Here is a 57671-nt window from a genome sequence, read left to right as displayed (position 1 = left end):
CCTGCATGTGGTCGCCGAGCCCGCCTATACCCGCGAGGAGACCTCCAAATACACGGACCTCATGCCGGACGGCAAGGCGCGCAAGTTCAGCTTCTATATGGAGGCCAAGTCCATCATCACCGCACCGTCGGGCATGCAGCGCTTGCCGGGGCCCGGGTTCTGCGAAATCCGCGGCATCGCCTGGAGTGGGCACGGCAAGATAACCCGTGTGGACGTGTCGGTGGATAACGGCCAGACCTGGCAGGAGGCCCGGCTGCAGGATCCGGTATTGACGCGCGCGATCACGCGTTTCCGGTTGCCATGGCGTTGGGACGGCAGTCCGGCGGTCATCATGAGCAGGGCAACCGACGAGACCGGCTATGTGCAGCCGGCACTGGAGGACTTGCTGGCGGTACGCGGTCCCAATTACTTCTATCACAACAACGCCATGACGCCGTGGCGCATCGCCGAATCCGGGGAAGTGACCAATGCACGCCTCTAGAGACACTTCCATGCGCCTGGCCTGCCTCTCCGCTACCGCGGCCCTGCTTGCCTGCATCGCGCCATCGCAGGCCGCGGACCGCTACGGCCTGGGCACGCCCGCCACGCCTGAACAGATCGCGGGTTGGAACATCGACGTTTTTCCCGACGGGACGAATCTGCCGCCAGGGCAGGGCACGGTGCAGCAAGGCAAGCAGATTTATGCGGCGCAGTGCGCGGCGTGCCACGGCGCCAAAGGGGAAGGCGGCATGGGCGACCGCCTGGAGGGCGGCATGGGTACCCTTGCAAGCGGCAAACCGGTACGCACCGTCGGGAGCTTTTGGCCGTATGCGACCACGCTGTTCGACTACATCCGTCGCGCGATGCCCCTGACGGCGCCGCAGTCGCTGAGCAGCGACGAAGTCTATGCCGTGACGGCATACCTGCTCGCGATGAACGGCATCGTGAAGGACGACGCGACGCTGGATGCGGCGGCTCTCGCGAAGGTGCGCATGCCCAATCGTGACGGGTTCTTCCTGCAGCAAGGCGCAGATCCGAAGGGGGATGCCCGGGCCGCCCGCGCTAGCGAAGGGAAGTCCGGCGCGCAGTGAGGCAGCCCGGGAATTCGCGCCGGCAACGCGGGCGCCACGGCTAGTGATCCCCGGGGCGGTGCCCACCGCGCGGTATGCTTATCCTTCCGACCTCGGGCGTGCGGACGGCCGCTGATCCCCGCAGTCCTGCCAATCCTGGCCGCCGCGCGCGTACCGGCGCAGCGCCGCGTCGTCCAGCGTCACGCCCAGCCCGGGCTCGTTCGACACGGCGATGAGGCCGTCGCGCTGGGCGGGCAGGGGCCGCGCCAGCATGTCGTGGAGCGGATTGCGGATGTACATGTCCTCGAAATAGCGGAACTGCGGGATGGCCGCCGACAGATGCATGGACGCCGCGATGCAGATGGGGCCTGACGCGCCCGTATGCGGGCACACCGCGATGTTGTATGCATCGGCATAGGCGGCGATGCGGCGGCAACCGGTGAAGCCGCCAGCCCGTGCGATATCGGGCTGGGCCACGTCCAGCAGCCCCTGCTCGAAGAAGGGCCGGAATCCCGCGCTGGTGAATTCGCCTTCGCCGGCCGCCAGGCGTATGTCCTTGACGGCCTCGCGGACGCGGGCATAGCCGGGCAGGTCGTCGGCCAGCACGGGCTCTTCCAGCCAGTACACGCCCAGCCGCTCGGACGCCCGGCCCACCACGATGGCCGACACGGGGTCATAGCCGGCGTTGGCATCCAGCATGATTTCGATGCCGCTGCCCACGGCCGCGCGCACCGCCTCGATGCGCGGGATATCGGCATGGATACCCTCGCCGACCTTCAGCTTGATGGCGCGGTAGCCTTGGCGTACCAGCGCGCGCGCTTCTTCCGCCATGACCTCTGGCGTGTCCAGCAGGACGGAAGAAGCGTATACCTGGATCTGCTGGCGGCCATGGCCCGCGAGCAATTGCCATGTCGGCTTGCCGGCGGATTTGCCCAGCAAGTCCCACAGCGCGATATCGACACCCGAGATCGCTTCCAACAGGAAGCCGCGCGAGTGGCCGCGTGCGCGCATCGTGCGATACATGTCTTCCCACAGGCCCTCCACATTGCAGGGATCGCGGCCCAGCAGAACAGGCGCCAGGATCTCGCGCACCACCGCGGCGGTCACGCCGGGGCCCAGCCGGGCGATGCACTCGCCCGTGCCATGGATGCCTTCGTCGGTGACTATCCTGACCGCCGTGGCGGTCAGGGAGCTCAGGGTGAAAGTGGAAATACGCCAGGGCTTGTCCAGCGGCGCCTCCAGCGCCAGCGTTTGTACAGCGGTGATCTTCATGGGGCTTCCTTGCCTATTGGCGTTGCAGCGTGACCCAGGGGCCGGCGTTTCCCGGATAGGTCACGCCATAGCGGGCGACCGCCGCGTCGTCGAAGCGGAACGCCAGTCCGGGCTCCGTGGGAAGCAGCAGATTGCCGTCGCGCGCTTCCAGCTGGCGGTCCAGCAGGCGGCGCAGGTTCACGATGTGGTCGTCCGGCATGAACTCCATCCAGTTCGCGTTGGGGCAGGACGCGACCAGGTGCACGTGGATGTCGTGCCATGCGTGGGGCGCCACCGGCACGCCGAAGCTGGCCGCCGTGGCGGCGATCCGGCGCCACTCCGTGATACCGCCGCACACGGTGGCGTCGGTCTGCAGGATGGAGGCGGCGCCGCGTTCCAGCACCTCCTTGAAACGCCAGCGGCCGGCCTCGATCTCGCCGGTGGCCACGGGCACCCGGCTGGCGCGGGCCAGGCGCACATGGTTATCGATGTCGTCCGGCGAGAACGGTTCCTCGATCCAATAGGGCCGGTGCGGCTCGATGCGCTCCATGTACTGCAACGCCGTCGCCAGGTCGGGCCAGGCGTTGTTGGCATCCAGCATCAGGTGGGCGTCGGGGCCGATGGCTGCCCGTACCTTGCCGACACGCTCGGCTTCCTGGCCGGGCGTGAGCTTGCCGACCTTGATCTTGACGGCCTTGTAGCCCTGGTCGACGAACGCGCGCATCTCCGCCGCCAGGTCGTCGTCCGTCTTGCCGGGCCAGTAATAACCGCCGCTGGCATAAGCGGGCACCTTGTCCAACACGGTCGCGCCCAGCAGCTTGTATAGGGGCTGGCCGACGCTGCGCGCGTTCAGGTCCCAGAGCGCGATGTCCAGCGCCGACAGCGCGCGCAGCACCGCGCCGGCGCGGCCTTGCAGCAGCGCTTCCTGGTACATGTCGCGCCATAGTCCTTCGATGCGCCAACTGTCCTGCCCGAGCAGCAGCGGCGCCAGCAGGTCGGTTACGGCGACCTGCAACAACCGGCCCGACGTGTTCACCGCATAGCAATAGCCCACCCCTTCCACGCCATCTCGGTCGCGCACGCGCACCAGGCAATATTCGCGCGCGTTGACCGTGCGCGTGGAGAACTGCACCGGGTTGTCCAGGGGGACCCTGGCAATGCAGGCCGATACGGATTCGATAACTGCCATATTTGTTTACTCCGCCTTGATTCCGGTTTTCTTGAAGACATCTGTCCATTTGGCATATTCGCCTTGCATCAGGGCGGCGAATTCGGCGGGCGTGTCGCCCACCGGCACCGCGCCTTGCTGGGCCAGCCACTTCTGCGTTTCCGGCGTGCGCACGATGGCAACGATGTCCTTGTTGAGCTTGTCGACGATGGCCTGCGGCGTGCCGGCGGGCGCGATGACGCCGAACCATACGTCCGACTCGTAGCCCGGCACGGTTTCCGCGACGGTGGGCACGTCGGGCAGGACGCTGGCGCGCTGCGCCGAACTGACCGCCAGGGCCTTCAGGCGCTTCTCCTTCAGGAAGGGCAGGGACTGCACCGTGGTCAGGAACATCAGCGAAACCTGGCCCGCCAGCAGATCGTTCATGGCCGGCGCGCCACCGCGATAGGCCACGTGGGTCATCTTTACGCCGGCCATCTGGTTCATCAGTTCGTGGGAAAGGTGCTGGGTCGAGCCATTGCCCGGCGAGCCGAAGTTGATGCTGCCCGGCTTCGCCTTGGCCAGGGCGATCAGCTCGGCCAGGTTGTTCGCGGGCAGGGCAGGATTGGCCAGTAGTACGAAGGGCGAGGTGGCGACGACCGATATCGGCGTGAACCCTTTCAGCACGTCATAGGGCAGGTCCTTGTAGAGCAGGCCATTCGTGATGTGCGAGGAAATCGTCAGCATCAGCGTATAGCCATCCGGCGCCGCCCGCGCCAGTTCGGTGGTGCCGATCACGCCGTTGGCTCCGCCGCGGTTTTCCACCACGACGGACTGGCCCAGGGACTTGCCCAGGTGCTGGGCGAGGTAGCGGGCCAGCATGTCGGTACCCCCGCCGGGAGGGAAGCCGACGATCAGGCGCAAGGGCTTGTCCGGATAGGCGGCCTGGGCGGGGCCCGATGCCGCGCCGAAGGCAAGCGCCGAGGCGATGCCCAGCGCGGCCAACCAGTTTCTTGGTTTCATGTGTCTCCTCCTGTGGGATGCCCCTTCCGTGTCTCCGGAGGTGGGCGGGATCGGCCCTGGGGCCCGTACGGGCCCTAATGGGCGTGGAACTTGCGCAATCGGACCATGCCGTTGCGCAGATGCGCGCGCGCGGCAAGGCCCGCGGCTTCGCTGTCGCGCACCGCGATCGCGTCGTAGATGGCCTGGTGTTCCTGCTGTACGGCCTGCAGCCATCCCGCCACGCTGCTGTTGCCGCGGCTGATGGTCAATTGCTGGCGGACGTGGCGTTCCAGGAAACGCGTGAAATCGTCGTACACGCGGTTGTTCGTCGCGCGCGCGATGGCGCGATGAAACCGCATATCTTCTTCCACGCCGTCTCCGCCATGTTTCTGGATTTTCTCCAGTTCCCTGAGTGCGGCGCGGATCTCGCGCACTTGCGTTGCGCTGGCGCGTTCCGCCGCCAGGGCGGCGGCCTGCGTTTCGACCCCAATGCGCAGTTCGAAGACCTGTTGCACCGTCTGTTGCGGCGTGAGGGCATCGGGCGTAATGCGGAAGGGGACCGTTATCAGCGATTCCGCCACGAAGGCGCCCAGGCCTTGCCGTGTCGTCACGAGGCCGTCGGATTTCAGGCGGGCGATGCCCTCGCGAACCACCGTGCGGCTGACACCATATTCGAGCGCCAGTTGTTCTTCAGTGGGCAGGCGGCTGCCCGGTGGGCGCTCGCCGGACTCGATCTGCCGGCCGAGGATCTCGCTGAGCTTCTCGGTAAGGTTGGCGTTGCGCAGGTATGTGGACATAGAAGGGCGTTCCAGTGCGATGGGAAGGGCATGCCGGCATCGGGCGGGGCGCCGGGTCGGCGCCCGGCATATCAGCATGTCACGTGGTTATCATACATATATATGACTGGCGTGCAAATGCGTATTGTCATGTGTCGGGCAGGTCCAGGCTTTACCGGAGCTGAACGCCCATTGTCCGTGCCTACGGTTGCGGCCGCCCTGCGGGACGGCGGGCTGTGCCGCGCGTCGGCCCTTGCGCCAGATGTCGCACGAGGTGCGCGCGCAGGGCTGCCGCCGCGGGTCCCCGGGCGGCGTCCTGCCGGTGCGCCAGATAAGCCTGGACCACGTTGCCGCCCTGTGGTCCCAAGGCCTGGACCGGCAGACGAAGGAGGCGTCCCTCCGCCAGGTCCGTCTCGACGGCCCACAGCGGCATACGGCCCCATCCCAATCCCGCGCGGATGAGCGCGAGCTTGGTGTCCTGCTCGCCGACACGCCAGGTCTGCGGCGAGATCACACCGAAGTCCCGGTCGGCGGAAAGAGGCGATGGGTCGGTCTGGACGATCTGCAGGTAGTCCGCCAGATCCGCGGCACGGGGCTTCAACCCGTGCCCCACGGCCTGGGCCAAGGGGTGCGACGGCGCAATCACCGCCACGAAGTCGATCGTGGTCAGCGCTTCTCGCTCCACGCGGCTGTCCGGAAAATCCTCGCCCACCATGATGGCCATGGCGCAGCGTCCCGCCAGCAGGGCGTCCAGCGGCGTGCCGAGCGCGCCTACCGAGAGCCGCAGTTGCACCGAGGGCATGGCCGCGTGCCAGTCCTTCAGTGCGGCGCACAGAGTAGGCATGGGGAACAGGGTGTCCACCACGATCGAGATCTCCAACTCCACGTCTTGCCCCAGTCCATGCGCCCGTGCGCGCAGGAAGTCCACCCGCATCAGCAGGGAGCGCGCGTCCTCGAGCAAAGTACGCCCCGCCTGCGTCAACACCGGTGTACGCGCGGAGCGGTCGAACAGCGTGACGCCCAGCTCGGACTCAAGCGCGGCGATGGCATGGCTGACGGCCGACTGCGCGCGCCGCAGCCGGGTGCCCGCCGCGCGGAAGCTGCCGCTGTCCGCGACGGCGACGAAGATGCGGATCTGGTTGAGCGAGAGCGAATCGAGCATGATCGATTTAATAGATCGGAGAGAGCGAAATATTGTGCCTTGTATCTATCGGAACAATCGAACATAGTCAAGACGCAGTGGGATCCGATCGATCGTGCTGGCTAAGCATGGAAAGGCGTGACGGCAGGGCCGCACCGAGGGCCAGGGGCGCCGTACCGCCGGCGGCGGCGGGGCACACGCAGGGAATGGATATGTCGAACACGCTTATGAATCGCATGTATGGCCCTTGGCCATCGATCCTGCTCATCGTGGGGGCGGGTATCGTTTCGGCCTTCCAGGTCGGCAAGGCCCCCATGGCGATGTCCGCGGTACAGGGAGACCTGGACCTCAGCCTGGCTGCCGCTTCCTGGCTGCTCTCTTCCTTTGCGATCGTCGGCGCCATCGCCGGCGTACCGATCGGCCTGGCCGTCGACCATGTGGGCGCCAGGCGGATGGCAGTGGTCGGCTTGCTCCTCCAGGGCGTGGGTTCGCTGCTGGGCGGCCTGGCTCCCGATGCCTTCGCGCTGCTGGCCACGCGCGTGCTGGAAGGCATGGGCTTCCTGTGCCTTATCGTGGCGGCTCCCACCCTGGTCGCGGCCGTGGCGCCCGTGGCCGTGCGCGGACGGGCGATGGCGCTCTGGGCCACGTTCATGCCGATGGGCATGACGCTGATCTTCCTGGCGGCCCCGTCGCTGGACATGTTGGGCTGGCGAGGCTTCTGGCACATGAACGCAGCCATTCCCCTGGCCTACGCAGCTTTGCTTCTGTGGGGCCTGCGATTGCCGCCTCAGGCGGACATTCCGGCGCGCCGCTCCATCGGTCGCGACGTGCGCGACGCGTTTGTCGCGCGCGACCCGTGGATCCTGGGCGGCCTGTTCATGTTTTTTTCGGCTGCTTACTTTGCGTTGTTCGGATTCCTGCCTACGCTGGTTTCCGGATGGTTCTCGGTGGGCAACCAAGCGGCCAGCATGTTGAGCGCAATTGCGGTCGCGGCCAGCGCCGGTGGCAACATCCTGGGCGGCCAACTCCTGGTGCGGGGCGTATCCGGGCACCGGTTATTGCGTGGCGCGTTTGGCGGTATGGCGCTGTGTAGCCTGAGCATCTTCGGCATCCTGGGCGGCGCCACGCCGCCGCTCATCGCCTATGTGCTCTGCATCGTCTATTCCTTGCTGGGAGGCTTGATCCCTACGGTGATTTTCGACTACGCGCCCAGGTATGCGCCTCGTCCGCAACTTGTCGGGGCGACGGTGGGCTTTGCCATGCAAGGCAACAACGTAGGCCTGATCGTCGGCCCGGCTTGCGCAGGCGCGATCGCCGCGACCTTCGGGTGGCCGGCGGTTTCGCTGCTTGTGCTGGCGATGGCCGCGGGCGCACTGGTCCTGGTCTTCGCCCTGGAGTCGCCTCGCATTCCGGCCCGCGGCTGAGGCGGCACAGGCCCGTCTCGCCGGCAGGAGATCACCGGTCGTCGGCTTCCGATCGGCCGGTTTGGCCTCCTGTATTTCGGGGGCCTGCGCGCGAAGCGCGCCCTGGCGCCCTGGCGCCGGTCGCCGCGGCGCCCTGGAGAAACAGCGATGTGATCCCGCGGAATTCGCGTCGCAGCGACAGGCCGGGCACATTCAGCCATCGCAGCAAGGCTCCCAGGTACAGATGATGGAAGCTGGTCGCGAGCTGGTCGGCGGAAAGTTGCTTGCGCAGTTCGCCAGCCTGCTGCCCTTGCACGATCAACTGGCGCCACACCTCGGCGATATCGCGACGCTCGGTGGCGTCGTGGGGTCGGGGCGCGTCGATAGTGAGGAAGCGATGCTTCAGGTATGCCATCAGATAGGTGGGGTGTTCCTCGCACCATTGGGCCGATGCGTCGAGCATGCACGCGATACGAGACAGGAAAGTCCTGCGCTTGGCGACGTCTTTACGCAAGCGCGCCAGGTCCCGTTCCAGCTGCGCATCGATCCAATAGGCGAGTAGCGCTTCTTTCGTGGGGAAGTGGTTGTATAGCGTGCGTTTTGCCACATCGGCCTCGGCCGCGATCTGCTCCATGGTCACCGGGTCGTAGCCCAGGGTTTCGAACAGACGCGCCGCCGTGCCCGACAGGTGCTCGAGCATCTGCCGGCGCTTGCGTGCCCTGCGTCCTTCGCCGTCGGGAATGACGTCCATGCTAGGCCCCTGTCATCTATGCACAATATGCAGAAGTATACGTCGTATACTTTCGGCTCCGCCGCCTCGCGCGGCCGGCCTGGGGTCGGGCAATGAAAATCCTGGTGGTTACGTATGGAACGGAAGGGGATACCCGTCCCTTCGCGGCGCTGTGCCGCGCCCTGATGGACGCCGGTCACGATGCGAGCCTCCTGGCGGATCGTTCGACCCTGGGTTCGGCCGCCGCGCTGGGGGTGCCTGCCCAACCGCTCTCGGGCGATATACGGGATGCCATGAAGCCGGGCTCCGTGCTCTCCTCGGCGGTGCGGCGCAAGGCCAGCTTCAATAGCGCCTCGAAGGCGCTGGCCTGGATCGCCAATTCCCACACCGCGGCCTGGATGCGGGAAGTGATGGACGCCGCGGCTGGATGCGATGTCCTGATCACGTCCGGGCTGGCCGCCTTCGTCGGCCTGTCGGTTGCCGAATGCCGCGGCATCCAGGTCATCGGCGCGGGCTTTATCCCGATCACCCCGACCGCCGATTTTCCCTCGCCTTTCCTTCCGCCTGGCAAGGTGCCGCGCTGGCTGAACCGGACCAACCATCGTTTCGTGAACGGCATGCTTTGGCGGGCCTTTCGCAATGTCACCAATGCCGCACGCGCCGATGTGTGCGGATTGCCGGCCCGGCAGCGGGTCTGGACCGATCACCCCATGCTCTATGGGGTTTCGCCCAGCCTTATTCCCGAGCCCACGGATTGGCCTGCGAATGCGCATGTCTGCGGTCAATGGACGACAGCCGACTCCGGGTGGGCGCCCGAACCGGCGTTGGAGGCGTTCCTGACCGCGGGGCCGCCGCCCGTTTACATCGGCTTCGGCAGCATGGCGGGCTTCGACCCGCCGCGTATGGCAGCGGCCCTGGCCGCGGCGACGCAAGGCCGCCGCGTGCTGTTTTATCCCGGTTGGAGCGGTATCGATGCGTCCTTGCTGCCAGGCAACTTTTTCGTCGTCGGCAACACCCCGCACAGCCGGCTTTTCCCGCGCACATCCCTGGTCGTCCATCACGGCGGCGCCGGGACGACGCATTCCGCTGCCCGCGCCGGCGTGCCTTCGGTGGTCGTCCCTTTTGCCGCGGACCAGTTCTTCTGGGCCGACCGGCTCCGGCGGCAGGGCGTGGCGGCGCCCGCGGTGTTGGGCGCGCGGCTGCGAAGCCAGGATCTCGCCAAGGCGATCGCCTTCGCTGAGCGAGACGACGTCAAGGCCCGCGCTGTCGAGTTGGGCCAGAGGATGGTGGGCGAGGACGGTCTGGGACAGGCCGTCGCAACGGTTGAGCGACTGGCCGGAAAGCGCGCATAGGAAGGAGCGCCCAGGTATTCTGCGCCACAAACGAAAAACCGGCCGCGGTGGCCGGTCTTTTTCTGGGGTGCTGGAGTGGTGGAGCGGAGGAGGATCGAACTCCCGACCTTCGCATTGCGAACGCGACGCTCTCCCAGCTGAGCTACCGCCCCACATGAAGCAAGTCCGAAACTATACCAGAATTGGTTTGGGGCCAGTTGGAGTTTGCATCCGGTCTCCGCTCGGGGGCGCAAAAAATGTATGCATGAAGATGTATCACGTTACCTACTCATCTGTGGCCTCGTACCAACGCCAAACATACGAACGTTTCGTACTGTTAGCTATCGTTAGTCGGGTAAGGTTTCGGATTTGACGTCTTTTTGTCTGACGTTGCCAGTAGATAGGATATTTAAGGGCGTTGAGTCGAAGTTTCAACACCTACCCTGGCGCGAGAATTACAACTCCGAGGCCTGTTCCCGCGCGTTCTGAATCATAATATTTGCACACCACCGACAAGTTATGAAATAAATCGCGTTTTTGTGCAGTTGATCCAGATGACCAGCGACTCGACAATGCCGCCCGCGGTTCCTCTTCATAGCTGTCCCATAGACCGTTCCCCTTCGAACAACCACCTGTATGCGGAGCGGCACGAGCTGTGCTCGAAGTTTACAGCCGGGAAATCAGCTGTTACTCCAACACGATCACGCATTACGGGAAGGTCATGCACTCGTTTCGTCTGAAGCATCTAGTTGCGGCTGTTGCAGCCTCTATCACCACCGTTGCGCTGGCTCAGCCCGCTACGCCGCGCGCCACGCCGCCCGCCATGCCGCCGGCATCGGTACCCCAGGCGACCAGCACCACGGGCGGCGCCACCCTCCATCAGGTGGTCGAGCAGACGCTGCTGACAAACCCGGAGATCCAGGCGCGCTACAACGATTTCCGTTCCTCGCTGGAAGGGCAGAACGTGGCGCGCGGCGGATTCCTGCCGCAGGTCAATGCGCAGGGCTATCTGGGCCGTGAATGGCAGAGCAACCTGCCGGGCGAGGGTTCCGCCAGCTGGAACCGGCCGGGCTACAACCTGGAACTGCGCCAGCTGCTGTTCGATGGCTTCCGCACGAACAACGATGTGAAACAGGCAGGCTTCGAGAAGCTGGCGCGCTTCTACGATTTGCTGGCCACCAGCGATGAGATGGCCTTCAATGCCACCCAGGCTTTCCTGGACGTGGAGCGCTACCGCGACCTGGAAATGCTGGCGCGGCAGAATTACACCCTGCACGAGGAAACGCTCAAGCAGATCCGCGAGCGCGCGGACTCGGGCGTCGGCCGCCGCGTGGACATGGAACAGGCGGGTGGCCGCCTGGCGCTGGCCCAGACCAACCTGATGACGGAAAGCGCCAATCTGAACGACGTGACGCAGCGCTTCCGCCGCGTGACCAACCTGGACGTGCCGGCGACGCTGGCGCCGCCTCCCCGCGTCGAGGAAAAGCTGCCGAAGGAACCGAAGAACTTCAACGATTCGCTGCGCAGCAATCCTTCTTTCCTGTCCAAGCAGGCGCTGCTGCAAGCCGCGGATGCCGGTACGCAGTCGGCCAAGGGCGCGTTCTCGCCCAAGTTCGAGTTTGTCGCCTCGACCGGTACCGATACCTCGCAGCCTGGCCCGGACTACAAGAACACCCGCAGCACCAACGTACAGGTCGTCATGTCGTACAACCTGTACCGCGGGGGCTCGGATTCCGCACGCCTGCGGCAAACCGCCGCGCAGGGCTACGCTGCGCGCGACGTTCGCGACTACACCTGCCGCAACATCCAGCAGGACCTGGCGATCGCCTGGAACAACATCGTCCACCTGCGCCAGTCGCTGCCCTTCCTGCGTGATCACGAAGTGGCCACGACCAAGGTGCGCGATGCCTATCGCCAGCAGTTCCAGATCGGCCAACGCACGCTGCTCGATTTGCTGGACACCGAAAACGAACTCTTCGAATCGCGCCGTGCGCTGACCAACGCCCTGTATGACCTGCAGGTCGCGCAATATCGCTGGCTGACGCTGTCGCACAAGTTGCTGCCCACGCTGGGCCTGCGCCCGGCCAATGACGAGACGCCGGAAGAAAACGGCAAGCTCGAGGTCAGCGACGAAGTGATCAAGCTCTGCAATTCGACCGTGCCGGACGCCACGCGCCTGCAGCCGGTGAAGGTGCTTTACAACGACGGCACGGCGCCTCCGGACCTGGTTCCGGCGAACAAGCCTTCGAAAAACACCCCGGCGACCCCGGGAACGGCCCCCAAGTGGTAATCGACCATGGCGACTGACGGCAAAAAAGATCGGGATAGCGATTTCTCCCGCCTGGACGCGGACTTCGTGCGCGTCCTGGAGGACCTGATCGATGCCCTCATCGCCAATGGCACGCTGCGCCTGACGGATCTTCCGCCACAGGCGCAGCGCAAGCTCACCGAGCGTAAACAGCAGCGGGCGCGGTTATCCGAACATCTGGATTTGCTGGACGATGAAGACGGACAAGTTATTTGACCGCTCGGTGGACTCGTGGCGCGTGGACCCTCGTACCACGCACGACGATCCCTTGCTGGATTGCCTGGTCGAACTGACGCGGGTGCATGGCGTGCCCGCCACGGCGCAAGCGTTGTCGGCAGGCCTGCCGCTGGTCGACCAGCGCATGACGCCGGCTTTGCTGCCCCGCGCCGCGGCGCGCGCGCGCCTGTCGGCCCGGCTGGTGAAGCGCCCCATCGACCAGATCCCCACCGACATCCTGCCGGCCATCCTGCTGCTGCATGGGGAGCGCGCCTGCCTGCTGCTCGAGACGCGCGATGGCAAGTACCTGATCAGCCATCCCGAACTTGGCGCGGGCGCCGTCGAGATCGATCCGGAAGAGCTGGCGCGCGACTACACCGGCATGGCGTGCTATGTGCGCCCGCAGTTCCGGTACGACGCGCGGTCGCCCGAAGTCGGCAAGGTGCGTGGGCGTCACTGGTTCTGGTCCGCGATCTTCGAGAACCGCCGGCTGTACCGCGACGCCATCGTGGCGGCGGTGCTGATCAATATCTTCGCGATGGCGATGCCGCTGTTCACGATGAACGTGTACGACCGCGTCGTGCCCAACAACGCCCTCGAAACCCTGTGGGTGCTGGTGGTCGGCATCGCCGTGGTGGTCATCTTCAATATGATCCTGAGCACGGCGCGCGCGCATGTCATCGATAGCGCGAGCAAACGGGTCGACGTGCGGCTGTCGGCGCTCATCATGGAGCGGGTGCTGGATCTGCGCATGGAAGGCCGGCCGGTGTCGGTCGGGTCCTTCGCCGCGAACCTGCGCTCCTTCGAGGCGATCCGGGATTTCATCGCGTCGGCGAGTATCACCACACTGGTGGATCTGCCGTTCGTCATCCTGTTCCTGCTGGTGCTGGCCTGGATTTCCCCGTGGATGCTGATCCCGCCCGTGGTGGCGATCTTGCTGATCGTCCTGGTCTCGCTGGCGGCGCAATTCCGCATGGAAACGCTGACCATGGCGTCGTATCAGGCGGCGTCGCAGCGTAACGCGACCCTGGTCGAAGCGCTGACGGGCTTCGAAACGGTCAAGACGCTCAACGCCCAGGGGGCGATGCAGCGCAATTGGGAGCGCTCCACCGAATTCATCGCGAATATCGGCAGCAAGCTCAAGCTGATGTCCAGCACGACGGTGGGCTTCGTGTCGGCCATGCAGCAACTGGTGTCGGTGGCCGTGGTCACCATCGGCGTCTACCTGGCCCAGGAATCCTTTATCTCCATGGGCGGCATCATCGCCGCGTCCATGATCGCCGGCCGTTGCCTGGTGCCGCTGGGACAGATCGCCGGGCTGATGCTGCAATACCAGAACGCCCGCACCTCGCTCGGTTCCATCGACGGTTATATGCAACTGCCCGTGGAGCGTCCTGAGACGGCCGAGTTCCTGCACCGGCCGGTCTTCCATGGCGCGATCGAGTTCCGCGACGTGACGTTCTCCTATCCCGGCGCGGCCCAACCCGTGCTGAAGAACGTTTCCTTCAAGCTGGCGCCGGGCGAGAAGCTGGGCATCATCGGGCGCATCGGTTCAGGCAAGACCACGCTGGAAAAGCTGATGCTGGGCCTGTACCAGCCGAGCGAAGGCACCGTGCTGCTGGACGGCGTGGATGTACGACAGGTCGACCCTGCGGATCTGCGGCGCGCAATCGGCTACGTGCCTCAGGACCCGGTGCTGTTCTACGGCAGCCTGAAGCACAACATCGCCATGGGCGCGCCGTACGCGGATGACGCCAGCATCCTGGCGGCAGCCGAGGTCGCCGGGGTGAGCGAGTTCGCCAATGTCCACCCCGACGGCTTCGATATGCTGATCGGCGAGCGCGGCGAGTCGCTGTCGGGCGGCCAGCGCCAGTCGGTGGCGGTTGCGCGGGCCCTGATCAACGATCCTCCGGTATTGCTGCTCGACGAGCCCAGCAGCAATATGGACCACCAGAGCGAGGCGCGGCTGCGCAAACAACTGACCGGCGCGGCAGCGAACAAGACGCTGCTGCTGATTACGCATCGCACGGCGCTGCTGGAGCTGGTGAGCCGCCTCATCGTCATAGACGCCGGCCGCATCGTGGCTGACGGTCCGAAGGACCAGGTCGTGGAAGCGCTGCGTACCGGACGCGTGGGGCGGGGGGCCTGAGCATGAATACCCACGTTGCGAATGAAGGCGGATCCTTCCTGGGCGCCCTGGTGCGCCTGCCGCGGACGCTGCTCGTCAAGTTGTTCGACGTGCTGCTGGATGGCGAGGACCGAGGCAAGCCCAAGGTGACGACCGGGTATACCGGTAATGCGGAGTGGGCCATACACGAATCCGACGCCCGCGGCGCCCGGGTGCTGTTGTGGACCTCGCTGGTCGCGGTGGCGATCCTGCTGGCCTGGGCCGCGCTGAGTCCCATCGACGAAGTCGTGCGCGGCGAAGGCAAGGTCGTGCCGTCGCGCCAGGTGCAGATCGTGCAGAGCCTGGACGGAGGCGTGGTCAAGGAAATCCTGGTGCAGCCGGGCCAGGCGGTGGAGCCGGGCCAGATCCTGCTGAAGATCGACCCGACCCGGTTCAATTCTTCCCTGGGCGAGAACAACGCCGAATACCTGTCGCTGCTGGCCAAGGCCGCGCGGCTGCGTGCCCTGGCCACGGGCCAGCCTTTCCAGGCCCCGGAGGAGGTGATCGCGCAATTGCCCGTCGCCGTCGAGGCCGAGCGCAATGCCTGGATCCAGCGCACCAATGAATTGAACGCCACGGTCAGCGTGGCCAGGGAGCAGGTCAAGCAGCGCCAGGAAGAACTGCGCGAGACGCAGGCCAGGCGCGACCAGGCCGCCACCACCTGCAGCCTGACCTCGCGCGAGCTGACCGTGACGCGGCCCTTGCTCAAGAGCGGCGCGGTGTCCGAGGTCGACCTGCTGCGCCTGCAGCGCGACGTGGCCAAGAGCTGCGGCGAGCAGAAGGCGGCCGAGGCGCAGATCGACCGCATCGAGGCCTCGATCAAGGAAGCGATGAGCAAGACCGAGGAAGCGGAACTCAATATCCGCAACCAGGCGCGCAGCGAGCTCTCGGACACGACCACCAAGCTGCGCACGCTGAGCGAAGGCAAACTGGCGCTGGCCGACAAGGTCAAGCTGGCGGAGATCCGCTCGCCGGTGCGCGGCACGGTCAAGACCCTGCTGGCCAACACGGTGGGCGGGGTGGTGCAGCCGGGCAAGGACATCGTGGAGATCGTGCCCACGGACGACTCGCTGTTGCTGGAAGTGCGCGTGCTGCCGCGCGACATCGGTTTCCTGCACGCGCAGCAGAAGGCGGAGGTCAAGTTCACCGCCTACGACTACGCGATCTACGGCGGGCTGGAAGGCGTCGTGGAGCAGATCGGCGCCGATACCATCACGGACGAACGCGGCAACTCCTTCTACATCGTGCGGGTGCGCACGGCGCGCTCTTCGGTCGGCGAAAAGCACTTGCCCATCATCCCCGGCATGGTGGCCGAGGTGCATATCCTTACCGGCAAGCGGACGGTCATGCAGTACCTGCTCAAGCCCATCCTGCGCGCCAAGGAAAACGCCTTCACGGAACGTTGAGTCGAGTCGGCCCGGGAGCCCGGACGGTGCGGCACCGCATCGTCCACCGTTCCCGGGATACGCATTGCAGCCCCACCGCGGCGCGAAGGTCGCACCGCGGCCGGACACTAACTAGAGGTATCGATGCACGTGGCACCGGTTCTGTTCGTCACCCATGACGACTTGCTGTGGAAGCACTGGTCGGGTCTGGACGCGCGGCAATGGCTGCCCGCACGCGGCCGCAGTCTTCCCGACATGGCGCGCTGGCGTGAACAGGGCCGATCGCTGGTGGTGGTCGATGCCGATCTGCCCCGCCTGCCGGCCTGGAATTCCGAGCAATGGACCGGCGCGCTGAATGGCCTGCGCGTGATCGTCGCCAGTGCGCGGCCCCATGACGAGCAGGGCACCAAGGTGTTGGCGTCCGGGGCGGTGGGGTACTGCCACACCTATGTCCCGATTTCGACCCTGACCCAGATCCTGGAAGTCGTCGAATCCGGCGAAATATGGATGGGACGTTCGCTGGTCACGCGTCTGTTGCGGCTGGTGGAAAGCCGTGCCGGCGGCCAGGAGCAGTGGCACAACAACGCGCTGACCGAACGCGAGGATATGGTGGCCCGCCGCGCCGCGGTCGGCGAAGCCAACGGGGAGATCGCCTCCGCCCTGGGCATCACCGAGCGTACGGTCAAGGCGCATCTGTCCTCTGTATTCGAGAAGCTGGGGGTGAGCGATCGCCTGCAGCTCGCCTTGCGGGTGCACGGCATCAGCCGCTAGGCCACGCCGTCCAGTGGAGCCCGCCGTGCCGCCCGGCCCGGCCCGTTTCCGGAGAGCCGGGGCCTGGCCACCGGCGCGTAGCGGTGTCCGGGCTCCATGCGTCCAGGCGGCGAGGTCGGCAGGGGCCGCTGCGCGGGACGGACGTGCAAGACTTCTTAATTACTCTCCCCGCACCTCAATCCCACTCGCGAACCTGTCCTCCAGGACAATACCGGCCATAGGTCCAGCTCTATAGGATTACGCCATCCTAAACCGGAGCTACAACATGGCCTTCTCCACTCCCGCAGTCGTTACGCAAGTCACCGGACGCGCCTGGATCCGCAACAGCGACGGCTCGCTCACCGAACTGCACGTCGGCAGCCGCATTCCGCCGGACACCGAGATCGTGACTGCCTCGGGCGGCACCGTGGGCCTGCAGACCGAAGGCGGGATGCCTTTGACGATCGGGGAAAACCGTGATGTGGCCTTCAACGCCGACATGGCGGGCCAGCCGGTGGACCGCTCCGAAGCCGCCGTGGCGCCGCCCACCGGCACCGATTCCGACCGTCTGCTGGCAGCGCTGCAGAGCGGCCAGGATCCTTTCGATAACCTGGATCCCACGGCTGCCCTGGTGGCCGGTGGGGGAGACGCGGGCGGCAGCAGCTTTGTGCGCCTGGCCCGTATCGTCGAGGGCACCACGCCGCTGGCACTGGAATACCCCGGCGCGGGCGTGCCCGCCATCAACCTGTTGACGCCGGCCGGGCTGGCCAATACCACGCCGGACAACGGCGGCCCCACCGCCGGCAACGACCAGAACACCACGAGCGAGAAGTCGCTGGTCAGCGGCAACATCCTCACCAACGACACCGACCCGGAAAACGACGCGCTGGCCATCGTCTCGGTGGGCGACCGCCCCATGACGACGGGCGGCGTCAGCGTTGCCGGATCGACGGGCGGCACGTTCACCGTGTTCCCGGACGGCAGCTATGTGTTCAATCCGGGCGAGTCCTTCCAGAACCTGGGCGTCGGCCAGTCCGCCACCAGCAGCATCACCTATACGGTGACCGACCCCTTGGGCAACACCTCGACGGCCACGGTCACAGTGAACGTGAACGGCGTGAACGACGCGCCCGTGGCCACAAGCGCCATCGACAACGTCGCCGGCGTGGACGCGCAACAGGGCGTGAACCTCGATGTGTCCAGCCATTTCGCCGACGTCGACAATGGCGACCGGCTCTCCTATAGCGCGATCGGCCTGCCTCCCGGCCTGGTGATCGATCCCAATACGGGCGTCATCAGCGGCAACATCGACCATTCCGCTTCGCAAGGCGGCAATAACGGCGTGTACCAGGTCGTGGTGACGGCGACGGACGCCAGCGGCGCCTCGGTCTCCGAAACCTTCGACTGGAGCGTGACCAATCCGGGTCCGGTCGCGGTAAACGACACCGCGACAAGCACCGAGGACACCACGGTCTCGGGCAACGTGCTTACCGGCAACCCACAGGGCGCGGGCCGGGATAGCGATCCCGACGGCGATACGCTGCAGGTCATCCACGCCGGCGACCGTGACATCCCGACGGGCGGCGCCACCGTGGCCGGTTCCAACGGCGGCACCTTCACCATCCTGCCGGACGGCACCTACACCTTCAACCCGGCCCAGGACTTCCAGAGCCTGGCCGCGGGCGAGACCAGGACCACCACGATCACCTACATCGTTTCCGACGGCGAAGGCGGCACTTCCACCGCCACGCTGGAAGTGACCGTGACGGGCACGAACGACGTGCCGGTGATCACGCCGCACCAGCCGACCGAGGGCGATCCGCTCAACGGCGACCGCGGCACCGTCGTCGAGGACGGGCAGATCAGCACGCAGGGCAAGCTGAACATCACCGACGCCGACCACGATCAATCGTTCTTCCAGGCGCAGACGAACACCGCCGGCCAGCATGGCGCGTTCTCCATCGACGCCGATGGCCGCTGGACCTACAACCTGGCCAACAGCGACCCGGCCGTGCAGGCGCTGGCCGTGGGCGAGACGCTGACCGAGCAATTCCAGGTGCTGTCCGCCGACGGTACGCCGACGACCATCACGGTCACCATCGAAGGCACCAATGACATCCCGGCGATCAGCGGCGCGAATACCGCCGCGGTGACCGAGGACGTCGAACCCTCCGTGTCGGGACAACTGGCCGTCGCCGACGTCGATACCAGCGATACCCACAGCTGGTCCGTGAGCGGCGAGCCCAAGGGCGCGTACGGCACCATCAGCGTCGACCAGACCGGCAAGTGGACCTACACCGTCGACCAGCAGGCCACCCAGGCCCTGCGCCAGGGACAGCAGGTGCAGGAAACCTTCAATATCCTGGTAGCCGACGGCCATGGCGGCACGGCCATCCAGGCCGTCACCGTGACCATCACCGGCACGAACGACCTGCCCGTGGTCACCAGCGGCAGCGGCGCGGTCACCGAAGACCAGAATGTCACCGAAGGGCAACTGGTCACCAGCGGCCAATTGACCATCACCGACGCGGACGCCGGCGAAGGCGTATTCCAGCCGGGCGCCCACTTCGACGGCAGTACGGGCAACGGCAACGCGCCGCTGGGTACGCTGGCTTTCCAGGCCGATGGTTCGTACACCTACACGGTGGACAACAGCAACGCGGTGGTGCAGGGCCTGCGCAACGGCGAGAGCATTGTCGAAACGTACACCGTGACCAGCCAGGACGGCACCACCACCAGCACCATTACCATCACGATCAACGGTACGGACGACGTGCCGGTCATCACCCCGGGAACGCCCGGCGGCGACAAGGGGACGGTGCAGGAAGACGTCACGTTGAGCGTGCAGGGCAAGCTGGACATCACCGACGCCGACCATGACCAGTCGTTCTTCCAGGCCCAGGACAACGCGCCGGGCAAGCACGGCACCTTCAGCGTCGATGCCAACGGCAACTGGACGTACAACCTGGCGAACAACGACCCGGCCGTGCAGGCGCTGGCCGTGGGCGAGCATCTGACCGAGCAATTCACGGTCGTCTCCGCCGATGGCACGCCGACCACGGTGACGGTCACCATCGACGGCACCAACGACATCCCGGAAATCAGCGGCGAAAGCAGCGCGGCGCTCAAGGAAGACGCGGTCCCGGCCGTGTCGGGCCAGTTGGCGGTGGCCGACGTCGACACGAGCGACAGCCATACCTGGTCCATCACCGGCAAGCCGCAAGGGCAGTACGGCACGCTGACCATCGACCAGAATGGCAAGTGGACGTATACCGCGGACCCCAAGGCGATCCAGGCCCTGCCGGAAGGCAAGGAAGTGCAGGAAACCTTCGTGGTGCAGGTGGACGACGGCCATGGCGGCACGGACCTGCAGACCATCACGGTGACCCTGACCGGCACCAATGACGTCCCGCAAATCACGGGCTCGGATTCCGGCACGGTGGTCGAGGATTTCATCCTGGCGCAAATCACGGGCGGCAAGCTGAACGTTTCCGACGCCGACGCGGGCCAGAACTCCTTCCAGCCCCAGAAGGTGACGGGCGAACACGGCACGTTCACGCTGCACGCCAACGGCCTGTGGACCTTTGTCCTGGCCAACGGCAATGCCGACGTCCAGGCTCTTGGCCTGGGCGAGAAGCTGGTCGAAACGTATACCGTGAAGACGGCCGACGGTACGCCGACCAACGTGACGGTGACGATCCTCGGCACCAACGACGCACCGCACATCAGCGGCCAGAGCACGGGCGCCTTCAAGGAAGACGTGGCCAATTCGGCCAGCGGCCAATTGCAGGTTGCCGACGTCGATGCGCATGACAAGCACAGCTGGTCCATCGTGGGCAACGGCAAGAGCGAGTACGGCACGCTGACCCTGGACCAGACCGGCAAGTGGACCTTCACGGGCAACCAGAAGGTGCAGTCGCTGAGCGAAGGCGAGACGGTGCAGCAGAAGTTCACCGTCGTGGTCAGCGACGGCCATGGCGGCTTCGATACGAAGACGGTCACGGTCAATATCACCGGCACCAACGATGTCCCGGTCATCACGCCGCACCACCCGGGCAGCGACCAGGGCCTGGTGGTGGAAGACGCCAAGCCCAACACCACGGGCGGCAAACTCGACGTCAAAGATGCCGACCAGGGCGAGAGCAGGTTCGTCCCGCAGACCAATCATCCCGGCGAGCATGGCACGTTCTCGATCGATCAGAACGGCAACTGGGTATACAAGCTGAACAACGCCGATCCGGCCGTGCAGGCGCTGGCCGCCGGTGAAACGCGTACCGAGCAGTTCCAGGTATCGTCGCAGGACGGCAGCGCCACGCATACCGTGACGGTGACCATCGTCGGCACCAACGACGTGCCGGTGGTGACCAACGGCGCGAGCGCCGTGACGGAAGACCATGACGTGGCCGACGGCAAGCTGGTGACGACCGGCCAATTGACGATCAACGACGTCGATGCGGGCCAGAGCACCTTCAGGACCGACGCGCATTTCCAGGGCAGCACCGGCAATGCCGGTGCGCCGCTGGGCGTGCTGGAAGTCAAGGCGGACGGCTCCTATACCTACACGGTGGACAACGCCAACACGGTGGTGCAGGGCTTGCGCAACGGCGAGAGCATCGTCGAAACGTACACCGTGACCAGCCAGGACGGCACTGCGACCAGCACGGTCACCATCACGATCAACGGCACGGATGACGCGCCGGTGATCGTTGGCCAGGCCGAAGGCACGGTCAAGGAAGACGTCACGCTGAGCGTGCAGGGCAAGCTGGACATCACCGACGCCGACCACGACCAATCGTCGTTCCAGGCCCAGGACAACGCGCCGGGCAAGCACGGCACCTTCAGCGTCGATGCCAACGGCAACTGGACGTACCAGCTGTCGAACAACGATCCGGCGGTGCAGGCGCTGGCCGTCGGCCAGCACCTGACCGAAGAATTCCAGGTGATCTCCGCCGACGGTACGCCGACCACGGTAACGGTCACCATCGACGGCACCAACGACAAGCCGGAAATCAGCGGTGAAAGCAGCGCCGGACTCAAGGAAGACGCGGCCCCGGCCGTGTCCGGCCAACTGACGGTGGCCGACGTCGATACCATCGACACGCACACCTGGTCCATCGTCGGCAAGCCGCAGGGCCAGTACGGTACGCTGACGCTGGACCAGAGCGGCAAGTGGACCTACACGGTCGATGCCAAGAAGGTCCAGTCCCTGAGCGAAGGCGAGCCTTACACCGAGACCTTCACGGTCAAGGTGGACGACGGCCATGGCGGAACGGACACCCAGGTGGTGACGGTCAACCTGGTCGGCACCAATGACGTGCCGGTCGTCAGCGGCATCGGCTCGGGCACCGTCGTGGAAGACGGCGGACTGTTGCAGAAGACGGGCGGCATCCTGTTCGTCAATGACGCCGACGCGGGCGAAGGCCACGTGCAGGGCGCGAAGATCACCGGTACCTACGGCGAGTTTGCCATCAATGCCTTCGGCGTGTGGACCTATACGCTGAACAACAACGATCCCGCGGTGCAATCCCTGGGCCTGGGCGAAAAGCGCGTCGAAACGTTTACGGTCCGGACCGCCGACGGTACGCCGACCAACGTGACGGTGACCATCCTCGGCACCAATGACGCGCCGCACATCAGCGGCCAGAGCACGGGCGCCTTCAAGGAAGACGCGGCGAACTCGGCCAGCGGCCAATTGCAGGTTGCCGACGTCGACGCGCACGACCAGCACAGCTGGTCCATCGTGGGCAACGGCAAGAGCGAGTACGGCACGCTGACCCTGGACCAGACCGGCAAGTGGACCTTCACGGGCAACGAGAAGGTGCAATCGCTGAGCGAAGGCGAAGCGGTGCAGCAGAAGTTCTCGGTGGTCGTCAGCGACGGCCGCGGCGGCTTCGATACGCAGGACGTCGTGGTGACCATCACTGGCACCAACGACCTGCCCGTCATCACCCCGCACAACCCGGGCGATCCGCAGAACCCGGGCAGCGCCAGCGACCATGGCCTGGTGACCGAAGACGTGCTCGACACGACGGGCGGCAAGCTGGACATCCAGGATGCCGACGCGGGCGAGAACAAATTCGTGGCGCAGACCAACCACGCCGGCGACCATGGCACGTTCTCGATCGACGAGAACGGCAACTGGACCTACAAGCTGACCAACAGCGACCCGGCGGTGCAGGCCCTGGGCGCGGGCGACACCTTGACCGAGAAGTTCACGGTCTCGTCGGCCGACGGCAGCGCGCAGCATGAAGTGACGGTGACCATCGTCGGCACCAACGACGTGCCGGTGCTGAGCAGCGGCGTGGGCGCGGTGACCGAAGACCTGAACGTGGTCGACGGCAAGCTGGCCACCAGCGGCCAATTGACCATCACCGACACGGACGCGGGCGAGAACCACTTCAAGGCGGGCGCGCACTTCGACGGCAGCACGGGCAACGGCAACGCGCCGCTGGGCACGCTGGTGTTCAACACCGATGGTTCCTATACCTACACGGTGGCCAACGCCAACCCGGTGGTGCAGGGCCTGAAGACGGGCGAGAGCATCGTCGAGACCTACACGGTGACCAGCCAGGACGGTTCGAAGACCAGCACGATCACCATCACCATCAACGGCACGGACGATGGCGCGACCATCACGCCGCACAACCCGGGCGATCCGCAGAATCCGGGCAGCGCCAGCGACCATGGCCTGGTGACCGAAGACGTGCTCGACACGACGGGCGGCAAGCTGGACATCCAGGATGCCGACGCGGGCGAGAACAAGTTCGTGGCGCAGACCAACCACGCCGGCGACCATGGCACGTTCTCGATCGACGAGAACGGCAACTGGACGTACAAGCTGACCAACAGCGACCCGGCGGTGCAGGCCCTGGGCGCGGGGGACACCTTGACCGAGAAGTTCACGGTCTCGTCGGCCGACGGCAGCGCGCAGCATGAAGTGACGGTGACCATCGTCGGCACCAACGACGTGCCGGTGCTGAGCAGCGGCGTGGGCGCGGTGACCGAAGACCTGAACGTGGTCGACGGCAAGCTGGCCACCAGCGGCCAACTGACGATCACCGACACGGACGCGGGCGAGAACCACTTCAAGGCGGGCGCGCACTTCGACGGCAGCACGGGCAACGGCAACGCGCCGCTGGGCACGCTGGTGTTCAACACCGACGGTTCCTATACCTACACGGTGGCCAACGCCAACCCGGTGGTGCAAGGACTGACCTCCGGTCAAAGCATTGTCGAAACCTACACGGTGACTAGCCAGGACGGTTCGAAGACCAGCACGATCACCATCACCATCAACGGTACGGACGATGGCGCGACCATCACGCCGCACAGCCCGGACAGCGACAAGGGGCAGGTGGTGGAGGACGTCACCTACACGACCGGCGGCAAGCTGGATGTGCAGGATCCGGACCCCGGCCAGTCCCAGTTCGTGGCCCAGCCGAACACCGCCGGCCAGCACGGCACGTTCACCATCGACGCCAACGGAAACTGGACCTACAACCTGACCAACAGCGACCCGCTGGTGCAGCAGCTGGGCAAGGGCGAGACGCTGGTCGAGAAGTTCACCGTATCGTCGGTCGACGGCAGCGCGCAGCATGAAGTGACGGTCACCATCGTCGGCACCAACGACATCCCGTCGATCAGCGGCGTCAGCACCGGTGCGACCACCGAGGATGGCGCCTCCAAGGTGACGGGCCAGCTCAGCGTGGCGGACGTGGATATACACGACGGCCATACCTGGACGGTAGACAGCAACCCGAAGGGCGCCTACGGTTCCCTGACGGTGGACGCCACCGGCAAGTGGACCTATACGGTCGATACCCAGGCCACGCAGGCCCTGACCGGCGGCCAGAAGGTGCAGGATACCTTCACGGTGAAGGTCGACGACGGCCATGGCGGCACGGCCACGCAAACCATTACGGTGAACATTACCGGCACCAACGACATCCCGGTCATCACGCCGCATACCAGCGGCGGCGATCGCGGCCTGGTCATCGAGGACGCCCAGCTCAGCACGCAGGGCAAGCTGGACATCACCGACGCCGACCAGGGCCAAAGCGCCTTCAAGCCGCAGACCGTGCAGGACGCCTACGGCACCTTCACCGTGGACGCCAACGGCAACTGGACCTACACGCTGGACAACAACAATCCGGCGGTGCAGGCCCTTTCCGGCAGCGACACGCTGGGCCCGCGCACCTTCACGGTGACCTCGCAGGATGGCACGACGACGCACAATGTCACGGTGAACATCGGGGGCGCCAACGATGCACCGACCTCCGCCGATAACTCCGCCACCATGGGCGTGGGCCAGTCCCATACCTTCGGGATCAACGAGTTCGCCTTCAGCGACAGCCATGGCGAGCACGACAGCCTGCAAAGCGTCGTCATCACCCGCACGCCGGACAGCGGCAGCCTGACGCTGAACGGCCAGGCCGTGACGCAGGGCCAGGTCATCTCGGCGGCCGACATCGCGGCCGGCAAGCTGGTCTACACCCCGGGCGCCGACGGCAAGGATGCGTCGTTCGGCTTCGAGGTGCGCGACACCGGCGGTACGGCCAATGGCGGCCACAATACATCCGGCGAGTACAACTTCGACCTGGCCACCAACAACCTGGTACAGGGCGACAACACCAGCAGCGGCGGCAGCGACGGGCATGGCGGCCATACGCCGGTCCTGAACGGTGGCTCGGGCGACGACATCATCCTGGGCGACCTGGGTGGCACCGTAACGACCACCGTGCCGGGCCAGAACTACAACATCGCGCTCATCGTCGACCACTCGGGCAGCATGACGGCCGAAATCGACGGCCAGACCCGGATGGAACTCGTCAAGGACGCCCTGCTGGCCTTCGTCAAGACGCTCTCCAACCACGACGGCATCATCAACGTCACGCTGATCGGGTTCGGTTCGTCGGCGGATACGCCCGTCACGGTCCAGGGCCTGGATCCGAATGACGTCAACAGCTGGAACGACAAGATCATCGCGGCCATCAACAACCTGAGCGCCAACGGGTCGACCAACTACCAGGACGCGTTCGACACTGCGGTGGACTGGTTCCAGGACCAGGCCGGCGCAGGCAAGGGCACCGCCAACGGGTATCAGAACCTGAGCTTCTTCCTGACCGACGGCGATCCCACGGTCACGAACTCCGGCGGCAGCGGCTCGTCGACCAGCGCCAGCGTGCTGCAAACGTCCATCAACTCCTTCGCGGAGTTGGCGGCGATCAGCACGGTGCACGGCGTCGGCATCGGCGACGGCGTCAACCAGAACTACCTGCGCTTCTTCGACAATACGGCGGGCACGGGTACGGCGACCGTTTACTTCCCGAGCTCCACCAACCTGTCGGACTCGAACTCCTACAATTGGGACGAGAGCAGCAACTGGACGGTCCGCACCAATGGTGGTGGTACCGTGGCGAACGGCAACGGAAGCTCGATCGCCATCACCGACGCTTCCAACAAGTCGGGCGCCACCGTCGTCGACAGCAAGAGCATCACCATCGCGGCCGGCCACACGGGGCACTTCGAGTTCGAGCTGTCCACCTCCAATCTGTCCAGCAGCGACAACTACAGTTGGGCGTTGCAGCAGTTGGTGAACGGCTCCTGGACCACGGTGCAGTCGGGCAAGGGAACGGGCGACATCACGACCGGCGACTTCGGCAGCGGTCAGTATCGCCTCGAGTTCTCGGTGCTGGACAACACCAGCGGCGGCGGTACGGCGAAACTGACCGTCGACGACATCACCCTGGTCGACAATACGCCGGTCAGCGGCCCGGCCGGCCAGGTGGACATCGTGCACCAGGCGAGCGACCTGAACACGGCGCTCACCGGCGGCGGATCGCATTCCGACCCGGCGGCGGTCGGCAGCGATACGATCAACGGCGGTGATGGCAAGGACATCATCTTCGGCGACACGATCAATACCGACGGCTTGTCCTGGAATGGCCATGCGGCGGGTACGCACGACGGGCAGGGCATGCAGGCGCTGATCGACTACCTGACGGCTACCAACGGCCATGCGCCCACGTCGGCGGAGCTGTACGGCTACATCAGCGCCAATCACGCGCAGTTCAACGTGAGCGGCGATACGCGTGGCGGCGACGACGTCATCCATGGTGGCAGCGGCGACGACATCATCTACGGCCAGGGCGGCAACGACCAGCTGTACGGCGATGCCGGCAACGACATCATCTACGGTGGCGAAGGCAGCAACCTCCTGCACGGTGGCGCCGGCAACGACACCCTGACCGGCGGCTCGGGCAGCGACACGCTGATCGGCGGGCAGGGCAACGACACGCTGATCGGCGGCGGTGGCGGCGACACGTTCAAGTGGGAATTGCACGACCAGGGCACGAACAGCGCCCCGGCGGTCGACACGATCAAGAACTTCAACACCAATGCCGCGTCGGCGGGTGGCGATGTCCTGGATCTGCACGAGCTGCTGCAAAACCCCACCGATGGCGATCTGTCGAAGTACCTGCACTTCACCAAGCAGGGCGCCGACACCGTGGTCAACGTCAGCACCACCGGGCATGCCCAGGATGCCGGCGGCAATGCCTTTGACCAGAAGATCGTGCTGCAAGGCGTGGATCTGACGAACAACGGCACCCTGCAGGACGCGGCCATCATCAATGACCTGTTGCAGAAGGGCAAGCTGCATGGCCACGACTAAGGCCTAGCAGTGCGGCGTGGGCCGCCCTCGCCAAGGGCGGTCCGTGCCTTTACAATATGTTTCATGTCTAGATCGACGCCGCGTCGTGCCGTCCGGGCCTGGTCCAGGGCGGCTTTCTTCTGCCTGCTGTTTGGGTGGGGGATGAGCGGCGCCCTCGAGCTGGACAGCAACCGGCTGGAACAGGTCGCGTCCAGCCGCTACGGCGCCCGGGGCGCCAAGGCGGTGGAGGCGTGGCTGCGCCTGCTGCGGGATGACGCCTCGCTGTCGGAACAGGACAAGCTGGCCAGCGTCAACGCCTTCTGGAACCAGCATGTCATGCAGGCCGAGGACCAGGCCATCTGGGGCCAGGCCGATTACTGGGAGACGCCGCTGGAGGCGCTGGGCAAGGGCGCCGGCGACTGCGAGGACTTCGTCATCGGCAAGTATTTCTCGCTCATCAAGCTGGGCGTCCCCACCAGCAAGCTGCGTTTCGTCTATGTGCGCGCCCGCATCGGCGGCCCGGAAAGCAGCGAGCAGATCGCGCACATGGTCCTGGGCTACTATCCGACACCGAATGCCGTGCCGCTCGTCCTGGACAGTCTGGTCTCCAATATCCTGCCCGCGACGCAGCGCCGGGACCTGACGCCCGTTTTCAGTTTCAACGCCGACGGCGTATATGTCGACGGCAAACATGCCGCCCCGGCCGACCGTATCGGCCGCTGGCGCAACCTGCTCCAGCGCATGGAGCGCGAAGGTGTGCGGCAATAGGCCTGCCAGGAACCGAACATGTCCATACTCCGACAACTTCTACTCAGCATCACCATCGCCATCGCGCTTATCCTGCTCGGTACGCTGGCCCTGAGCGTGAACGCGGCCAGGGACTACCTGGCGGGGCAGTTGCAGGTGCAAAGCAGCGATGCCGCGGTGTCGCTGGCGCTTTCCTTGTCTCAGCCCAGCAATAGCGACCGCATCACGCAGGAGCTCCTGGTCTCGGCCCTGTACGACGGTGGGCATTTTTCCCTGGTCAGGCTGTCCGATCCCCAGGGCAAGGTCATTATCGAGCGCAGCGCGGAAGGCAATTCCGTGGCAGTACCGTCCTGGTTCCAGCGCCTGGTGCCCCTGTCGGCGAAATCGGCCACCCACGTGGTGACCGACGGCTGGCGCCAGCTCGGCGAGGTGACCCTGACCGCCACGGACACCTATGCCTGGGAAACCCTGTGGCACAGCAGCCTGAAAATGATCCTGCTTATCGTGGCGGCAGGCGTGTGCTGGGCCATCTTCGCGTTTGTCCTGGTGCGCTGGATCGAGAAGCGCCTGCTGGCCGAAGTGGGCGAGCAGATGCGCGCGATCGGGCGCGGACAGTTCGGCCAGACGCTCAGGCCGCGCGTGCCGGAACTGTCGGGCATTACCGACGCCCTGAACCAGACACGCGACCAGTTGCGCGCGACCTCGGAAGAACAGTCGGCGCGGATCGAGTCCTTGCAGATCGAAGTGAACCAGGACGCCATTACGGGCCTGGCCAACCGCAAGTACTTCATCAACGAGTTCCTGCGCGAACTGGAAGCCGGCGAGCGGCCGGCCGATGCGGGAGAAGGGGGCGGCCACGTCGTGGTCTTCCGCCAGCGCGACCTGGCGGCAATCAACCGGCACATGCCGCGCGAGTTCGTGGATCAATGGCTCTCAGGGCTGGGCCGGCGCGTTGCCGCGCTGCTGGAGCAGCTGCAACTGAACCACGTGCTGATCGGCCGCCTGAACGGATCGGACTTCGCCCTGCTCTTGCCGGGCTGCACGGCGCCCAACGCCATGCTGGTGGCCGAGCGGTTGCGCAACGAGCTGCGCGAGGCGCGCATCCCGGTGGGCGAGGGCGGCTTGTGCCGGTGGGCGCTGGCCATGACGGACTATGCCCGCGGCGACAGGGTGGGCGAGCTGCTGGGCCGGCTCGACTACGCGCTGATGCGTGGCGAGAGCGCGGGCGACGATCACGTGCAACTGGCCACCGACGAGCACCATGGCTTGTCCGCGCATGGCGAGTCGGCATGGCGGCGCGCCATCACGGCCGGCATCGAGCGGCAACGCTTCACCCTGGCGCTGGAGCCGCTGCGCGCGCTCGACGGACGGGTGATCCGGCAGGAAGCCACGCTGATGCTGCATAGCGAAGAGGCGTCCGAACCCATCCCCGCCAAGCTGTTCTTCCCCGCCGCCACGCGGCTGGACCTGACCGCCGAATGCGATATCCAGGCGGTGCGCCTGGCCGTCAGTTGGCTGATGATGAACGAGGGCGACCTGACCGTGCGGATCGCGATGCCATCGCTGTCGCATCCCAACTTCCTGCTGCAGGTGGAACGGATGCTGGCGGAACGCAAGGTCCTGGCCGCGCGGCTGTATCTGGAGGTCGACGCGCATGCGGTGGTGGAACGCCAGCAGGCCGTGGCGGAGCTCTGCCGGATCGCGCAGTCCTGCGGCGCACGCGTGGGCGTGCGGCGGCTGGCGCAGCAGTTCAGTGCCGTGAGCCTGCTGCACAGCTTGCGGCTGGCCTACGTCAAGCTCGGTGGCGGCTTTGTGGGCGGCATGTCGCAAAGCCTGGGCAGCCAGCAACTGGCCCTGTCCGTACTGGAGACGGCGCGGTCGCTGAAGATCGAGGTATACGCCGAAGATGTGCCGGACGACGCCACGCGCGCGATCCTGGCCAGGCTGGGCATCACGGTCATGCGGGGCCCCGGGATCCTGGCGGGGTCAGTCCCCTAGCGTGGCAATGACCGGCGCGTGGTCGGACGGCTGTCCGCCGCCGCGCGGCTCCTTGTCGATTTCGCAGGCCTTGCAGTCGCCGGCCAGCGAGTTGGACAGCAGGATGTGGTCGATGCGCAGCCCGGCGTTGCGGCGGAAGGCGAGCTGCCGGTAATCCCACCAGCTGAAGGTCTTGGGCGGCTGCTCGAAAAGCCGGAACGCGTCGGCCAGGCCTAGCTCGACCAGGGAGAAGAAGGCATTGCGTTCGGGTTCGGACACGTGGACCTGTCCTTCCCATTTCTCCGGGTTGTGGACGTCGGCGTCGGTGGGCGCCACGTTGTAGTCGCCCAGCACTGCCAGGCGCGGGTGCAGGTCCAGCTCGCCCTTCAGCCATTCCCGCAGCGCGGCGTACCAGCGCAGTTTGTATTCGTACTTGTCGCTGCCGACGGCCTGTCCATTGGGGCAGTAGACGCAGATGACCCGGATATCGCCTCCCGGCGCGGGGATCGTCCACGCGAGCGCGCGCTGTTGCGGATCTTCCAGGCCTGGAATATTGCGCACGCTGTCGCGCCCCGCTTGGCGCGCCAGTATCGCCACGCCGTTATAGGTTTTCTGGCCTGCCCACACGGCGTGATAGCCCGACTGGGCAAACGCCTCATGCGGGAATTTATCGTCGGCCAGCTTCAACTCCTGCAGGCACAGCACATCGACGGGATGGGCAGCCAGCCAGTCGAGGACGTGTTGCAGGCGGATGTTCAGCGAGTTGATATTCCAGGTGGCGAGTTTCATGGGTTCCGCTAGGCGTTGGGCGGGAGCCGGATGGACGAGGCCTTGCCGGGCACCAGGGCCGCCACCACGACGCGCGTCGCTTCTGCAATCAGCGCGTCGCTGGGCTTGCCGGTCTTCGATGGTTGCGTAGAGTACACCGCCAGCACGATGGGTGGCCGTGCCGGCGGCCACAGGACGGCAATATCGTTGGCCGTGCCATAGGAGCCGGTCCCGGTCTTGTCGCCGACCTGCCAGCCATCCGGTACCCCCGCGCGGATGCGGCGGTCTCCGGTGGTGTTGCCGACCAGCCATTCCTTCAACTGGGCCCGCCCGGCGGCGGGGAGCGCGCCGCCCAGTACCAGCTTGTTCAGGCTGTGCGCCATATCGGACGGCGTGGCGGTGTCGCGGGGATCGCCCGGGATGGCGGTATTGAGGTCGGTTTCCCATCGGTCCAGGCGGAAGCTGCGGTTGCCGACGCCGCGCATGAAGGCGGTGAGGGCGGGCGGTCCACCGAGGAGCTTGATCAGCAGATTGCCGGCCGTGTTGTCGCTGTATTGGACGGTGGCCGCGCAAAGTTCGGCGACCGTCATGCCGGCTCCCGCATGTTTTTCCGTGATGGGTGAATAGGTGACGAGATCGGCGCGCGTATACGGGATGCGTCGCGCCAGCAGCCCCGGGTCGGCGCTGGCCCGCGCCAGTACGGCCGCGGCGGCCATGGCCTTGAACGTACTGCAGAACGGGAACCGTTCCTCGGCGCGGTGGCGGATCTCGCGGCCGTTCGCGGTGTCGATCGCGCATACGCCGAGGCGGCTCGCATACGACTTCTCCAGGGAGCCGAAGGCAGCGTGTAGCGCGCCGTCGCCGTCGCCGGCAACGGTGGCGAAGGCGCTCAGCGGCAGGCAGAAGGGCGCGGCGGCGGCGGCGCGCAGAAGCGCGCGGCGCTGTAGGGAGGCGGGCATCGTGGTGGTCTCCAGAGGTTGGGAAAAAGCAGGGCTTGATCAACGGATCGGAACTATCTTCTCTTCAGGCGCGGGGCGCAAACGAGGATAATTGCGCCGCCCCGATAGAAATTCTTATGCCTCCATGTCCATACGTCCTCACCTGCCCCTGAAGGCCCTGCGCGCCTTCGAATCCTCCGCCCGCCACTTGAGCTTCACCCGCGCGGCGCTCGAATTGAACGTCACGCAGGCGGCGGTCAGCCAGCAGGTCCGCATGCTGGAAGACCGCCTTGGCGCCGAGCTGTTCAAGCGCCTGCCGCGCGGGCTGGGCCTTACCGACGAGGGGCGCGCCTTGCTGCCGGTGCTGAGCGACGCCTTCACCCGGATCGAGCGCGTCCTGAACCAGTTCGAGGGCGGACGCTTTCATGAAGTGCTGACGGTGGGGGTGGTCGGGACCTTCGCGGTCGGGTGGCTGATGCCCCGGTTGAAGGCCTTTCGCGATACGCATCCCTTCGTCGAGCTGCGTTTGCTGACGCACAACAATCTGGTGGACCTCGCGGCGGAAGGCCTGGACTACGCGATACGGTTCGGCGAGGGCGGCTGGGCCGGCACCGACAGCGCGCTGCTGCTCGATGCACCGCTGTCGGCGCTGTGCGGGCCGGACATCGCGCGCCGCCTGCGCGTACCGGCGGATCTGTCCCGGGAGACCTTGCTTCGCTCGTACAGGACCGACGAATGGAATACCTGGTTCGCGGCGGCGGGCTTGAGCCCGTGGCCCTTGAATGGACCGGTGTTCGATTCCTCGCGCTTGATGGTGGAAGCCGCCGTGCAGGGGGCCGGCGTCGCACTGGCGCCGCCCTGCATGTTCGCCAGCGAGTTGCAGCGCGGGCTGCTGGTGCAGCCTTTCGAGACGCACATCCGCCTGGGCGGCTACTGGCTGACGTGGTTGCGGTCGCGACGCCTGTCGCCGGCCATGGAGCAGTTTCGCGCCTGGCTGCTGGCCGCGGCCGGGCAGGCGCCGATTGCATCGTCCTAGGTAAAACCCGAAGCACCGCGATTTCCCGTTGACGGGCCGACGCTCACGGTCCTACCATCATATGAATACGTAGTCATATCCGGGCGCCGTTTCAGCGGCCGGCAGGGGAGCACACAGCACATGCACGCCAGCACGTCCGCCGCGGCCTTGCCGCCGCAAGCCGCCGACATGATCGAAGGCGAATGGGAGATCCGCTGTGACATGGCGGCGATCTTCCGTGCGATGAACCGCCTGGACATGAACGAGCAGATCGCCAACCACTGCAGCATGATGCTGCCGGGCAGCGACAACCTCTTCCTGATCAACCCGCGCGGCTATCACTACAGTGAGATAACCGCCAGCCGCTTCATCGTGTGCGACCTGCAGGGCAATGTGGTGCGCGGCGACGGCGAACTGCGCAAGGTGGCTTTCCACATACACGCCCGCCTGCACCTGAAGCACCCGCAGGCCCGCTGCATCCTGCATGTACACCCGCGCTACCTCACCGCGCTGTCCTTGCTGGAGGAGGGCCGGCTGGAGCTGGTGCACCAGAACAGCGCCATGCTGTACGACCGCGTGGCCTACGACGAAATTCACAACGGCGTGGTGCTGTGGGACGAGGAAGGCGACCGCATCGCCGAGGTACTGGGCGAGCGCACCATCCTGATCATGAAGAACCATGGCGTCACCGTGGTAGGGCCCAGCGTGGCCGAGGCTTTCGACGAACTCTACATCGCCGAACGAACCTGCATGTACCAGATGACCGCCATGAATACCGGCATGAAACTCAAGCACATCGGCGACGATCTGCGCGACCGCTATAACGGGCCCTGGGGCGAGCGCTTCGACGCGCGGCTGCACCTGGATGCGTGGCGCCGCATGCTGGACAAGCAAGAGCCCGATTACGCGACCTAGCGGTTTGCTGCGGCGGCAGCGGCGCGGCAGCCCAACGAGCATATCGACCATTCAGGGGTAATGAATATGAAGCGATTATTCCCGTCCGCAGGGCTGTTCGCTGCGGCGTGCATGGCTGCATTGGCCCTGGCCGCGGCACCGGCCCAGGCGCAGAAGCGCGGGGGCGACGTGGTGGTGGCGCAGCAGGCGCAGCCGCCCAGCCTGGACGCCCAGATCACCTTTGCGCAGGCTGCCCGCAATATCAACCTGCATATCTACGAAGGCCTGTTCGCGCGCAACGACAAGGGCGAGACCATACCGGAGCTGGCGGAAAGCTATTCCGCCGCGCCGGACAGCCTGTCGTACGAGATCAAGCTGCGCAAGGGCGTGAAGTTCCACAACATGAAGGAAATGAAGGCGGCGGATGTGAAGGCGTCGCTGGAACGCTATGCCCGCTATGGGGGTAGCGCGCAGAATATGTCGCAAGTCGACCATATCGATATCGTGGACGACTACACGATCAGGATCGCCATGAAGAAGCCCTTCCAGGGTTTCATCGAATTCCTCGGTTCGCCGCGCGCGCCCGTGGCCATCTATCCCGCCGAGGAAGCCGCGAAAGCGCCGAACCAGATCAACATCATCGGTACGGGGCCCTTCCAGCTGGTGGAGTACAAGCCCGACAGTTATGTGAAGCTGAAGCGCTTCGACGCGTATTCGGCCAATCCCAACTACAAGGGCCGCGATGGGCTGGGTGGCCGCAAGACGGCCTATTTCGATACGGTGACCTTTCGCTTCATGCCGGAGGCGGGCGCGCGCGAATCCGCGCTGCAGACCGGCGAGGTGCAGGTGCTGGAAGCGATATCGCCGACGGCCGCCAAGCGCCTGAAGCGCGACAGCAACATCAAGATCTACGAGATGATGCCGTGGGCATTCCAGACCATCTTCCTGAATGCGGGCCTGCCGCCGACCGACAATCTGAAAGTGCGCCAGGCGATCCAGGCCGCGCTGGACGACGAAGAGATCATGGCGATCTCGACGGACGGCCTGTACCGCATGACGCATGGCTGGCAGCATCCGGGCACGCCGTACTTCGCCGGCGATGTCGGCAAGAGCCTGTACAACCTGCACAATATCGAACTGGCGAAGAAGCTGCTGAAGGAGTCGGGCTACAAGGGCGAGGAGCTGACCTTCATCGCCGACAACGGTTTCAAGAACCACAACGACACCGCGGTCATCGCCACCCAGCAGCTTCAGGCGATCGGCCTGAACGTCAAGCTGCGCATCGCCGACTGGCCCACCACGCTGGCCGCGCGGGAAAAGACCACGGGCTGGAACCTGTTCCCCATCATGGTGGGTATCGAGCCCTACGAAGGGCCCAACGGCGTGGCGGTGCTGTTCACCGGCGACCAGAACTGGCAGCATCACAAGGACGCCGGCCTGGAAGCCGCGATGGCCAGGCTGAACAGCGCGCCCGACCAGGCCGACCGCAAGGCCGCCTTCGCCACCATCCAGCAGATCGTGTACGAGCAGGTCTACGCCATCAAGGTCGGCGATATCGGCGTGCTGGAGGCGGCCCGCTCCAATCTGAAGAACTTCGTGCCGCACCGCATCCCGCGCATGTGGGACGTCTGGTACGAATAGGCGCGGCATGCAATCGCGCGCGGCGCGATGGCGCGCCGCGATGCCGCGCAGGGGAACGCCATGTTGATGTATTTCGCGCGCCGCCTGCTCAGTGTCATACCGGTGCTGCTGCTGGTTTCGCTGCTGACCTTGAGCCTGATCTGGCTGGTGCCGGGCGACGCGGCGGCCGAACTGGCCGGGCCCGGCGCCAGCACCCAGGAACTGGCGCGCTTGCGCACCGAACTGGGCTTGGACCAGCCCGCCTATGTGCAGGCGTACCGCTGGTACCTGAACGTGCTGCACGGCGACCTGGGCCGCTCGCTGCTGCTTAACCGCGGCGTCACCGAGGCGATCGCCGAGCGCCTGCCGGTGACCGGTTCGCTGACGCTGCTGGCGTTGCTGATGACCGTGGCGGTCGGCATGACCAGCGGCGTGCTGGCGGCGGTGCGGCGCAATACCTGGGTGGACCAGCTTGCGATGTCGCTGGCGATGCTGGGATTGTCGGTGCCGGATTTCTGGCTCGGTCTGGTGGGCATTTACCTGTTTTCGGTCCAGCTGGGATGGTTCCCCACCGGCGGCTATGTGCCGTTCATGCAGAGCCCGCTGGGCTGGTTGCACAGCCTGTTCCTGCCGGCCGCCGCGCTGGCGGCGACGCAACTGGGCCTGTTGGCGCGCATGACGCGATCCAGCATGCTCGAAGTGCTGGGCCAGGACTATATCCGCACGGCGCGCGCGAAGGGCGTGCCGCCCGGCAGCGTGGTGGGCAAGCATGCCCTGGTCAATATCGCGGTGCCCACCCTGACGGTTATCGGCGTCAACGTGGGCATCCTGATCGGCGGGGCGGTGATCATTGAATCGGTGTTCTCCATTCCGGGCGTCGGGCGTCTCGTCATCGGCGCCATCCAGCGGCGCGACCTGCCGGTGATCCAGGGCGGCCTGCTGATGATCGCCTGCGCGATGGTGATCGTGAATCTGGTCGTCGATATGCTCTATGCCGTTTTCGATCCCAGGGTGCGCTATGGCCGTTGACCTGACCGCCCCCAAGGCGGATATCGCGCCCGGACCGTGGGGACGCCTGCTGTCGTCTCGCGTGGTGGCGCGCCTGCGCGGGCATCGCCTGTTCATGACGGGACTCGTGCTGCTGTCCATCATCGTGGCGATGTCGCTGCTCGCCGGCTGGCTGGCGCCATACTCGCCGGTGGCCAACGATTATCGCTATCGCCTCGGTGCGCCCAACGCATTGCACTGGATGGGCACGGACAGCTTCGGCCGCGATGTGTTCAGCCGCATGCTGTATGGCAGCCGGGTGTCGCTGCGCATCGGCTTTTTCGTGACCGTGTTCACCGGGCTGATCGGTACCTTCATCGGCCTGTGCGCGGGCTATTTCCGCCGGCTGGAAAACCCGATCATGCGCGTGATGGATGCCTTGATGGCCTTTCCCGGCATCCTGTTGGCGATCGCGCTGTCTTCGGTCCTGGGGCCGTCCGAAATGAACGTGGTGATTGCGCTGGTGATTACCTATACCCCCCGCACGGCGCGCATCATGCGCGCCGCCGCGCTGGTCCTGAGCCAGATGGAATTCGTCCAGGCGGCCAAGGTGGCCGGGGCAGGGCACGTCCGCATCCTGCTGCGGCATATCGCGGCCAATGCGCTGGCGCCCCTCATCGTGCAAATGACCTTCATCTTCGCGATCTCGATACTGGCCGAGGCCGTGCTGAGCTTCATCGGGGTGGGCCCCCCGCCGCCGACTCCCACCTGGGGCAACATCATCGCCGACGGACGCGACTTCATCCCCGATGCGCCGTGGATCTGCCTGTTCCCCGGCCTGGTGCTGGCGATGACGGTACTGGGGCTGAACCTGATCGGCGACGGCCTGCGCGATGTGCTGGACCCGCGCGTACGGATGGAAGGGCGCTAGACCCCGGCCGCGGGGGACGTCCGGGCAACACCGCGACTGGCGCAGCGCGCCTAGAAGGAGGCGCGCCGCACCAGCTCGCCCGGCAGCACTTCGCGGGCCGGGGGCGCGTCGTAGGGTTGCTCCAGCAGATCCAGGGCTACCTCGATCATCCGGTCCAGCGGATTGCTGTAGGTGGTCAGCATATAGGGCGGCCAGCTGGCATTCGGAATGTCGTCGAAACCCACGATGGCGGGCGCGGCGGCCAGGCCGCCGGGCAGGCCGCGATAGCCGTCCAGCATGCCGATGGCGACCATGTCGTCGCCGCAGAACACCGCGTCGACGGGCGTGCTGCGCGCGTGCAGCAGGCGGGCCGCTTCATAGCCCCAGGCATGGGTGAACGCGCCTTCCAGGACCACATCGGGCGTCATGCCGCGCTCGCGGAGCGCTTTCAGGAAGGCATCGCGACGCACGACGTTGGTGGGCGAACCGGCCAGTCCGCCGATATAGGCCATGTGCCGCTTGCCCGCGGCGACGAAGCCTTCGGCGATGAGGCGGCTGCCGTGGCGGTTGTCGCAGGACACCGCGTGCACGGCTTTTTCCTCGACATAGCGGTTCACCATGACGATGGGCGTGCCGCTCTCGCGCACCTGGCGCGCGATGCGCGCGCCGATGCTGACATTGGCGATCAGCACACCCTTGACGCGGTAGCGCAGCGCCAGCGGCAGCTGGCGATCGATGTCCTGGCCGGGCGGCGAATTCAGGAGCAACACCTCCTGGCCGCGCTGCTGGATGGCGAGCGTCATTTTTTCCAACATCTGCGGCACGAACGGGTGCGTGATGTTGCTGGTCACCACGGCGACGATATTGGAGCGTCCCTTGACCAGCGAGCGGGCGGCCATATCGGGCATGTAGCCCAGCTTGCGCGCCGCTTTCTCGATCTTCTGCCGGACCTCGGCCGCGACATAGCCGCGGCCGGCGAACACGCGGGACACCGCGCTTTGCGATACGCCGGCTTCGAGCGCGACGTCCTTCTGCGTGTAGCCGTTCTTTTCGGTGCGCGAAGTACGGCGTGTCCTGGTCAGGGCGGGGGTGGGTCGCTGTGTGGACAAGAGAAGGCGTTCCGGGGATGGCGGGCCACCGCGCAGTATACCGACAGGCGTAGCGCCCCTCAGCGGCGATACGGCAGGCCGCCGCCGGCCTCGTCCCAGTGCGGGTTGCTGGAAATCAGGTCGGTCAGGAAATCGACGAAGGCGCGCACCTTGGGAGACAGGTTCTTGCTCGGCAGGTAGACGGCGGAAACCTGGGGCCCCAGGGCGACGTAGTCGGTCAGGATCGCGCGCAGCCGTCCGTCGCGCAAGGCGTCGGCGGCGATGAAGTTGCTGATCATCGCGATGCCCAGGCCGGCCGTGGCCGTTTCCAGCAGCGATTCCGCATTGTTCAGGTTCAGGCGGCCCGACACCGTCTTGCCAAAGGTCCGTCCATCCTTGACGAACTGCCACTCGCGGTAGCGGCCCGTATGCATCAGCACATAGGCCAGGCAATGATGACGGTCCAGTTCCTCGGGGCTGAGCGGTTCGCCATGGCGCGCCAGGTAATCCGGCGAGGCGCAGGCGACGAAGCGCAGGTTGCAAAGGCGCCGCGCGATCAGGCGTGCGTCGGCCAGTTCGCCGATCTGCACGGCGACGTCGATGCCCTCATAGGCCAGGTCCACCATGCGATCGCTGAGTTCCGCGTCCAGCACCAGGTCGGGATAGCGTTCGATGAATCCGCTGAGCGCCGGAACGATGACGCGGCGGCCGAAGCCGACCGGCATATGGACGCGCAGCCGCCCGTGCGGTGCGGCCCGCGATCGGTTCAGCGCGTTCTCGGCGTCTTCCACGTCGACCAGGATCTGCTGGCAGCGCTCGAAAAAGCTGGCGCCGTCGTTGGTCAGGCCGACCGACCGGGTCGTGCGGTGTAGCAGCCGCAATCCCAGTTCCTGTTCCAGGCGCGTGATGGCCTTGCTGACCGCGGATGAGGTCAGCCCGAGATGCTTGGCCGCATCGGTAAAGCTGCGGGTTTCCGCGACCTTGGCGAAGACGCGCAACGCATTGAGGTTCTCCATCGGCCCGCCCTGATTGTTGATCCGAAATCAGCAGTGAGGCGCATTCTATCGAATTGGCCGTTCCCGGGGGTGAAATTATCCGGCGAATGCATCCCGGCGCTCGCCGCTTCGCCGGGATGCCGGCGTGCGGACAGCGAAGACCGTCCGGGCATTTTATTGAATTCAGTTCATCAGTGTTTTTATTTTTCCCGGATTGATCGACATATGGAGCGCAATTAGACTCCTTGCAGCGATGAGGTTCGGCGGCCGCCAGACGGCAGGCCGGGCCGCCACGCGATAACGATGAGGAGACAACGGCATGCTGTTGGAACGGCCCGGGCTGATAGGCGGACTGCGCCTGAAGAACCGTGTGGTGATGGCGCCGATGGGCACCAACTACAGCACCACGGATGGGCTGTCCACGGAGCGCGACAAGCAGTACTACGCGGAACGGGCGCGCGGCGGCGTGGCCATGATCATGACCGAGGCCATGGTGGTGACCGAGCAGGCGCGGCCCCACAACAATTCCCTGTGCTGCTACCACGACCGCTTCATTCCCGGCCTGGCGGCCATCGTCGAGGCGATCAAGCGCCACGACTGCCACGTGTTCGGCCAGCTCAATCATCGGGGCGCGCTGCTGCGCCGCTCGGTGCTGAATATGGAACCGGTGGGCCCGTCGGCGTGGGCCAATCCCAATACCGGAGACACCGTGAGGCCGTTGGCCGTCGCGGAGATCATCGAAATCCAGAAGCTTTTCGTCGCCGCGGCGCGGCGCTTGTGGCTGGCCGGCTACGACGGCGTGGAGATCCATGCGGCCAATGGCTATCTGTTCCAGCAGTTCTTCAGCCCGCGCATCAACCGGCGCGAGGACGCCTACGGCGGTTCCATCGAGAACCGCATGCGCTTCCTGCTGGAAACCATCGCCCGCATGCGTGACGACCTGCCCGCCCTGCGGCTGGTGATACGCCTGAGCGCCAGCGAGTTCGCCGAGGGCGGGTACGGCCAGGCCGACATCATCGCGCTGGCGCAGGCGGTGGAGCGGGCGGGCGCCGACGCCATCGACCTGTCCGGGGGCAGCAACGAAAGCCCGCAGCTTTCGAAGTTCTGTATACAGCCACCCTCGTTTCCGCGAGGCTGCCTGGCGGATGTGGCCAGGCCCATCAAGCAGGCCGTCGGCATTCCCGTATTCGTGGCCGGGCGCATGGTGCAGCCGGAGGATGCCGAACGCATGCTGGCAGGCGGCAGCGCGGACTTCGTGTCCATCGGCCGCGCCTTGTACTCCGACCCGCATTGGGCCTTGAAGGCCTTCGGCAAGGTCGACGCGCCGATACGCGCCTGTATCGCCTGCAATGTCTGCTTCGAGCGCCTGACGCTCGAGAAGGACGTGGCCTGCGTGCAGAACCCGATGATGGGCACGGAGTTCGAAAGCCTGGAGTACGCCGAGCCGCAGTTGTTCGAGGCGCCGGCTGGCCGGCGTCTGCGCGTGCTGGTGCTGGGCGGCGGCGTGGCCGGCATCGAGGCCGCACGCGTGCTCAAGGGGCGCGGCCACACGGTGGAGGTCTGGGAGAAAAACACCCGGCCAGGCGGCCAGATGCCGCTGGCGACCGCATCGCCGGACAAGACCGAAGTCGAGCCGGTGTGGAGCTATCGGTGGCAGACGGTGCAGCGCATGGGCGTGGCGGTGCGCCTGGGCCTGGACGCCGATGCCGCGCGCATCCAGGCCTATGGGCCGGACTATATCGTCGTCGCCACGGGTGCCCGCCCGGCGCCGCCCCCGCTGGATGTGAGCGCCTTGGCGGCCCACGTGCGGGTGTCGCATGCCTGGGAGGTCCTGGCCGACCTGGACGCGGTGCCACACGGCGCGCGCGTCACCATCGTGGGCGGTGGGATGGTGGGTGCGGAGACCGCCGATGCGCTGCGCGTACGCGGCGTGCGCGTCACCGTGCTGGAGATGCAGGCCGGTATTGCGAGCGGCATGGCGCGCAACAACAAATTCGAGCTGGTGGAGCGCCTGGCCGCCGATGGCGTGCGGTTGATCACGCGCTGCCGCATCGTGCGGGCCGAGGGGGAAACGCTGGACGTGCAGGTAGAGGGCGAAGGGCCGCGCGACATCGCCGTGGGCGACATGCTGGTCTTCGCCACGGGGCCGCGGCCGAACGTGGATGTCATGCCGGCCGTGGCGTCGACCGGTGTCCCATATGCGCGGATCGGCGACTGCAACGCACCCGGCGATTTCCTCGCGGCCGTGCGGGATGCCTGGATGGTGGCATTGAGCGTGGACGAGCGGGCTCGCCTGGCTGACCGCGGTTGCGCGGACCGCCCGGCATGGTCATGAATAAGGACATCGAGATGAACAGGAAGAAATGCCTGTTGCGCCGGATGATGGTGCGCGCGCTGTCGCTCGGCGCCGGCCTATTGTCCCTGGCCGGTGCGCTGACGGGCGGGCCCGCACAAGCCGCCGATGCGGCCGCAGGCTTCCCGGACCGGCCGGTACGCCTGATCGTGCCGTTTCCGCCGGGCGGCGGCACCGATATCCTGGCCCGCCCGGTGGCGCAGAAGCTGGGCGAAAAGTGGGGCCAGCCGGTGATCGTCGAGAACCGCGCCGGGGCGGGCGGCAACATCGGCACGGAAGCCGCGGCGCGCGCGCCCGCGGATGGCTACACCCTGGTGCTGGGCACGGTGGGCACGCATGCCATCAACCAGAGCCTGTATAAGCACCTGCCCTATGACGCGGTCCGCGACTTCGCCGCCATCACGCTGGTCGCCAATACCCCCAATGTGTTGGTCCTCAATCCCGCCGTACCGGCACGCTCGGTGCAGGAACTGATCGCGCTGGCCAAGGCCAGGCCCGGTGCGTTGAACTACGCCTCTCCCGGCAACGGCACGCCGCCGCACCTGGCGGCGGAGATCTTCAAGAGCATGGCGGGAGTTTCCATCACGCACGTGCCGTACAAGGGCAGCGGCCCCGCCATGACCGACCTGCTGGGCGGCCAGGTACAGATGATGATCGCCAATGCGCCCGTGGTCCTGCCGTATATCAAGTCCGGCAAGCTGATCGGCCTTGCTTCCACCAGCGCGGCGCGGCCGGCGATGCTGCGCGACTTGCCCACCTTGTCGGAAGCCGGCCTCAAGGGCTACGAAGCCGATACCTGGTATGGCCTGTTCGCGCCCGCCGGCACCCCGCCCGCGGTCGTGCAGAAGCTGAATGCCGATGTGGTCGCGGTCCTGGGATCGCCGGAGATCCAGGCTTTTTTCGCGGAGCAGGGCGCCGAAGTCATCGGTGACAGCGCGGCCGACGCAAGCGCCAAGGTGCGCGCCGAGGTCGAGAAATGGCATGGCGTCATCCAGGCCATCGGCCTGAAGCTGGACTAGGAGCCGGTCCACATGCACAGGGAGCCCCGCATGAGCACGCAAGCGCAAACCGTCGACGGGACAGCCTCGTCCGCTACAGGCCTGCTGGCCCGGCAGCTGGGGGCTTTCGTGGCGGGATCGCGCCATGCGGCAATGCCGCCCGCGGTGACCGAGGCGGTAAAACTGCGCGTGCTGGATGTGCTGGCCGCTTCGTGCAGCGGCGTGCTGGCGGGCAACCACGCGCGCCTGTTGTCCTTGTTGCCGGAGCCGGGCAGCGTGGGCATCTGGGGAACGACGCAGGCGCGTTCCCTGCGCGACGCGACCATCATCAATAGCGCCGTGGCGCACTCCACGTATTTCGAGGATGGCTCCCGCTACACGGGCGGGCACCCTTCGTCGGCCGTGATTCCGGCGGCCATGGCGCTGGCCCAGGCGCGCCGGGCGTCCGGCGCCGCGTTGATCGCCGCCGTGGCCAATGGCTACGAAGTCTTCCTCAGGCTGGGGCGCGCCATCTACCCGGCGACGGTGCGGCGCGGCTTCCAGAGCACGGCGATACTGGCGGCGCCCGCCACGGCGGCGGCCGCGGCGACCTTGCTGGACTTGCCGGCCGACCGTGCCGCGCACGCCATCGCCATCGCATGCAGCCACGGCGCGGGCCTGAAGGCGGCCCTGAAGAGCGCGGACAGCCAGCCGTTGCAGGTCGGCCGTAGCTGCGAAGGCGGATTGCTGGCGGCGCTGTATGCCGAACAGGGCGCGACCGGCGCCGCCGATATCTTCGAGACGGGCTTTCTGCCCGCCTTCGCCGGCGCGGCCGATGCCGCGGCAGCCGCCCGTGACCTGGGCATGCGGTGGCACATCGATGAGACGTATTTGAAGGCCCATGGCGGATGCCGGGGCAACCACGCCCCCATCGACGCCGTGGGCGACGCGCTGCGCCGGCATGGCGCCACGCTGGAACAGATCGCCGCCATCGATGTGAAGGTCGATACCGTCACCCATGCGGCGGCGATCGAACCGCCGCGCAACGGCGACCAGGCGCAGTTTTCCATTGCCTTCTCCATCGCCGTCATGCTGGTGGCCGGCGACGCCACCCCGGCCCGTTACACCGACGCGATGCTGTCCGATGCGCGCGTGCGGGCGCTGATGGCGCGCATCTCCGTGAGCGCCGACGCCGCGCTGGATGCCGGCTATCCGGACCGGCGGCCCGCCGACGTGGCCATCATGCTGCACGACGGCCGGGTGCTGCGCCATGTGCTGGACCACGCCCGCGGCGAGCCGGAAAACCCGATGTCGAAAGACGACATCGCCGCCAAGTTCCGGGCGGTGGCCGCGCCCTTGTACGGCGCAGCTTGCGACGCCATCCGCGACGGCGTCATGGACCTGCACTCCGCGCCCTCGCTCGACGCACTGGCCGCGCTGCTGCGGCCCGCTGTTTCCGGGCATCCACCTCCAACCCGCAGCCTTGCATCCCCGAGCCGCCGACGAAATGAGCCCGCTGACAACTCCTGACTCTTCATCCTCCTTGCCCGACTACGAGGTCTACGCGATCCGCTACGCCACGCGCGAGGGGCGGCGCCAGAACTACTTCGTGGGCGGCGATCCGCACGACGCGCCCATGCCCATGGACTATTACGTCTGGCTGGTACGCGGCGACGGGCGCGAATACGTGGTGGATACCGGTTTCGGCCCCGATGTCGCGCGCAAGCGCGGGCGCACGCTGCTGCGTACGCCGGCCGAGGGACTGGCCATGCTGGGCGTTGAAGCCGCCCAGGTGCGCGACGTGATCATCACGCACCTGCATTACGACCATGTCGGCACGTTCGACAGCTTCGCGGCCGCGCGCTTTCACCTGCAGGACGCCGAAATGGCCTACGCCACCGGCCGCCACATGCGCCATCGCCAGTTCAACCACGGCTACGAGGTCGACGAGGTCACCGGGATGGTGCGCATGGTCTACAAGGACCGCGTGGTGTTCCACGCGGGCGACGCCGAGCTTGCCCCGGGCCTGAGCCTGCATCACATCGGTGGCCATACGCACGGCCTGCAGTGCGTGCGCGTGCATACCCGCCGGGGCTGGGTCGTGCTGGCCTCGGATACCAGCCACTTCTACGAGCACTTCGAAAAGCGCCGCGTGTTCACCACCGTGTTCCATGTCGGGCAGGCCGTCGAGGGCTATGCCACGCTGGAACGGCTGGCCGATAGCCCGGCGCATATCGTCCCCGGCCACGATCCGCTCGTCATGCAACGTTATCCCGCCGTGTCGCCCGAGCTGCGCGACATCGCGGTGCGGCTGGACGTGGCGCCATCGCAGCCGCGGGAGGCAGGGTCCGGAACCGGCGGCTCATAACCAGAAGCAAGGAGACAACCATGAAATCGATACGAACGCTGGCCGCCGGCATCCTGCTGGCCGCCGCCATCGCGCCGGGCGCGCATGCAGACACTTATCCGTCGCGGCCCATCCGTACGCTGGTCGCCTTTCCGGCCGGCGGCAGCGCCGACATCGTCGCCCGCATGGTCACGCAGAAGGTCAGCGAACTCTCCGGCTTCAACTTCGTGGTGGAAAACCGGCCGGGCGCGGGCGGCAACCTGGCGTTCGACGCCACGGCGACCGCGCCGGCCGACGGCTATACGCTGCTGTTCAGTACGCCGGGTATCGCCATCAATCCCAGCCTGTACCGCAAGGTCGAATACAAGCTCAGCGACTTCACGCCGATCGCGCTGGTGGGCGAGGCGCCGCTGGTGTTGATGGTGCGGCCCGATCTGCCGATTCATACGATGGCCGAACTGGTGGCGGCCAGCAAGCAGAAGCCGGACGCCATCCGCTTCGCCAGCTCCGGCAACGGCAGCTCCTCGCACCTGGCCACGGAGGTCCTGAAATCGATGTCCGGGCTGCAATACCTGCATGTGCCGTACAAGGGCGGCGGCGCCGCGATGGCCGACATGCTGGGCAAGCGCGTGGACATCACCATGCTGCCGATCTCCGAGAGCCTGCCGTATATCCGCGACAACCGCCTGCGCGCGCTGGGCCAGACCGGCGCCAAGCGATCGCCCATCGCACCCGATATCCCGACGCTGGCCGAAGCCGGGGTGCCTGGCTATGCGGTCTCGACCTGGTACATGCTGCTGGGGCCGGCCAAGCTTCCCGCGCCCATCGTCAAGACGCTGGCCGAAAAGTTCTCGCAGGCGCTGCAAGCGCCCGATCTGCAAGAGCGGCTGCGCAACGCCGGGGTCAGCATCATCAACGAAGGTCCGCAGCAGGCGCAGGCCTTCCTGAGCTCGCAGGCCAGCAGTTGGTCCAAGGCCATCGCGGCTTCCGGCACCCATATCGAGTAGCGCGGCCGCGCCCTCGCGCAACACAGGAGATCTTTCCATGAGCAGTTCCAAGCCGCCGCTGCTGGCGGATGCAACCCGGGACCTGGCCGCTTTCGCCGCCTCCATCCGCTACGACGACCTGCCCGCCGAGGTGGTGGCGCGTATCAAGACCAGCGCGCTGGACAGCATAGGGTGCTGCCTGTTCGGCGCGACGCTGCCGTGGACGCAGCACGTACAGGCCATGGTGGACGAGGCGGGCGCCGCGCCGGTGGCATCCTTGTTCGGCACGGGCCGCAAGTCCTCCGTGGCCGACGCAGTGCTGGTCAACGCGACCGCCGGACACGCCTTCGAGCTGGACGACATCCATAAGGAATCGATCGTTCACCCGGGCTCGATCGCCTTGCCCGTGGCGCTGGCGTTCGCCGAACGCGACGGGCGGTGGAGCGGCCGCGACCTGATCACGGCCATGGCCACGGGCTACGAGATCGGCACACGGGTCGGCAATGCCGCGACCATGAGCCTGTTTTTCCGCGGCTTCCACCCGCAGGGAACGTCGGGCGCCTTCGTGGGCGCGGCCTGCGCCGGCAAGAGCCTGGGGCTGGACGCGGCGCGCATGCAGCACGCGCTCGGCATCGTGGGATCGCAGGCGGGCGGCCTGATGGCGGCCCAGGAAGGGGCCATGGTCAAGCGCTTCCATTCAGGCCGCGCCGCGCAAAGCGGCGTGTATTCCGCGCTGCTGGCGGGCAAGGGTTTCACCGGCATCACCGATGTCCTGGAAGCCAGCTACGGCGGCTACCTGGCCGTGTATTCGGACGAGCCCCGTCCGGCGCGGCTGACCGACGGCCTGGGCAGCGAGTGGGAAACGGCCAAGGTTGGCTACAAGCCGCACGCCAGCGTCACCAGCATCCATTCCGCCCTGGACGCGCTGACGCATCTGATGACAACCCACGGGCTGGCGCCGGACGATATCGCGGCGGTCGATGTGGGGGTGAGCCACATGACCTTCGTGCATTGCGCCTGGGACTACAAGGCGCAAGGCGTGACGGCGGCGCAGATGAACCTCTACTACGGCCTGGCGGTAATCGCCCACGACGGCGTCGCCTTCGTCAGCCAGTATCGCGAGGATCGCCTGGCCGATCCCAAACTGATGGATTTCATCGGGCGCATTCATGCCTACGAGGATCCGGAGATCGACGCGATGGGGCCGGCCTTTCGCCACGCCGCCACGGTGGCGCTGCGCACCCGGGACGGAAGGTCCTTCAAGCACCGCATCCTGAACCGGCGCGGCAGTCCGGAGAATCCGCTGTCCGCCGCGGACGTCGAATACAAGTTCCGCAATGTGGTCGAGTCCTGCCTGTCGCCGCGGGACATCGATACGGTCGTGCGGCTGTGCGATTCGCTCGACACGCTGGACGACGTCGCGCCGCTCATCGCCCTGCTGGCAGCCCCGCGAGCGGCCGCGTCCCGGCCTTGAAAGCCAGCCGCCGGCCCCGGATCAACCACTGATTCCAAACAGCACTTCGATCGAATTCCTTCCTTGACGCTTCACCGGAAAATCATGTCCCAGACCTTATCCGAACGACTCGCAGACCATTTCGCTTCCTTCGATGCGGCCACGCTGTCCGATGCCAGCCGCACGGCCGTCAAACGCCTGCTGCTGGACTACCTGGGCGTGGCCGTGGCGGGCAGCCAGACCGGCAGCGGCGAGATCGCCCGCCGTTTCGCCCAGTCGAGCGGCGGCTACCCGGAAGCGACGCTCATCGGCGACGGCACGCGCGTGCCTGCCATGCAGGCCGCCTTCGCCAACGCCATTTCGTCGCACAGCGTTGAACTGGACGACATCGACGTGCTGGCGCTGTTCCACTTCAGTCCGCCGGTCTATTCGGCCGCGCTCGCCACCGCCGAGCGCGTGAAGGCGAATGGCAAGGCGCTGCTGGCCGCGCTGGCCGCCGGCTGCGAGGCGATGGAGCGGGTCAGCAAGGCCGCCAATGTATCGCTGCGCAATCGCGGGTATCACACCACGCCGACCTGCGGCATCTTCGGCGCCACCGTCGCATCGGCCAGGCTGCTGGGCCTGTCCGCCGAGCAGATCGTCTCGGCCCTGGGCCTGGCGGGCGCGCAATCGGGCGGGCTGATGGAGATGTACGGGCCTTCCATGCAGAAGCGCTTCAACCCCGGACCCGCGTCGCGCAACGGCGTGACCGCGGCGCTGATGGCGCAGCTGGGTTTTACCGGCGCGGCCACCATCTTCGAGGGCGAACGTGGATTCCTGAAGGCTTTCACCGACAGCAGCGATCCAAGCCAATTGGTCAAGGACCTGGACCAGCCCTATGTGCTGGACATCGAGTTCAAGCCGTATTCCTGCGCCCGCCCGATCCACAACGCCATCGATTGCGCCCTCGATATCCGCCGCAAGCATGCGCCCGACCTCGACCGCATCAAGCGCATCCGCATGGCGCGCCATCCCGATTGGGCGCTGTACCACCAGAACGCCCACCCGACGACCTACCACGAGGCGCAGGTCAGCCTGCCGTATTCGGTCGCGGTGGCGCTGACCGACGGCCAGGCGCTCTTTCCCCAGTACAACAACGCGCGGCTGAAGGAGCCCATGCTGAAGAAGCTGTCCGAAATGGTGGAGATCACGGTCGACGAGAGCCTGCCGCGCGGGGTGTCCTGCCTCATGACGATGGAAATGGAGGATGGCAGTACGTACCGGTCCCAGGTCGACTATCCCAAGGGGTCCATCCAGAACGCCATGTCCGACGAGGAACTGCGCGCCAAGTTCGACAGCCTGGCCATACCGGTCCTGGGCGCCGCTCGCGCCGCCCAGGTGGCCGACCAGGTGGCCGACATCGAGCGCTGCGGCGATGTCGGCGAACTGATGCGCCTGCTCGGCGGCTCCCAGAAGGGGCAGGGCGGGGCCGGGTCCGCCTGAACGGCGGGGCGCCGCCGGTCCGCATGTCGGCCATCACAACGATGGGCGGATGCGGCGGCGACCGGGACAATGCCTGCACGGACACAACATAAAACGCCATGGAGACAACTGACATGCTGCATACGTTCAAATCCTCGGCCCTGCGCGGCCTGTCCGCGCTGGCCTGCCTGGCCGTCCTGGCCGTTTCGACGCAGCCCGCGCGGGCACAGGACAGCTACCCCTCGCGGCCGATCCACATGGTGGTGGGCTTTCCGCCTGGCGGTTCCAACGATATCGTCGCGCGCCTGCTGGCGCCCAAGCTGGGCGAAATCCTGGGGACCAGCGTCGTCGTCGACAACCGGCCGGGCGCCAATGCGATCATCGGCACCGATTACACCGTGCGTGCGGCGCCCGACGGCTACACCATCACGCTGGGCAGCGCCAGTCCGCTGGCGATCAGCCCGCACACCTACAGCAACATGCCGTTCGACCCGCTCAAGGACCTCGTCGGCATCACCACCGTGGCGGCGACGCCCGAGTTGATCGCGCTCAATCCCAAGGTGCCGGCCAGGACGCTGCAGGAGCTGGTCGCGCTGTCCCGCACGCGCGAGGTGACGTTTTCCTCGTCGGGCAACGGCGGCTTGCCGCACCTGGCCATCGAACTGCTGAAAATCGCCTCGAAGGGCCGTATCGTGCACGTGCCCTACAAAGGCGCCGGCCCGGCCATCACCGATGCGGTGGGCGGCCATGTCGACGGCATCATCGTCGACCTGCCCGCGCTCTACGCCATGGTGACCGAGGGCAAGCTGCGCGCCATTGCCGTGACGAATACCCATCGTGCCGACGTCATGAAGGACGTGCCGACCTCCGCTGAAGGCGGCTTGCCGACGGTGCTGGCCTTCAACTGGTTCGCCGTCATGGCGCCCGCCAGGACGCCCAAGCCCATCGTCGACAAGCTGTACCAGGCGCTGGTGCAGACGGTGCAGTCGCCGGACGTCAAGGCCAGCCTGGCCAAGCTGGGCATCGAGCCCTTCGTGCAGCCGTCGCCCGAGGCCTTCGCCGCGTTCATGAAATCCGAGACGGTGCGGTGGGGCGAGGTGGCGCGGGCCTCCGGCGGCAAGGCGGACTGAAGGGCGAGCGGCCCCGGCATTGATCACAGGAGAGACCCATGGATGATCTGGAATCGTGGAAGCGCTTGTCGCGCGAGCATCGCGGCATCACGATGGCGCTGGCGAGCTTCATCGCCGACCTGCGGCCCGCTTCGGTCCCCGCCGCCACGCGCGACGTGCTGGCCAAGGCGCTGGTCGATGGCCTGGGCTGCGGGCTGTACGGCCTGGCCACGCCCTGGGGCGGCATCATGCGCGACTACGCGCGCGATCGGGGCGGGCCGGCGGAAGCGGGCCTGTGGGGCGGGCAGGCGCGTGTCAGCGTGGGCAACAGCGTGCTGGCCGCAGGAACCGCCATACACAGTTTCGACTTCGACGACCATAGCCGCGCCAAGATCCACCCGGGCGCCCTCGTGCTGCCCGTCGTGCTGGCGCTCGGGGAGCGCGAGGGCGCCGACGGGCCGACGGTCATGACGGCCATGGCGGCCGGCTACGAAACCATGAACCGGGTCAGCCAGGCCGCCAATCCCAGCCGCGCGCGCATGCGCGGTTGGCACCTGACGGGCACGACGGGGACCTTTGCTGCGGCGGCCGCCGCCAGCGTCATCCTGGGCCTGGATGCCGAGACCACGGCCAGCGCCCTGGGCCTGGCCGGGACGCAATCCGCCGGCCTTTGGGCCTTTACCGCGGACGGCGGGATGAGCAAGCGCATGCATCCGGGCCGCTCGGCCGAGGCAGGGGTGGCGGCCGCGTTGCTGGCCGCGCGCGGCTTCGCCGGCCCGCGCTACATCCTGGAGGCCGAGGACGGCGGTTTTCTCTTCGGCATGTCCGACGATCCCCGTCCCGGCATGATTACCGAAGGCCTGGGGTCGCGCTGGCATACGGACGCCACCTGCTTCAAGCCGTACGCCTGCTGCGGCAGCAATCACGCCTGCGTGGACGCCGTTCTGGCGCTGCGGCGCGAGCATGCCGTCGAAGCGGCCGACGTCGCGCGCATCGTCGCGGGCATTCCCGCGGTCGTGAACACGCAGACCGGGTTTACCTACCGTGCGGACTCGGTCCTGAATGCGCAGATGAGCCTGCAGTACAACATCGCCGTCGCGCTGGCGGACGGCCAGGCCTATCTGGAGCAGTTCACGCCTGAACGCATCGTCGAGGAGGACGTGGTGGATCTGGCCGCGCGCGTGGCCATCGAAATAGACCCGGAAATCGACCGTGCATACCCGGCGATCTACGGCGGCAGGGTCACGCTGGAAATGCGCGACGGCAGGCGCCTGACGCGACGTATCGAGTATTCGCTGGGCATGCCGGAGAACCCCATGCCCCATGCGGAAATCGAGCGCAAGTACCTGTCCCTGGGCAGCGCGGCGGTGGGAGAACCGGCGGCGCGTCGTATCCTCGATCTGGCGAACGGGGCCTTCGATGCGCGCTCGATCGCGCCGCTGAACGCCGCGCTCGCCGAGGCCGAGGTCATCGCCCTCGAGCCCGCCGTGCTGTGATCAGGCCGGGGACTTCTTCAACAGCCGCATGCCGTTGGCCACGACGAGCAGGCTGGTGCCGACATCGGCGAAGACCGCCATCCACAGGGTGGCCATGCCGGCCAGGGCCAAACCCAGGAAGACGGCCTTGATGCCCAGCGCCAGCGCGATGTTCTGCACCAGTACCGCATGCGTGGCGCGCGACAGCCGGACGAAGTCGCCGATCTTGCGCAGGTCGTCGTCCATCAGGGCCACGTCCGCCGTCTCGATTGCGGTGCCCGTGCCGGCCGCGCCCATCGCGAAGCCGATGTCGGCGCGCGCCAGCGCCGGCGCATCGTTGATGCCGTCACCGACCATGCCGACGAGTCCATCGCCCATGCGCGATTCGAGGGCGGCCAGTTTCTCTTCCGGCAACTGATCGCCGCGTGCGTCATCGATGCCCAGCTCGCCCGCGACCGTGCGCACCGCGGCGGTGTTGTCCCCGCTAAGCATCAGCGTCCGGATTCCCAGCGCATGCAGTTCCTGGATGGCGGCGCGGCTGGCGGGACGTACCGTATCGGACACGGCCGCCACGGCGAGGGCGCCGCTTTCATCGCACAGCGCCACCGCCGTCTTGCCTTCCGCCTCCAGCGCGTCGAGGGCCTGGACCAGCGCCGGCGTGGCAGCACCGCGTTCGTCCATCAAGCGCCGATTGCCCAGGTGGTACTGGCGGCCGTCGATGCGGCCGGTGACGCCGCGGCCGGGCAGGGCGGCGAAGTCGTCGACAAGGTGCAATTCGCCTGCGTGCCCCGCCGCGATGGCGCGTGACACGGGATGGTCCGAGCGCGCCGCCAGGCTGGCGACCAGGCGCGCGGCCCGCGCCGTGCCGGAGGTTGCCGCCTCGTTTTCCTTCATCGCGCCGCCCCCGGGCGCGCGTGCGCGTTCATCGACCGGCATCGTGGCGGCGGCACCGCCGACCGGCTGCAAATCGGTCAGGGTCGGCCTGCCGTGCGTCAGGGTGCCGGTCTTGTCCAGCGCCAGCCAGCGCAGCTTGCGGCCGTTCTCCAGGTAGACCCCGCCCTTGATCAGGATGCCGCGCCGGGACGCTGCCGTCAGCGCGCTGACGACGGTCACCGGCGTCGAGATCACGAGGGCGCAGGGGCAGGCGATGATCAGCAGCGCGAGCGCGCGGTACACCGCCTCGGTCCACGGCTGCGCCCAGAGCAATGGCGGCACGCAGGCCGCGAGCACCGCCACGCCCACTACCGCCGGCGTGTACACGCGCGAGAACCGGTCGATGAAGCGCTGCATAGGCGCCCGCCGCGCCGTCGCCTGTTCGACCGCATGGATGATGCGCGCCAGCGTCGTATCCTGCGCCGCCGCGCTGACGCGGTATTCGAACGAACCCTGGGCGTTCACGGTGGCGGCGTACACAGTGTCGCCGGGGGTTTTGTCTGCCGGCAGCGATTCGCCGGTGATGGCCGACTGGTCGACCGACGAGCGGCCGGACGTCACGATGCCGTCCGCGGCGATGCGCTCGCCCGGCCGCACTCGGACGATGTCGCCCACGGCGAGTTCGGCGGCGGCCACGTCGGCCCAGCTTCCATCGGCCTGGCGGCGCGTGGCGGTCGGGGGCGCCAGGTCGAGCAGGGCGCGCACCGCATGGCGGGCACGGTCCAGCGAACGGGCCTCGATCTGCTCGGCCACATTGAACAGGAACATCACCATGGCCGCTTCGGGCCACTGGCCGATGATGGCGGCGCCGGTAACCGCGATGCTCATGAGGGCGTTGATGTTCAGATTGCCGTTGCGTACGGCGATCCAGCCCTTGCGATAGGTGTTCAGCCCGCATGCGAGTACGGAACCGAGGGCCAGTACCGCCGTGGCCACGTCGGCCGCGCCGGCGAAATGCGCCGCTTCGGCCAGCGCCGCCAGCACGCCCGCCAGCGCGAGCAGCTTCCAGCGCGGAGGTTCCGCCGCGGCCGGCGCGCTGGCCGGGCCTGCCCGGTCCGGCGTGGCGGCAAGCACGTCGGGCGTCATGCCCAGCGCCCGGATGCCGTCCAATACCTCGTCCAGCGCCTCCGGCTGGTGGACCACGGACAGCACGCGGGCCATCAGGTCGAAGTCCAGCGCGCGTACCGCGGCCACGTTGCCCAGCCGCTTGCGCAGCAGCGTTTCCTCGGTGGGGCAGTCCATCTGCGCGATCCGTATGCGCGTGAGCACCGTGCCCGGCTCCAGCGGCAAGGCGGCCGCGGCGGCCCCGTTGCGCGGCGCGGTCACATCGGCGGCGTGCCGCGCATCGTGCCCTGCATCCGGCCCCGTATGCGGCTCTGTATGCGGCCCCGTTTGCTTCGCGTGCGTATGTCCGCAGCAATGGCCGCCGTCCCCTTGGTGATGGCCATGGCCGATTCCATGGTCATGTCGATGATCATGGCCGTGGTCATGCCCATGGTGATACCCATGGTCGTGCCCGCTGCGGTGGACGTGGGTGTGCGGCGTTTCGGCCCGGACAAGGATGGGTACGGTCTTTCTGCTCATGTCCGGCATTCCACACCCTGGGGTTACTATAGGGTCAAGTATTCGATTCTGGAGATACTGATGAAGATCGGCGAACTGGCCAAGGCGGCCGGCACCACCGTCGAGACGGTGCGGTACTACGAGAAGGAAGGCCTGCTGCCCGCCCCGGAAAGAGGCGTCAACAACTATCGCAGCTATGGGCCGCTGCATGCGGAGCGCCTGCGCCTGATCCGCAACTGCCGCGCGCTGGACATGACCCAGGACGAAATCCGCGCGATCCTCACCCTGGCGGACAGCCAGGGCGCCGACTGCGGCCCGATCAACGAGATTTTCGAAGACCACATGCGACACGTCGACGAACGCATTGCCGAGCTCACCCAGCTCAAGGCCCAATTGTCGGCTCTGCGGCAACGTTGCGCGTCTGCCCGTCCGCACGCGGAGGACTGTGGGATCCTGCACGGCCTGGCGGAAATGCAGGTCGAGCAGCGTCCCGAACGTCACACCCACCTGGGTTGAATCCGCCCGGCCGTGTACGGCCTCAGACATCCATCGAGCTGCCTTCCAGTATGACTATCACCCACACATCCCCCGATACATCCGCCGTCCCATCGACCTCCGCAACGGGGCTCCCGTCCACCCCCACGTCCGCGCCCCTGCATGCGCTGCAGAGCCGACGTTCGATGAAATTCCTGCGCGGTCCCGGCCCGCGCCAGGAGGAGGTGGACCAGATGCTGCAGGCCGCCATGTCGGCGCCCGATCATGGCGCGCTGCGCCCCTGGCGTTTTCAGCTGATACGCGGCGAGGCCATCGGCCGGCTCGCGGACGTGGCGATCGACGCGGTCAAGCGCAGCGGCGACAAGCGCATGACGCCCGAAAAGGAAAAGTCCGTCCGGGAATGGATGGCCGGCGTACCGCTGTTCGTCGCCCTGGCGCAGAAGATCGCCCACGACAACACCAAGATCCCGGAGCAGGAACAATTGCTGGCCACCGGCGCGGCGGTCATGAATATCCTGAACGCCGCCCATATGATGGGCTACGGCGCGTTCTGGAGTACCGGCCTGGGCACCTATGTCGAGGAAGTGCAGGAAGCGCTGGGCTTCGACCCGCTCGATTACCGTTTCCTCGGTTACCTGGCCATAGGCACGCCCGCCTGCGCCGTTCCCGCGGTGCAGCGTCCGGACTACCGGGAGTTCACCTCCGAGTGGACGGGCGTCCCGGCCTGACTCCGGGATTTGTGTCGCGCGCGGGGCTCAACCGGCCACCAGCTCTTCGATGATCGGGCAATCCGGCCGGTCGTCGCCATGGCAGTGGTCCGCCAGATGGTGCAGGGTGTCGGCCATCTGTTGAAGCGCCCGCGCCTTGCGCTCCAGCTCCGCGACATGTTCCATGGCGATACGCTTGACGTCGCCGCTGGCGCGGCTGCGGTCGCGCCATAGCGCGAGCAGGTCGCGCATCTGCTCGATGGAAAACCCCAGGTCGCGTGCGCGGCGGATGAAGCGCAGCGTATGCACGTCGCTGTCGTTGTAGATGCGGTATCCGGAACCGGTGCGCGAGGGCGCGGCTGTCAGCCCGATGCTCTCGTAGTAACGGATCATTTTGGCGCTGATGCCTGATGCCGCCGCGGCTTGTCCGATATTCATGATGCGGTCCCGCCTGTCGAAGATGGCGCCGGGGCGCCGATGGGATGGAAGCTCCTGAGCCGCAGGGCATTGCCGACGACGAACACGCTGGACAGCGCCATCGCCGCCGCGGCGAACACCGGGGACAGGGATGGCCCCTGGAACAAGGCCAGCGCGCCGGCGGCCAGCGGGATCAGCGCAACGTTATAGGCAAAGGCCCAGAACAGGTTCTGCCGCACGTTGGCCAGTGTGGCGCGGCTGATGGCCATGGCCCGTGGCACGCCGCCCGGGTCGCCCGCCATCAACACCACCGAGGCGGCTTCCATCGCCACGTCCGTGCCGGTGCCGATGGCAATGCCGACATCCGCGGCCGCCAGAGCCGGCGCGTCGTTGATGCCGTCGCCGACAAAGGCCAGCAAAGGGCGGTGGGCGCCGGCATCGGCGGGCCCACGCAGTTGCTGCACCGCCTGGACCTTGCCCTCGGGCAGGACCTCCGCATGAACCTCGTCGATGCCCAGCGCCGCGGCGACGGCCTGGGCGGTGTGCCGGTTATCCCCGGTAATCATGACCGTGCGTACGCCTAGCGCGTGCAGCGCGGCGATGGCTTGCGCGGACGTCGGCCGGACCGGATCCTCGATGGCCATGATGGCTGCCGCGGTGCCGTCGATGGCCGCATAGACCGGCGTCTTGCCGGCTTGCGCCCATGCGGTGGCGGTACCGGCCAGCGCGCCCACCTCGATGCCGTGCTCCCGCATCAGGCGTTCGGCACCCACCAGCACGCGGCGCCCCTGGACATCGCCTTGCACGCCCGCGCCCGTGATCGCCAGGAAGCCGGCGACGGGGGCCACATGGAGCGCCGACTCCTGCGCAGCCGCGACGATGGCGGAAGCGATCGGATGCTCGGAGCCGGCCTGCACCGACGCCACCCAGGACAGCACCGGCCCGCGCTCGAAGCCCGGGGCCAGCACGATATCCGTTAGCGCCGGCTTGCCCTGCGTGAGCGTCCCTGTCTTGTCGAAGGCGACGGTCTTTACGTCGCGCAAGGTCTGCAACGCGTCGCCCTGGCGGAACAGGATACCCAGCTCCGCCGCCCGTCCGGTTCCGACCATGATGGACATGGGCGTCGCCAGGCCCATGGCGCACGGACACGCGACAATCAGGACTGCCACGGCGTGGACCAGTGCCTGCGGCAGGGCAGGTTCGGGTGCGGCGATGATCCAGGCGAAGAAGGTCAGCAGCGCCAGGCCCATGATGGCCGGCACGAAGCGATAGGTGACCTTGTCCACCAGCCCCTGAATGGGCAGCTTGGCGCCCTGGGCGTTTTCCACCATCTGGGCGATGCGAGCCAGCGCGGTCTCCGCGCCCGTATGCGTCACCTGGACGGTAAGCGTGCCGCGGGTGTTCAAGGTGCCGCCGGTCACGCTGGCGCCCGGCGTCTTTTCCACGGGCACCGATTCCCCGGTAATCATGGATTCGTCGACGTAGGAACCGCCCTCGACCACCGTGCCGTCCACGGCGACCTTCTCGCCCGGGCGCACCCGCACCAGGTCGCCCGCCCGCACTTCTTCGATAGGAATATCCACTGCGTCGTTGCCGCGCAGCACGCGCGCGGTGCGCGGCTGCAGGGATGCCAGCCGGGCGATGGCCGCGCCGGTCTTGCCCTTGGCACGCGCTTCCAGCAGCCGTCCCAGCAAAATCAGCGTCACGATGACCGCGGCGGCTTCAAAATACACATGCCGCGCCGACTCGGGCAGCCACGCCGGGGCCAGCGTCGCCACCATCGAGTAGAGCCATGCGCTGCCCGCACCCAGGGCCACCAGGGAATTCATGTCCGGCGCGCGGCGTGCCAGGGCGACGGCGCCCTTGGCGAAGAAGTCCCGGCCGGGGCCGGCGAGCAGCAGCGTCGTCAATACGGCTTGCAGCAGCCAGAGCGTGCCCATCCCCACCTGCATGTCCAGCCAGTGGTGCAGCGCGGGAACCAGATGGCCGCCCATCTCGACGCCGAAAACGGGCACCGTCAACAACAGCGCCACGGCGAAGCGGCGGCCCAGGCGGTGCGCCTCCTGCAGACGCGCCGCGGCTTGCCGCGCGGACTCCCCGTCGGGGTCGGCCACGGGCCGGGCCGTGTAGCCGGCCTTGCCGATGGCGG

At 66.8% G+C, this 57671-nt stretch carries 41 protein-coding genes and 1 tRNA gene (2 of these 42 cut by a window edge); 28 read left to right on the top strand and 14 right to left on the bottom strand.

The window, feature by feature from the left end; all coding sequences use genetic code 11:
* Both soxC and BAU07_RS15745 read left to right on the top strand, forming a co-directional pair.
* A protein-coding gene (gene soxC / locus BAU07_RS15750; protein ID WP_084025803.1) for a sulfite dehydrogenase crosses the window boundary here: on the top strand, positions 1-481 show its final stretch. The gene continues 827 nt to the left of window position 1, outside the view; 481 of the gene's 1308 nt are visible here — the last part of the coding sequence; its start codon lies beyond the left edge, outside the window; its stop codon occupies positions 479-481.
* Entirely contained in the window at positions 468-1070 is a 603-nt protein-coding gene (locus BAU07_RS15745; RefSeq protein WP_232338142.1) for a c-type cytochrome, read from the top strand. The genes soxC and BAU07_RS15745 overlap by 14 nt, the downstream gene beginning before the upstream one ends.
* A gap of 78 nt (positions 1071-1148) precedes the next feature.
* Here the strand turns inward: BAU07_RS15745 and BAU07_RS15740 are convergent, their stop codons facing one another.
* From BAU07_RS15740 to BAU07_RS15720, 5 genes are all read right to left on the bottom strand, one after another.
* On the bottom strand, positions 1149-2321 hold the full coding sequence (locus tag BAU07_RS15740; protein WP_066659434.1) for a mandelate racemase/muconate lactonizing enzyme family protein: 1173 nt from the start codon (positions 2319-2321) through the stop codon (positions 1149-1151).
* A 13-nt stretch (positions 2322-2334) separates the two neighbouring features.
* Positions 2335-3489: a mandelate racemase/muconate lactonizing enzyme family protein gene (locus tag BAU07_RS15735; protein WP_066659433.1), complete on the bottom strand. Its 1155-nt coding sequence runs from the start codon at positions 3487-3489 to the stop codon at positions 2335-2337.
* 6 nt (positions 3490-3495) lie between these two features.
* The gene (locus tag BAU07_RS15730) at positions 3496-4470 is read right to left on the bottom strand and encodes a Bug family tripartite tricarboxylate transporter substrate binding protein (protein ID WP_066659432.1); all 975 of its coding nucleotides are present in this window, start codon (positions 4468-4470) and stop codon (positions 3496-3498) included.
* A gap of 74 nt (positions 4471-4544) precedes the next feature.
* Entirely contained in the window at positions 4545-5246 is a 702-nt protein-coding gene (locus BAU07_RS15725) for a FadR/GntR family transcriptional regulator (RefSeq protein ID WP_066659431.1), read from the bottom strand.
* Between the two features lie 181 nt (positions 5247-5427).
* Positions 5428-6387, bottom strand: a complete 960-nt coding sequence (locus tag BAU07_RS15720) for a LysR family transcriptional regulator (protein ID WP_066659430.1) — start codon at positions 6385-6387, stop codon at positions 5428-5430.
* Positions 6388-6578: 191 nt separating this feature from the next.
* On the opposite strand from BAU07_RS15720, the gene BAU07_RS15715 reads away from it, so the two are divergent.
* Entirely contained in the window at positions 6579-7790 is a 1212-nt protein-coding gene (locus tag BAU07_RS15715; RefSeq protein WP_066659429.1) for an MFS transporter, read from the top strand.
* A 31-nt stretch (positions 7791-7821) separates the two neighbouring features.
* Here BAU07_RS15715 and BAU07_RS15710 read toward each other — a convergent pair whose 3' ends face one another.
* The gene (locus BAU07_RS15710; RefSeq protein WP_066659428.1) at positions 7822-8520 is read right to left on the bottom strand and encodes a TetR/AcrR family transcriptional regulator; all 699 of its coding nucleotides are present in this window, start codon (positions 8518-8520) and stop codon (positions 7822-7824) included.
* Positions 8521-8612: 92 nt separating this feature from the next.
* Between BAU07_RS15710 and BAU07_RS15705 the strand changes: the two genes are divergently transcribed.
* Complete coding sequence (locus BAU07_RS15705; protein WP_066659426.1) at positions 8613-9851, top strand: glycosyltransferase; 1239 nt, start codon at positions 8613-8615, stop codon at positions 9849-9851.
* A 76-nt stretch (positions 9852-9927) separates the two neighbouring features.
* Here the strand turns inward: BAU07_RS15705 and BAU07_RS15700 are convergent.
* Positions 9928-10003: transfer RNA gene (locus BAU07_RS15700), tRNA-Ala, on the bottom strand.
* 548 nt (positions 10004-10551) lie between these two features.
* Between BAU07_RS15700 and BAU07_RS15695 the strand changes: the two genes are divergently transcribed.
* From BAU07_RS15695 to BAU07_RS15660, 8 genes are all read left to right on the top strand, one after another.
* On the top strand, positions 10552-12120 hold the full coding sequence (locus BAU07_RS15695) for a TolC family outer membrane protein (RefSeq protein WP_084026071.1): 1569 nt from the start codon (positions 10552-10554) through the stop codon (positions 12118-12120).
* A 6-nt stretch (positions 12121-12126) separates the two neighbouring features.
* On the top strand, positions 12127-12354 hold the full coding sequence (locus tag BAU07_RS15690) for a hypothetical protein (RefSeq protein WP_066659423.1): 228 nt from the start codon (positions 12127-12129) through the stop codon (positions 12352-12354).
* A complete protein-coding gene (locus BAU07_RS15685) occupies positions 12332-14503 on the top strand; it encodes a type I secretion system permease/ATPase (RefSeq protein ID WP_066659422.1) in 2172 nt (723 codons plus the stop codon). Before BAU07_RS15690 ends, BAU07_RS15685 begins: the two co-directional genes overlap by 23 nt.
* Positions 14504-14505: 2 nt before the next feature.
* Positions 14506-15927, top strand: a complete 1422-nt coding sequence (locus BAU07_RS15680; RefSeq protein WP_066659421.1) for an HlyD family type I secretion periplasmic adaptor subunit — start codon at positions 14506-14508, stop codon at positions 15925-15927.
* Positions 15928-16050: 123 nt separating this feature from the next.
* Positions 16051-16677 carry a helix-turn-helix transcriptional regulator gene (locus tag BAU07_RS15675; RefSeq protein WP_066659420.1) on the top strand — a complete coding sequence of 209 codons (627 nt, stop codon included), beginning with the start codon at positions 16051-16053 and terminating at the stop codon, positions 16675-16677.
* 265 nt (positions 16678-16942) lie between these two features.
* On the top strand, positions 16943-27328 hold the full coding sequence (locus BAU07_RS27160; protein ID WP_066659418.1) for a retention module-containing protein: 10386 nt from the start codon (positions 16943-16945) through the stop codon (positions 27326-27328).
* Positions 27329-27391: 63 nt separating this feature from the next.
* Entirely contained in the window at positions 27392-28075 is a 684-nt protein-coding gene (locus BAU07_RS15665; protein WP_066659416.1) for a transglutaminase-like cysteine peptidase, read from the top strand.
* 18 nt (positions 28076-28093) lie between these two features.
* Positions 28094-30052: a bifunctional diguanylate cyclase/phosphodiesterase gene (locus tag BAU07_RS15660; protein WP_066659411.1), complete on the top strand. Its 1959-nt coding sequence runs from the start codon at positions 28094-28096 to the stop codon at positions 30050-30052.
* Here BAU07_RS15660 and BAU07_RS15655 read toward each other — a convergent pair.
* Positions 30041-30820, bottom strand: coding sequence for an exodeoxyribonuclease III (locus BAU07_RS15655; RefSeq protein WP_066659409.1), 780 nt, complete (start codon positions 30818-30820; stop codon positions 30041-30043). The two genes, BAU07_RS15660 and BAU07_RS15655, sit on opposite strands and share 12 nt — an antisense overlap.
* A gap of 8 nt (positions 30821-30828) precedes the next feature.
* Positions 30829-31758: a class A beta-lactamase gene (gene bla, locus BAU07_RS15650; protein ID WP_066659408.1), complete on the bottom strand. Its 930-nt coding sequence runs from the start codon at positions 31756-31758 to the stop codon at positions 30829-30831.
* A 124-nt stretch (positions 31759-31882) separates the two neighbouring features.
* On the opposite strand from bla, the gene BAU07_RS15645 reads away from it, so the two are divergent.
* The 5 genes from BAU07_RS15645 to BAU07_RS15625 all read left to right on the top strand — a co-directional run bounded on the left by BAU07_RS15645 (position 31883) and on the right by BAU07_RS15625 (position 37184).
* Positions 31883-32773: a LysR family transcriptional regulator gene (locus BAU07_RS15645; protein WP_066659407.1), complete on the top strand. Its 891-nt coding sequence runs from the start codon at positions 31883-31885 to the stop codon at positions 32771-32773.
* Positions 32774-32893: 120 nt separating this feature from the next.
* A complete protein-coding gene (locus BAU07_RS15640; RefSeq protein WP_066659405.1) occupies positions 32894-33667 on the top strand; it encodes a class II aldolase/adducin family protein in 774 nt (257 codons plus the stop codon).
* Positions 33668-33733: 66 nt separating this feature from the next.
* Positions 33734-35287 carry an ABC transporter substrate-binding protein gene (locus BAU07_RS15635; protein ID WP_066665475.1) on the top strand — a complete coding sequence of 518 codons (1554 nt, stop codon included), beginning with the start codon at positions 33734-33736 and terminating at the stop codon, positions 35285-35287.
* A 60-nt stretch (positions 35288-35347) separates the two neighbouring features.
* Positions 35348-36295, top strand: a complete 948-nt coding sequence (locus tag BAU07_RS15630; protein WP_066665474.1) for an ABC transporter permease — start codon at positions 35348-35350, stop codon at positions 36293-36295.
* Positions 36285-37184, top strand: coding sequence for an ABC transporter permease (locus BAU07_RS15625; protein ID WP_066659403.1), 900 nt, complete (start codon positions 36285-36287; stop codon positions 37182-37184). The genes BAU07_RS15630 and BAU07_RS15625 overlap by 11 nt, the downstream gene beginning before the upstream one ends.
* Positions 37185-37234: 50 nt before the next feature.
* On the opposite strand, the gene BAU07_RS15620 is transcribed toward BAU07_RS15625, so the two are convergent.
* Both BAU07_RS15620 and BAU07_RS15615 read right to left on the bottom strand, forming a co-directional pair.
* Positions 37235-38272 carry a LacI family DNA-binding transcriptional regulator gene (locus BAU07_RS15620; RefSeq protein ID WP_066659401.1) on the bottom strand — a complete coding sequence of 346 codons (1038 nt, stop codon included), beginning with the start codon at positions 38270-38272 and terminating at the stop codon, positions 37235-37237.
* 59 nt (positions 38273-38331) lie between these two features.
* Positions 38332-39267, bottom strand: coding sequence for a LysR family transcriptional regulator (locus tag BAU07_RS15615; protein ID WP_066659399.1), 936 nt, complete (start codon positions 39265-39267; stop codon positions 38332-38334).
* A 298-nt stretch (positions 39268-39565) separates the two neighbouring features.
* On the opposite strand from BAU07_RS15615, the gene BAU07_RS15610 reads away from it, so the two are divergent.
* The 9 genes from BAU07_RS15610 to BAU07_RS15570 all read left to right on the top strand — a co-directional run bounded on the left by BAU07_RS15610 (position 39566) and on the right by BAU07_RS15570 (position 51428).
* Positions 39566-41581, top strand: a complete 2016-nt coding sequence (locus tag BAU07_RS15610; protein ID WP_066659397.1) for an NAD(P)/FAD-dependent oxidoreductase — start codon at positions 39566-39568, stop codon at positions 41579-41581.
* The gene (locus BAU07_RS15605) at positions 41578-42618 is read left to right on the top strand and encodes a tripartite tricarboxylate transporter substrate binding protein (RefSeq protein WP_232338140.1); all 1041 of its coding nucleotides are present in this window, start codon (positions 41578-41580) and stop codon (positions 42616-42618) included. The genes BAU07_RS15610 and BAU07_RS15605 overlap by 4 nt, the downstream gene beginning before the upstream one ends.
* Before the next feature lie 30 nt (positions 42619-42648).
* Positions 42649-44106: an MmgE/PrpD family protein gene (locus tag BAU07_RS15600; RefSeq protein WP_066659395.1), complete on the top strand. Its 1458-nt coding sequence runs from the start codon at positions 42649-42651 to the stop codon at positions 44104-44106.
* A complete protein-coding gene (locus BAU07_RS15595) occupies positions 44084-44944 on the top strand; it encodes an N-acyl homoserine lactonase family protein (RefSeq protein ID WP_066659393.1) in 861 nt (286 codons plus the stop codon). Before BAU07_RS15600 ends, BAU07_RS15595 begins: the two co-directional genes overlap by 23 nt.
* Before the next feature lie 20 nt (positions 44945-44964).
* A complete protein-coding gene (locus BAU07_RS15590) occupies positions 44965-45930 on the top strand; it encodes a Bug family tripartite tricarboxylate transporter substrate binding protein (protein ID WP_066659391.1) in 966 nt (321 codons plus the stop codon).
* Positions 45931-45967: 37 nt separating this feature from the next.
* Entirely contained in the window at positions 45968-47383 is a 1416-nt protein-coding gene (locus tag BAU07_RS15585; protein WP_066659386.1) for an MmgE/PrpD family protein, read from the top strand.
* Positions 47384-47467: 84 nt separating this feature from the next.
* Positions 47468-48844 (top strand): MmgE/PrpD family protein, encoded by a 1377-nt coding sequence (locus tag BAU07_RS15580; RefSeq protein ID WP_066659384.1) that lies wholly within the window; start codon positions 47468-47470, stop codon positions 48842-48844.
* Between the two features lie 113 nt (positions 48845-48957).
* On the top strand, positions 48958-49953 hold the full coding sequence (locus BAU07_RS15575; protein ID WP_066659382.1) for a Bug family tripartite tricarboxylate transporter substrate binding protein: 996 nt from the start codon (positions 48958-48960) through the stop codon (positions 49951-49953).
* A gap of 38 nt (positions 49954-49991) precedes the next feature.
* Positions 49992-51428 carry an MmgE/PrpD family protein gene (locus BAU07_RS15570; protein WP_066659377.1) on the top strand — a complete coding sequence of 479 codons (1437 nt, stop codon included), beginning with the start codon at positions 49992-49994 and terminating at the stop codon, positions 51426-51428.
* Here the strand turns inward: BAU07_RS15570 and BAU07_RS15565 are convergent, their stop codons facing one another.
* Positions 51429-53933 carry a heavy metal translocating P-type ATPase gene (locus BAU07_RS15565; protein WP_066659376.1) on the bottom strand — a complete coding sequence of 835 codons (2505 nt, stop codon included), beginning with the start codon at positions 53931-53933 and terminating at the stop codon, positions 51429-51431. It lies immediately after the preceding gene.
* Positions 53934-53984: 51 nt separating this feature from the next.
* Here BAU07_RS15565 and cadR point away from each other — a divergent pair, with 51 nt between their 5' ends.
* Entirely contained in the window at positions 53985-54419 is a 435-nt protein-coding gene (gene cadR, locus BAU07_RS15560; protein WP_066659375.1) for a Cd(II)/Pb(II)-responsive transcriptional regulator, read from the top strand.
* Between the two features lie 164 nt (positions 54420-54583).
* Entirely contained in the window at positions 54584-55126 is a 543-nt protein-coding gene (locus tag BAU07_RS15555; RefSeq protein ID WP_066659374.1) for a nitroreductase family protein, read from the top strand.
* A 27-nt stretch (positions 55127-55153) separates the two neighbouring features.
* Here the strand turns inward: BAU07_RS15555 and cueR are convergent, their stop codons facing one another.
* Positions 55154-55543, bottom strand: coding sequence for a Cu(I)-responsive transcriptional regulator (cueR, locus tag BAU07_RS15550; RefSeq protein WP_066659373.1), 390 nt, complete (start codon positions 55541-55543; stop codon positions 55154-55156).
* Positions 55540-57671, bottom strand: partial view of a heavy metal translocating P-type ATPase gene (locus tag BAU07_RS15545; protein WP_066659372.1) — the 3' portion only. Its footprint extends 193 nt past the window's final position; the window shows 2132 of its 2325 coding nt (coding positions 194-2325); its start codon lies off the right edge, out of view; the stop codon is at positions 55540-55542. Before BAU07_RS15545 ends, cueR begins: the two co-directional genes overlap by 4 nt.

The sequence above is a fragment of the Bordetella flabilis genome, assembly GCF_001676725.1.
In the GTDB taxonomy this organism is placed as follows: domain Bacteria; phylum Pseudomonadota; class Gammaproteobacteria; order Burkholderiales; family Burkholderiaceae_B; genus Bordetella_C; species Bordetella_C flabilis.
The sequence above is the reverse complement of the archived record's forward strand: the minus strand, read 5'-3'. Positions and strand labels throughout refer to the sequence as shown.

Bases quoted from the DNA above. Each gene is read 5' to 3' on its own strand.
- BAU07_RS15745 (WP_232338142.1), top strand. From the start codon at position 468: ATGCACGCCTCTAGAGACACTTCCATGCGCCTGGCCTGCCTCTCCGCT.
- BAU07_RS15740 (WP_066659434.1), bottom strand. From the start codon at position 2,321: ATGAAGATCACCGCTGTACAAACGCTGGCGCTGGAGGCGCCGCTGGAC.
- BAU07_RS15735 (WP_066659433.1), bottom strand. From the start codon at position 3,489: ATGGCAGTTATCGAATCCGTATCGGCCTGCATTGCCAGGGTCCCCCTG.
- BAU07_RS15730 (WP_066659432.1), bottom strand. From the start codon at position 4,470: ATGAAACCAAGAAACTGGTTGGCCGCGCTGGGCATCGCCTCGGCGCTT.
- BAU07_RS15725 (WP_066659431.1), bottom strand. From the start codon at position 5,246: ATGTCCACATACCTGCGCAACGCCAACCTTACCGAGAAGCTCAGCGAG.
- BAU07_RS15720 (WP_066659430.1), bottom strand. From the start codon at position 6,387: ATGCTCGATTCGCTCTCGCTCAACCAGATCCGCATCTTCGTCGCCGTC.
- BAU07_RS15715 (WP_066659429.1), top strand. From the start codon at position 6,579: ATGTCGAACACGCTTATGAATCGCATGTATGGCCCTTGGCCATCGATC.
- BAU07_RS15710 (WP_066659428.1), bottom strand. From the start codon at position 8,520: ATGGACGTCATTCCCGACGGCGAAGGACGCAGGGCACGCAAGCGCCGG.
- BAU07_RS15705 (WP_066659426.1), top strand. From the start codon at position 8,613: ATGAAAATCCTGGTGGTTACGTATGGAACGGAAGGGGATACCCGTCCC.
- BAU07_RS15695 (WP_084026071.1), top strand. From the start codon at position 10,552: ATGCACTCGTTTCGTCTGAAGCATCTAGTTGCGGCTGTTGCAGCCTCT.
- BAU07_RS15690 (WP_066659423.1), top strand. From the start codon at position 12,127: ATGGCGACTGACGGCAAAAAAGATCGGGATAGCGATTTCTCCCGCCTG.
- BAU07_RS15685 (WP_066659422.1), top strand. From the start codon at position 12,332: ATGAAGACGGACAAGTTATTTGACCGCTCGGTGGACTCGTGGCGCGTG.
- BAU07_RS15680 (WP_066659421.1), top strand. From the start codon at position 14,506: ATGAATACCCACGTTGCGAATGAAGGCGGATCCTTCCTGGGCGCCCTG.
- BAU07_RS15675 (WP_066659420.1), top strand. From the start codon at position 16,051: ATGCACGTGGCACCGGTTCTGTTCGTCACCCATGACGACTTGCTGTGG.
- BAU07_RS27160 (WP_066659418.1), top strand. From the start codon at position 16,943: ATGGCCTTCTCCACTCCCGCAGTCGTTACGCAAGTCACCGGACGCGCC.
- BAU07_RS15665 (WP_066659416.1), top strand. From the start codon at position 27,392: ATGTCTAGATCGACGCCGCGTCGTGCCGTCCGGGCCTGGTCCAGGGCG.
- BAU07_RS15660 (WP_066659411.1), top strand. From the start codon at position 28,094: ATGTCCATACTCCGACAACTTCTACTCAGCATCACCATCGCCATCGCG.
- BAU07_RS15655 (WP_066659409.1), bottom strand. From the start codon at position 30,820: ATGAAACTCGCCACCTGGAATATCAACTCGCTGAACATCCGCCTGCAA.
- bla (WP_066659408.1), bottom strand. From the start codon at position 31,758: ATGCCCGCCTCCCTACAGCGCCGCGCGCTTCTGCGCGCCGCCGCCGCC.
- BAU07_RS15645 (WP_066659407.1), top strand. From the start codon at position 31,883: ATGTCCATACGTCCTCACCTGCCCCTGAAGGCCCTGCGCGCCTTCGAA.
- BAU07_RS15640 (WP_066659405.1), top strand. From the start codon at position 32,894: ATGCACGCCAGCACGTCCGCCGCGGCCTTGCCGCCGCAAGCCGCCGAC.
- BAU07_RS15635 (WP_066665475.1), top strand. From the start codon at position 33,734: ATGAAGCGATTATTCCCGTCCGCAGGGCTGTTCGCTGCGGCGTGCATG.
- BAU07_RS15630 (WP_066665474.1), top strand. From the start codon at position 35,348: ATGTTGATGTATTTCGCGCGCCGCCTGCTCAGTGTCATACCGGTGCTG.
- BAU07_RS15625 (WP_066659403.1), top strand. From the start codon at position 36,285: ATGGCCGTTGACCTGACCGCCCCCAAGGCGGATATCGCGCCCGGACCG.
- BAU07_RS15615 (WP_066659399.1), bottom strand. From the start codon at position 39,267: ATGGAGAACCTCAATGCGTTGCGCGTCTTCGCCAAGGTCGCGGAAACC.
- BAU07_RS15610 (WP_066659397.1), top strand. From the start codon at position 39,566: ATGCTGTTGGAACGGCCCGGGCTGATAGGCGGACTGCGCCTGAAGAAC.
- BAU07_RS15605 (WP_232338140.1), top strand. From the start codon at position 41,578: ATGAATAAGGACATCGAGATGAACAGGAAGAAATGCCTGTTGCGCCGG.
- BAU07_RS15600 (WP_066659395.1), top strand. From the start codon at position 42,649: ATGAGCACGCAAGCGCAAACCGTCGACGGGACAGCCTCGTCCGCTACA.
- BAU07_RS15595 (WP_066659393.1), top strand. From the start codon at position 44,084: ATGAGCCCGCTGACAACTCCTGACTCTTCATCCTCCTTGCCCGACTAC.
- BAU07_RS15590 (WP_066659391.1), top strand. From the start codon at position 44,965: ATGAAATCGATACGAACGCTGGCCGCCGGCATCCTGCTGGCCGCCGCC.
- BAU07_RS15585 (WP_066659386.1), top strand. From the start codon at position 45,968: ATGAGCAGTTCCAAGCCGCCGCTGCTGGCGGATGCAACCCGGGACCTG.
- BAU07_RS15580 (WP_066659384.1), top strand. From the start codon at position 47,468: ATGTCCCAGACCTTATCCGAACGACTCGCAGACCATTTCGCTTCCTTC.
- BAU07_RS15575 (WP_066659382.1), top strand. From the start codon at position 48,958: ATGCTGCATACGTTCAAATCCTCGGCCCTGCGCGGCCTGTCCGCGCTG.
- BAU07_RS15570 (WP_066659377.1), top strand. From the start codon at position 49,992: ATGGATGATCTGGAATCGTGGAAGCGCTTGTCGCGCGAGCATCGCGGC.
- BAU07_RS15565 (WP_066659376.1), bottom strand. From the start codon at position 53,933: ATGCCGGACATGAGCAGAAAGACCGTACCCATCCTTGTCCGGGCCGAA.
- cadR (WP_066659375.1), top strand. From the start codon at position 53,985: ATGAAGATCGGCGAACTGGCCAAGGCGGCCGGCACCACCGTCGAGACG.
- BAU07_RS15555 (WP_066659374.1), top strand. From the start codon at position 54,584: ATGAAATTCCTGCGCGGTCCCGGCCCGCGCCAGGAGGAGGTGGACCAG.
- cueR (WP_066659373.1), bottom strand. From the start codon at position 55,543: ATGAATATCGGACAAGCCGCGGCGGCATCAGGCATCAGCGCCAAAATG.